This window comes from Actinomycetota bacterium (genome assembly GCA_040754375.1).
In the GTDB taxonomy this organism is placed as follows: domain Bacteria; phylum Actinomycetota; class Acidimicrobiia; order Acidimicrobiales; family AC-14; genus JBFMCT01.
Window position 1 is genome coordinate 57473 of sequence record JBFMCT010000008.1, and the last position, 51641, is coordinate 109113.

The 51641-nt window shown below is 72.6% G+C and carries 46 protein-coding genes, 1 tRNA gene and 1 pseudogene (1 of these 48 cut by a window edge); 33 read left to right on the forward strand and 15 right to left on the reverse strand.

What is annotated here, in order from left to right; all coding sequences use genetic code 11:
* The 4 genes from AB1673_05575 to AB1673_05590 all read left to right on the forward strand — a co-directional run.
* Positions 1-182, forward strand: the 3' portion of a protein-coding gene (locus AB1673_05575; protein MEW6153446.1) for a hypothetical protein. Its footprint begins 226 nt before the window's first position; only the last 182 of its 408 coding nucleotides appear in the window; the start codon falls outside the window, past its left edge; it ends in the stop codon at positions 180-182.
* A 92-nt stretch (positions 183-274) separates the two neighbouring features.
* Positions 275-2644, forward strand: a complete 2370-nt coding sequence (locus tag AB1673_05580; protein ID MEW6153447.1) for a response regulator — start codon at positions 275-277, stop codon at positions 2642-2644.
* Positions 2625-2819 carry a hypothetical protein gene (locus AB1673_05585; GenBank protein MEW6153448.1) on the forward strand — a complete coding sequence of 65 codons (195 nt, stop codon included), beginning with the start codon at positions 2625-2627 and terminating at the stop codon, positions 2817-2819. Before AB1673_05580 ends, AB1673_05585 begins: the two co-directional genes overlap by 20 nt.
* On the forward strand, positions 2816-4282 hold the full coding sequence (locus AB1673_05590) for a glycosyltransferase (protein ID MEW6153449.1): 1467 nt from the start codon (positions 2816-2818) through the stop codon (positions 4280-4282). Before AB1673_05585 ends, AB1673_05590 begins: the two co-directional genes overlap by 4 nt.
* On the opposite strand, the gene AB1673_05595 is transcribed toward AB1673_05590, so the two are convergent.
* Both AB1673_05595 and AB1673_05600 read right to left on the reverse strand, forming a co-directional pair.
* Entirely contained in the window at positions 4240-7032 is a 2793-nt protein-coding gene (locus AB1673_05595) for a response regulator (protein MEW6153450.1), read from the reverse strand. The genes AB1673_05590 and AB1673_05595 overlap by 43 nt on opposite strands.
* On the reverse strand, positions 7029-7415 hold the full coding sequence (locus AB1673_05600; protein ID MEW6153451.1) for a response regulator: 387 nt from the start codon (positions 7413-7415) through the stop codon (positions 7029-7031). Before AB1673_05600 ends, AB1673_05595 begins: the two co-directional genes overlap by 4 nt.
* Before the next feature lie 193 nt (positions 7416-7608).
* On the opposite strand from AB1673_05600, the gene AB1673_05605 reads away from it, so the two are divergent.
* From AB1673_05605 to AB1673_05625, 5 genes are all read left to right on the forward strand, one after another.
* Positions 7609-8331, forward strand: coding sequence for an amino acid ABC transporter ATP-binding protein (locus AB1673_05605; protein ID MEW6153452.1), 723 nt, complete (start codon positions 7609-7611; stop codon positions 8329-8331).
* A 10-nt stretch (positions 8332-8341) separates the two neighbouring features.
* Positions 8342-9238: a glutamate ABC transporter substrate-binding protein gene (locus AB1673_05610; GenBank protein MEW6153453.1), complete on the forward strand. Its 897-nt coding sequence runs from the start codon at positions 8342-8344 to the stop codon at positions 9236-9238.
* Between the two features lie 79 nt (positions 9239-9317).
* On the forward strand, positions 9318-9962 hold the full coding sequence (locus AB1673_05615; GenBank protein MEW6153454.1) for an amino acid ABC transporter permease: 645 nt from the start codon (positions 9318-9320) through the stop codon (positions 9960-9962).
* Complete coding sequence (locus AB1673_05620; GenBank protein ID MEW6153455.1) at positions 9959-10852, forward strand: amino acid ABC transporter permease; 894 nt, start codon at positions 9959-9961, stop codon at positions 10850-10852. Before AB1673_05615 ends, AB1673_05620 begins: the two co-directional genes overlap by 4 nt.
* 8 nt (positions 10853-10860) lie before the next feature.
* Positions 10861-11664, forward strand: coding sequence for an RNA methyltransferase (locus tag AB1673_05625; GenBank protein MEW6153456.1), 804 nt, complete (start codon positions 10861-10863; stop codon positions 11662-11664).
* A gap of 17 nt (positions 11665-11681) precedes the next feature.
* On the opposite strand, the gene AB1673_05630 is transcribed toward AB1673_05625, so the two are convergent.
* Both AB1673_05630 and trpS read right to left on the reverse strand, forming a co-directional pair.
* Positions 11682-11927, reverse strand: a complete 246-nt coding sequence (locus tag AB1673_05630; GenBank protein ID MEW6153457.1) for a hypothetical protein — start codon at positions 11925-11927, stop codon at positions 11682-11684.
* Positions 11924-12922 (reverse strand): tryptophan--tRNA ligase, encoded by a 999-nt coding sequence (gene trpS / locus AB1673_05635; GenBank protein ID MEW6153458.1) that lies wholly within the window; start codon positions 12920-12922, stop codon positions 11924-11926. The genes AB1673_05630 and trpS overlap by 4 nt, the downstream gene beginning before the upstream one ends.
* Before the next feature lie 81 nt (positions 12923-13003).
* Here trpS and AB1673_05640 point away from each other — a divergent pair, with 81 nt between their 5' ends.
* The 9 genes from AB1673_05640 (at position 13004) to AB1673_05680 (ending at position 20449) form a co-directional block, all read left to right on the forward strand.
* The gene (locus AB1673_05640) at positions 13004-13828 is read left to right on the forward strand and encodes a ScpA family protein (GenBank protein MEW6153459.1); all 825 of its coding nucleotides are present in this window, start codon (positions 13004-13006) and stop codon (positions 13826-13828) included.
* Complete coding sequence (scpB, locus tag AB1673_05645) at positions 13821-14396, forward strand: SMC-Scp complex subunit ScpB (GenBank protein MEW6153460.1); 576 nt, start codon at positions 13821-13823, stop codon at positions 14394-14396. The genes AB1673_05640 and scpB overlap by 8 nt, the downstream gene beginning before the upstream one ends.
* A complete protein-coding gene (locus tag AB1673_05650) occupies positions 14393-15157 on the forward strand; it encodes a pseudouridine synthase (GenBank protein MEW6153461.1) in 765 nt (254 codons plus the stop codon). The genes scpB and AB1673_05650 overlap by 4 nt, the downstream gene beginning before the upstream one ends.
* Positions 15158-15214: 57 nt before the next feature.
* Positions 15215-16186, forward strand: a complete 972-nt coding sequence (locus tag AB1673_05655; protein MEW6153462.1) for an N-acetylmuramoyl-L-alanine amidase — start codon at positions 15215-15217, stop codon at positions 16184-16186.
* On the forward strand, positions 16167-17591 hold the full coding sequence (dacB, locus tag AB1673_05660; GenBank protein ID MEW6153463.1) for a D-alanyl-D-alanine carboxypeptidase/D-alanyl-D-alanine-endopeptidase: 1425 nt from the start codon (positions 16167-16169) through the stop codon (positions 17589-17591). The genes AB1673_05655 and dacB overlap by 20 nt, the downstream gene beginning before the upstream one ends.
* A 180-nt stretch (positions 17592-17771) precedes the next feature.
* Positions 17772-18140: a chorismate mutase gene (aroH, locus tag AB1673_05665; protein ID MEW6153464.1), complete on the forward strand. Its 369-nt coding sequence runs from the start codon at positions 17772-17774 to the stop codon at positions 18138-18140.
* On the forward strand, positions 18124-19197 hold the full coding sequence (locus tag AB1673_05670; protein MEW6153465.1) for a prephenate dehydrogenase/arogenate dehydrogenase family protein: 1074 nt from the start codon (positions 18124-18126) through the stop codon (positions 19195-19197). The genes aroH and AB1673_05670 overlap by 17 nt, the downstream gene beginning before the upstream one ends.
* Positions 19194-19802: a (d)CMP kinase gene (locus AB1673_05675; GenBank protein MEW6153466.1), complete on the forward strand. Its 609-nt coding sequence runs from the start codon at positions 19194-19196 to the stop codon at positions 19800-19802. Before AB1673_05670 ends, AB1673_05675 begins: the two co-directional genes overlap by 4 nt.
* Positions 19802-20449 (forward strand): lysophospholipid acyltransferase family protein, encoded by a 648-nt coding sequence (locus tag AB1673_05680; protein ID MEW6153467.1) that lies wholly within the window; start codon positions 19802-19804, stop codon positions 20447-20449. Before AB1673_05675 ends, AB1673_05680 begins: the two co-directional genes overlap by 1 nt.
* A 55-nt stretch (positions 20450-20504) precedes the next feature.
* On the opposite strand, the gene ispH is transcribed toward AB1673_05680, so the two are convergent.
* Positions 20505-21524 (reverse strand): 4-hydroxy-3-methylbut-2-enyl diphosphate reductase, encoded by a 1020-nt coding sequence (gene ispH, locus AB1673_05685; GenBank protein ID MEW6153468.1) that lies wholly within the window; start codon positions 21522-21524, stop codon positions 20505-20507.
* Positions 21525-21594: 70 nt separating this feature from the next.
* Between ispH and AB1673_05690 the strand changes: the two genes are divergently transcribed.
* The 10 genes from AB1673_05690 (at position 21595) to AB1673_05735 (ending at position 30535) form a co-directional block, all read left to right on the forward strand.
* The gene (locus AB1673_05690; GenBank protein ID MEW6153469.1) at positions 21595-23016 is read left to right on the forward strand and encodes a DUF512 domain-containing protein; all 1422 of its coding nucleotides are present in this window, start codon (positions 21595-21597) and stop codon (positions 23014-23016) included.
* Positions 23013-24350, forward strand: coding sequence for a ribosome biogenesis GTPase Der (gene der, locus AB1673_05695; GenBank protein ID MEW6153470.1), 1338 nt, complete (start codon positions 23013-23015; stop codon positions 24348-24350). The genes AB1673_05690 and der overlap by 4 nt, the downstream gene beginning before the upstream one ends.
* A 43-nt stretch (positions 24351-24393) precedes the next feature.
* Entirely contained in the window at positions 24394-25485 is a 1092-nt protein-coding gene (locus AB1673_05700; GenBank protein MEW6153471.1) for a PP2C family protein-serine/threonine phosphatase, read from the forward strand.
* Between the two features lie 3 nt (positions 25486-25488).
* Positions 25489-25686 (forward strand): hypothetical protein, encoded by a 198-nt coding sequence (locus AB1673_05705; protein MEW6153472.1) that lies wholly within the window; start codon positions 25489-25491, stop codon positions 25684-25686.
* Between the two features lie 49 nt (positions 25687-25735).
* Positions 25736-26584, forward strand: a complete 849-nt coding sequence (locus AB1673_05710) for a DM13 domain-containing protein (GenBank protein ID MEW6153473.1) — start codon at positions 25736-25738, stop codon at positions 26582-26584.
* Between the two features lie 50 nt (positions 26585-26634).
* Positions 26635-26712 (forward strand) — tRNA-Pro (locus tag AB1673_05715).
* 111 nt (positions 26713-26823) lie between these two features.
* The gene (locus tag AB1673_05720) at positions 26824-27072 is read left to right on the forward strand and encodes an Arm DNA-binding domain-containing protein (GenBank protein ID MEW6153474.1); all 249 of its coding nucleotides are present in this window, start codon (positions 26824-26826) and stop codon (positions 27070-27072) included.
* 432 nt (positions 27073-27504) lie between these two features.
* Positions 27505-27684: a hypothetical protein gene (locus AB1673_05725; protein MEW6153475.1), complete on the forward strand. Its 180-nt coding sequence runs from the start codon at positions 27505-27507 to the stop codon at positions 27682-27684.
* Positions 27681-28088 carry a PIN domain-containing protein gene (locus AB1673_05730; GenBank protein ID MEW6153476.1) on the forward strand — a complete coding sequence of 136 codons (408 nt, stop codon included), beginning with the start codon at positions 27681-27683 and terminating at the stop codon, positions 28086-28088. Before AB1673_05725 ends, AB1673_05730 begins: the two co-directional genes overlap by 4 nt.
* A 440-nt stretch (positions 28089-28528) precedes the next feature.
* On the forward strand, positions 28529-30535 hold the full coding sequence (locus AB1673_05735; GenBank protein MEW6153477.1) for an alkaline phosphatase family protein: 2007 nt from the start codon (positions 28529-28531) through the stop codon (positions 30533-30535).
* 34 nt (positions 30536-30569) lie between these two features.
* Here the strand turns inward: AB1673_05735 and AB1673_05740 are convergent, their stop codons facing one another.
* Positions 30570-31202 carry a DsbA family protein gene (locus AB1673_05740; GenBank protein ID MEW6153478.1) on the reverse strand — a complete coding sequence of 211 codons (633 nt, stop codon included), beginning with the start codon at positions 31200-31202 and terminating at the stop codon, positions 30570-30572.
* Positions 31203-31318: 116 nt separating this feature from the next.
* On the opposite strand from AB1673_05740, the gene AB1673_05745 reads away from it, so the two are divergent.
* The 4 genes from AB1673_05745 to AB1673_05760 all read left to right on the forward strand — a co-directional run bounded on the left by AB1673_05745 (position 31319) and on the right by AB1673_05760 (position 35750).
* On the forward strand, positions 31319-32779 hold the full coding sequence (locus AB1673_05745) for a diguanylate cyclase (GenBank protein MEW6153479.1): 1461 nt from the start codon (positions 31319-31321) through the stop codon (positions 32777-32779).
* A 70-nt stretch (positions 32780-32849) separates the two neighbouring features.
* Entirely contained in the window at positions 32850-34745 is a 1896-nt protein-coding gene (locus AB1673_05750) for an AAA family ATPase (GenBank protein ID MEW6153480.1), read from the forward strand.
* A 17-nt stretch (positions 34746-34762) separates the two neighbouring features.
* Positions 34763-35221, forward strand: a complete 459-nt coding sequence (locus tag AB1673_05755; GenBank protein MEW6153481.1) for a pyridoxamine 5'-phosphate oxidase family protein — start codon at positions 34763-34765, stop codon at positions 35219-35221.
* Between the two features lie 82 nt (positions 35222-35303).
* Positions 35304-35750 carry a pyridoxamine 5'-phosphate oxidase family protein gene (locus tag AB1673_05760; protein ID MEW6153482.1) on the forward strand — a complete coding sequence of 149 codons (447 nt, stop codon included), beginning with the start codon at positions 35304-35306 and terminating at the stop codon, positions 35748-35750.
* A gap of 53 nt (positions 35751-35803) precedes the next feature.
* On the opposite strand, the gene AB1673_05765 is transcribed toward AB1673_05760, so the two are convergent.
* From AB1673_05765 to AB1673_05790, 6 genes are all read right to left on the reverse strand, one after another.
* Positions 35804-36154: a hypothetical protein gene (locus AB1673_05765; protein ID MEW6153483.1), complete on the reverse strand. Its 351-nt coding sequence runs from the start codon at positions 36152-36154 to the stop codon at positions 35804-35806.
* Positions 36155-36235: 81 nt separating this feature from the next.
* Positions 36236-37057, reverse strand: coding sequence for a maleylpyruvate isomerase N-terminal domain-containing protein (locus AB1673_05770; protein ID MEW6153484.1), 822 nt, complete (start codon positions 37055-37057; stop codon positions 36236-36238).
* Positions 37058-37120: 63 nt separating this feature from the next.
* Positions 37121-38962, reverse strand: a complete 1842-nt coding sequence (locus AB1673_05775) for a hypothetical protein (GenBank protein ID MEW6153485.1) — start codon at positions 38960-38962, stop codon at positions 37121-37123.
* Positions 38962-39741 carry a MerR family transcriptional regulator gene (locus tag AB1673_05780; GenBank protein ID MEW6153486.1) on the reverse strand — a complete coding sequence of 260 codons (780 nt, stop codon included), beginning with the start codon at positions 39739-39741 and terminating at the stop codon, positions 38962-38964. Before AB1673_05780 ends, AB1673_05775 begins: the two co-directional genes overlap by 1 nt.
* A gap of 49 nt (positions 39742-39790) precedes the next feature.
* On the reverse strand, positions 39791-40603 hold the full coding sequence (locus AB1673_05785; GenBank protein ID MEW6153487.1) for a hypothetical protein: 813 nt from the start codon (positions 40601-40603) through the stop codon (positions 39791-39793).
* A gap of 21 nt (positions 40604-40624) precedes the next feature.
* Positions 40625-42181 carry an NAD(P)/FAD-dependent oxidoreductase gene (locus AB1673_05790; GenBank protein MEW6153488.1) on the reverse strand — a complete coding sequence of 519 codons (1557 nt, stop codon included), beginning with the start codon at positions 42179-42181 and terminating at the stop codon, positions 40625-40627.
* A gap of 69 nt (positions 42182-42250) precedes the next feature.
* Here AB1673_05790 and AB1673_05795 point away from each other — a divergent pair, with 69 nt between their 5' ends.
* On the forward strand, positions 42251-48508 hold the full coding sequence (locus AB1673_05795; protein ID MEW6153489.1) for an EAL domain-containing protein: 6258 nt from the start codon (positions 42251-42253) through the stop codon (positions 48506-48508).
* 27 nt (positions 48509-48535) lie between these two features.
* Here the strand turns inward: AB1673_05795 and AB1673_05800 are convergent, their stop codons facing one another.
* The 3 genes and pseudogenes from AB1673_05800 to AB1673_05810 form a co-directional block, all read right to left on the reverse strand.
* Complete coding sequence (locus AB1673_05800; GenBank protein ID MEW6153490.1) at positions 48536-49555, reverse strand: ABC transporter permease; 1020 nt, start codon at positions 49553-49555, stop codon at positions 48536-48538.
* The gene (locus AB1673_05805) at positions 49542-50498 is read right to left on the reverse strand and encodes an ABC transporter permease (GenBank protein ID MEW6153491.1); all 957 of its coding nucleotides are present in this window, start codon (positions 50496-50498) and stop codon (positions 49542-49544) included. Before AB1673_05805 ends, AB1673_05800 begins: the two co-directional genes overlap by 14 nt.
* A gap of 24 nt (positions 50499-50522) precedes the next feature.
* A pseudogene (locus AB1673_05810) lies at positions 50523-51509 on the reverse strand (ABC transporter substrate-binding protein).
* Between the last annotated feature and the right edge of the window lie 132 nt (positions 51510-51641).

Sequence of the window (51641 nt, forward strand, 5' to 3'; positions counted from 1 at the left end):
AGGTGGCCCGTGCCCGGGCCTGCGAGGACGCCGCCCGCCGGCGGGTGGCCGTCTCGATGGCCGTGGGGGCCCTGCTGGTAGTGGCCGGGCTCGTGGGCCGAGCCGGCGGGCCCTCTCGGCTCCGGCCCGGCGACGCGGTGGCGCCCGGGCCGAACCCCCCGACCTCCGCCGGGAGCCCTTGATGCACAATCGCGCCGATCGCGCCTTCGGGTACGTGGCCCCCGCGTCCCTGGCACCATGAACGGATGCGCCAACCGGCCGTAGCCCCGGCGGGATGAGCAACCTGGCGGACCTCCTGGCGCGCCTGTGGGAGCAGTCCCAGCCCGTCATCACCGAGCGCATCGAAACGATCGAGGCGGCCGTGCTGGCCGCCCTGGCTGGCGATCTGGGTGGGGAACAGCGGCGGGAGGCAGAACGGGAGGCCCACAAGCTGGCGGGCTCGCTCGGGACGTTCGGGCGTCACGAGGGTACCCGCGTGGCTCGGGAGATCGAGCTGCTCATGCAGGGGAGCGCGCCGCCCCGGGGGGAGGCCCTCCTGCGCCTCAGTGAGCTGGCGGTCGAGCTGAGGACGCAGGCCCAGGCGCCGGCCGCCCCGGCCGGAGCCGAGCCCGAGGGCCCGGGTGCCGAGGACAGCCAAGGGCCGGGTGCCGCGGAGCCTCCCGCTGGCCCGCCCGCGGTCCTGGTCGTGGACGGCGACGCCGAGCATGCCCTGCGCCTGGTCGAGGCGGCCGTGGCTCACGGGATGCGGGCGTGGTCCGCCGCTGATGTGGCGACCGCTCAGTCGGCATCGTCGCGGCGCCCTGACCTGGTGGTGATGGACCCAGCCACCGCCGGCGACCCCGACCTGTCCTACTTGGCCCATATGGCCGCCGGCCCCGACCCCCGGCCGGTGATCATCGTCACCGACCCGGCCGCCGGGGTCGACCGGGCGGCGGTCGTGCGGGCCGGTGCCCGCGCTTATCTGGAGAAGTCGATGGCCCCCCGGGCGGTCATGCACATAGCTCGCCGGACGGTCGAACGGGGGGCGCAGGGGGCGGCCGTGCTGGTGGTGGACGACGACCCGACCGTGACCGAGCTGCTGGCCGACCTGCTGGGGACCAGGGGGCTGAGGGTGGTGGGCCTCGACGACCCCCGGCTGCTCTGGTCAGAGCTCCAAAGGGTACGTCCCGACATCCTGGTGCTCGACTTCGACATGCCCCACCTCGACGGGCTCCAGCTTTGCCGGATGGTCCGCGGTGACGAGGCGTGGGCCCGGCTTCCCATCGTGTTCCTGAGCGGCTCGGCCAGCCCCTCGGTGGTCCGGGCGCTCTACGCAGCCGGGGCCGACGACCACGTGGCGAAGCCTTTCGACCCTGAGGACCTCGTGACCCGGGTCCTCAACCGGCTCGACCGAAGCCGCCACCTGGCCGAGCTGTGGGACACCGACGCGGCCACAGGGCTGGCCAACCGGCGGGGGTTCACCACCCAGTGCCAGCGCCTGATCGAACTGGCCCGCCGGGAGGCCAAGCCGTTCACCCTGGCGCTGGTCGCACCCGACGAGGGCCCCTCGGCCGACCACCCTGCGGGGCCGAGCGGGCCCGGCCTGGGCCCGTTGGTGCGGCGCTCGGTCGCCCCCGGGGACGCAGTGGGCGTGCTGAGCCAGCACCGCATAGGCGTGGGCCTGTTCGGGAGCAGCCTGGCTGAGGCCAGCGACCGTCTCGGGGGCGTGCTGGAGGCGGCCCGGGGGGCAGCCACGGTGAGCGCCGGGCTGGCCCGGTTCCCGGCCGACGGGGGCGACGTGGCCACCCTGGTCGATGCCGCGTCCCGCGCCCTCGACCTGGCCCGGGCGAGCGGGGGTGACCAGGTGCGGGCCGTGCGCGACGGGGCCGACGACTCGGCGCCGACGGCTGTCGACGTACTGGTCGTCGACGACGACGAGGCTCTGGCCACCGTGCTCCTGCACGCCCTCACCACCCGGGGCTACCGGGCCCAGTGGGTGACCGACGGAGCCGAGGCGGCCGCCCTGCTCGGCGGTGAGGCCAGCGGGGGGCTACGGGCCAGGGTGGTCCTGCTCGATGTCGGGCTCCCCGGTCTCGACGGCCTCTCCCTCCTGCGGGACATGGCGAGCCGGGGCCTCCTCGATCACACCCGGGTCATCATGGTGACGCTGCGCTCGACGGAGACCGAAGTGCTCACCGCCCTGGACCTGGGGGCCTTCGACCACGTGGCCAAGCCCTTCAGCCTCCCCGTGCTCCTGCACCGGGTGAGGCGGGCCATCGAGTCACTGCTCGCCGACCCTTCCCCGCTGTGCCGCAACCAGGCCCGAGACGCCCTTCTGAGGTGTGGGCCGGCGGCTACCGTCCCGGTGGCCCGCCATCTCGGCGTGACCGACGGGCCCTACCGACCTCTGCTCCTGGAACTGGCGGCCTGGCGCCCCGATCCGATGTACGAACCGGCGGCGCTGGTGGCGGCCGGGTCACCCGACGCCCACACCCGCGCCCGGGCCGCCACCCTGCTGGGGGCCCTGGGCGGCGAGCGGGCCCCGGCTGCCCTGGTCGAGCTGGCGACCGACGACGAGCCCGACGTGAGGGCGGTGGCCTGCATGGCCCTAGGCCGGCTGTCGTACCGGCCGGCCGCCACCCCTCATGGGAAGCCTCCTGGGTGACCCGGCGTGGGACGTCCGCAAGGCGGCCGGGGAGGCGCTGGCCGCCATGGGCGCCCCGGGGACGCTGGTGCTGCGCCGGTGGGCGGCGGGCACCGGCGGGGACGAGTACGCGGCCGACATGGCCCGCCAGGTCCTCGAGCTCGTCGCCCTACGTTCGGCCGGGAGAGAGCGGTGACCGCCGGGGGGTTCGTCGAGACCGTGCTCGTGCGCCTCGACTGGGCGATCCTGCTCTATTTCCTGGTGGTCAACACGCTCTACGCCCTGTTGCTCGTCAGCGCCGGTCTGGAGATGCGCGCTCACCTCCTGCGCCAGCGGTCCGAGAGCCGGTGGCGGGTACTCCAGTCCGACATCGCCCCCTCCATCTCCCTGCTGGCCCCGGCCCACAACGAGGAAGCCACGATCACCGACAGTGTCCAGGCCATGCTGGGCCTGTCCTACCCCAGCCTCGAGGTGGTGGTCATCAACGACGGGTCGACCGACGGGACCATCCAGGCCTTGTCCAACCGTTTCGAGCTCGTGGCCGTCCGGCCCATCTACCGTCGCCAGGTGGCGGCCGCCGAGGTGGTCGGTCTGTGGCGGTCGCGGCGCCACCCCAACCTGGTGGTCGTCGACAAGGTCAACGGCGGCAAGGCGGACGCCCTCAACGCCGGCCTGAACATCGCCACCGGGCGGCTCATCTGTGCCATCGACGCCGACACCCTCATCGAGCCCGACGCCCTCCAGCGTATGGTCAGGCCCTTCGTGTCCTCCGACGACGTGGTGGCCGCGGGGGGCACGATCCGGGTGGCCAACGGGTCAACCGTGCGCGGTGGGCGGGTCTCGCTCGTCCGGGCACCGCGGCGGGGCCTAGGCGGCTTCCAGGTGGTGGAGTACCTGCGGGCCTTCCTCTTCGGTCGCCTCGGCTGGAACCGCCTGGGCGGCAACCTAATCATCTCCGGTGCGTTCGGCCTGTTCGAGCGGGAGGCCGTGGTGGCCGTCGGTGGCTACGCCCACGACACCGTGGGCGAGGACATGGAACTGGTGGTGAGGCTCCGGCGGCGGTCCTACGAGGTGGGCGACCGCCGGCGGGTGGCCTTCATCCCCGACCCGGTGGCCTGGACGGAGGCTCCCGAGACCCTGCGGGTACTGGGTCGCCAGCGCGACCGCTGGCACCGAGGGCTGGCCGACTCGCTGTGGCGCAACCGGCGGGTCTTCCTCAACCCCCGCTATCGCGCCCTGGGCCTGGTCGTTTACCCGTATTTCGTGATCGTCGAGCTCTTGGCGCCCGTGATCGAGCTGGTGGGGCTGCTCGGCCTGGGCCTCGGCCTGTGGATGGGCGCCGTCGACTGGTCCTTCGCCGTGCTGTTCTTCCTGGTGGCCTACGGCTACGGCATATGCCTGACAGCCGCCACCCTCGTGCTTGAGGAGGTCAGCTTCCATCGCTACGACGGCAAGGGCGACCGGGCCTGGCTCCTGTGGTGGGGGATGGCCGAGAGCCTCGGCTACCGCCAACTGACGGTGGCGTGGCGGGCCCGGGGCCTGGTCCGCTACATGCGCCGCAAACGGGACTGGGGGAAGATGGACCGCGCTGGTTTCAGCGGGGGCGCTACGGCGGGTCAGCCCGGCCCCGAAGGGCCCTCCCGGCCCGCCTCCAAGTAGCGCTCGAGGGCCGTCAGGAACCGCTCGTGCTCGGCCACCACCTCGGCCACCAGGACGGTCGTGGGGCTCCCCGGCCCCTCCTCCACGGCCTGGCAGCGCCCGGGCAGTGCCACCGCCCCCAGTGACGAGCTGCTGCCCCTGAGCGTGTGTGCCGCACGGCGGGCCTTGTCGGCCTGTCCATGGGCGGCCGCGGTGGCCAGCTCCTCCACCAGCGACCTGGCCTGGGCGTCGTAGGTCTCGACGATGGCAGCCAGGGCCGGCCCGCCCATGATCATCGAGAGCTGGTCGATCACTTGGCGGTCGAGGGCCGGCGCCTCCGCAGGCGCAGCCGCGGGCCGAAGCGACGGCCCGTCGGCGGCCGGGCGGCGGTGGTGGGACGCCCCCGGTCGGGGCACTTGAGCCAGCGCCCTCTCCAGGTCCCGCAGGCGCATCGGCTTGGTCAGGAACCCATCCATTCCCGCGGCGATGCAGCGGGCGCGGTCGTCCTCGAGGATGCTGGCGGTGACGGCGATTATGTGGGGCTGTTCCTCCTCGGCCAGCTCGGCCCGGATCCGCCGGGTGGCGTCGGGGCCGTCGAGCCCGGGCATGTACATGTCCATCAACACCACGTCATAGCGCCGCCGGTGAACGGCGGCCACCGCCTCGGTCCCGTCGGAGGCGAGGTCGACCTCGTGGCCCAGCTTCTCCAGCAGCCTGGCCCCGACCTTGAGGTTGACCGGCGAGTCGTCGACGAGCAGGGCCCACAGCGGGGGGGCTGTTGGTCGGGGACGGCTGGCCAAGCCGGTGGCGTCGGCCGGTGCCGTGGAGCCGAAGATGTCGCCCAAGGCGTCGAAGAGCACGGAGGGCTTGATGGGCTTTCGAAGCCAAGTGGTGACGTCCAGCCCGGTCATGTCGTCGGGCCTGCCCGCCGAGGACAGGAGGATGACAGGGCAGGCCAGCCCGGCCGAGCGCAGGGCGGCTATGAGGTCGAGGCCCCAGAGCTCGGGCATGTGGAGGTCGCTGAGGACGACGTCGAAGGACTGGCCGGCCCGGACCCAGGCCAGGGCCTGGGCCGGTGAGCCCGTGACGGCCGGGTTCATGCCCCACGCCTGGGTGTGCCTTTCGAGGATGAGCCGGTTGGTGGCGCTGTCGTCCACCACCAGCACGGAGTGGCCCTCGAGATGGTCGGTGGGCGGCGGGCCGGGAGCCGGGGAAGGGGACACCCCGAGGTCCAAGGAGACGTGGAACGTGGACCCTTCCCCGACGCGGCTTTCCACTGACATGTCCCCGCCCATGGCCCTGGCCAGACGGAGGCTGATGGCCAGGCCCAGCCCTGTCCCCCCGTACTCTCGGGTGGTGGAGGTGTCGACCTGGGTAAAGGAGCGGAACAAGCGGTCGAGGCGCTCGGCCGGGATCCCGATGCCTGTGTCCGAGACGTCGATCCTCAGGTCGACGCGGCCCTCGTGGCGGCCCGGCTGGGCCCACGCCTTGACCACGACCTCTCCCGAGGGGGTGAACTTGACGGCGTTGGCCACCAGGTTGAGCACGATCTGCCGGGCCCGCGTGGGGTCGCCGACCAGATGGGTGGGGGTTCCCTCGTCGATGAGGTAGGCCAGGTCGAGGCCCTTGTCGGACGCGACCGTGGCCACGAGGTCGAGAGCCCCCTCGATGCACTCCCGTAGGTCGAAGGTAGTCTCCTCGAGCTCGACCTGGCCGGCTTCGATCTTGGAGAAGTCGAGGACGTCGTTGATGACGGTGAGGAGCAACTCGCCACTGCTGCGGATGGTCTCGACGTAGTCGCGCTGCTCGTCGTCCAGGGGCGTCTCGAGCATCAGGCCCGTCAGGCCGATGACGGCGTTCAGCGGCGTGCGGATCTCATGGCTCATGGTGGCCAGGAAGGCACCCTTGGCCGCGCTCGCCTTCTCCGCTTCGTCACGGGCAGTCTCCAGCTCGGCCTGCTGGCGGGAGACGACCTCCCTTTGGTTCTCCAGGCTCTCGGCCAACGTGGTCAGGCCCGCGCTGATCCGCCGGAACTCGTCCGTACGGCCCCCGTCGGCCCGGGCGCGCAGGTCGCCGCCCTCCATGCGCCCCAGTGCTTCCACCAGCTCGTTGACGGGCTTGGCCAAGGCGTCGACGAGCAAGTCCCGTCGGTATATGACGATACCCAGGGTCACCCCCAGCAGCACCAGCCGGAGCACCACGCCGGCCACCAGGGCGGCGGACTGGCGGGAGTCGAGGGTTGCCTGCCGGTCGTCCAGGAGGTTCTGGAGCTCGTCATGGGCCGACCGGTAGCGGTCGAAGACGACCTTGTCCTCGTCGAGGGCGGCCGCGAAGGCACGCGGGTCGTTATGGAGCGGCGGTTGCCCCAAGCGTACGGCGGCCCAACCCTCGATCCACTCCTTCTGGGCCGCGAAGTAGGCCGCCAGCGCTGGCCCGCTGTTGTCGGCGTCCGCCAGTACGACGGCGTTGAGCTCGGCTATCGGCGACTGCCCTCGCCGGTAGGCCTCGAGGAACCGGTCCTCGCCCGTCCCCAGCCACGCCCGAAGGCCGGTCTGCTGGTCGAGCATGGCCGCGTGGGCCAGGCGGAGGGCACCAGCGGCATTCTCGGCCCGGTTCAGGTCGGGCCGGACGGACGTGAGTACGAACATGATCAGGGCCGTGCTGGCCAGGGCGGCGGCGGCCAGGGCGATGAGGACGAGCCGGGCCGAGCGGCGGATCTCCTCGGCCAGGCTCCGGTGGGTGATGCCGGGCCCGCCCGGGCGCCGGCTCACGGGCCACCCTGGCGCCCTGACAGCGCCTGGCGGACGCGGGCCAGCAGGCCCGGCGCGTCGACGGGCTTGGCCACCACGGCGTCGATGCCGGCGGCCGCAGCCCGAGCGCCATCGACCGTGGAGGCCGACGCCGTGAGGAGCAGGACATACGGTGGGGAGCCGGCCGACGTTCCCGCCCGCACCCTCCGGCAGACCTCGTAGCCGTCCATCCCGTCCATCATGGCGTCGACGACCACCAAGTCGGGCGGGGACGCGTTAGCCGCCCTCAGTGCCTCCTCGCCGCCCGAGGCCAGGGTCACCCGGTAGCCGTCCGAGCCCAGCACGGCGCTCAACACATGGCGGATGACGGGGTCGTCGTCGACGACGAGGATGTGGGCTTCCATGGGGATAGGCACCGCCCCGGTCGGAGATAGCCGCCTTGGTGCTCCGGCCATTTTACCGGCTCGGGTCGCGGCGAACGGGTCCCCGTCTATCGCCACCCCCTCGGGTAATCTCAAGACAGGGAGCGAGCTTGGGGACCACTTGAAGCCGTCAGGGGCAGGGAGCGACGACCGGGGATCAAACGGGCCGCTTGTCGTGTTCGACAAGGTCAACAAGTTCTTCGGCCCCCTGCACGCCCTCGTTGACGTCGACCTGACCGTCGAGCGGGGCGAGGTGCTGGTGATCGTGGGCCCTTCGGGTTCGGGGAAGTCGACCTTGTGCCGCACGATCAACCGCCTGGAGCCGATCGACAGCGGCACGATCACCGTCGACGGCCAGCCGCTCCCCGAGGAGGGCCGGGCGCTGGCCCGGCTACGGGCCGATGTCGGGATGGTGTTCCAGTCGTTCAACCTGTTCGCCCACAAGACCGTGCTGCAGAACGTCGTGCTGGGCCCCGTCAAGGTCCGCAAGGCCTCCAAGGACGAGGCCCGTGACCGTGGGATGAAGCTGCTCGAGCGGGTAGGGATCGCCGAGAAGGCCGACCGCTACCCGGCCGAGCTGTCCGGGGGCCAGCAGCAGCGGGCCGCCATCGCCCGGGCCCTGGCCATGGAGCCGAAGCTGATGTTGTTCGACGAGCCGACGTCGGCCCTCGACCCCGAGATGATCAAGGAGGTGCTCGATGTAATGATCGAACTGGCCCGCGACGGCACGACCATGGTCGTCGTGAGCCACGAGATGGGCTTTGCACGCCAGGCGGCCCGGCGGGTGGCGTTCATGGATGGGGGGCGGATCGTGGAGCTCGGGCCGCCCGACGAGTTCTTCGACCGACCGAAGACCGATCGGGCACGCAGTTTCCTGTCCAAGATCCTCTCCCATTAGGAGGAAAGACATGCAGAAGCGACGCTTAGCCCTGCTACCGCTCGTCCTGGTGCTGGCCCTGGTGGCCGCCGCCTGCGGCTCCGACGACGACAACGGCGCCCCGTCGACCTCGGTCGTGCCCGCCCCCGAGTTCGAGCCGGGTACGACCATGGCCGCCCTTCAGGCCCAGGGCCGGATCGTGGTCGGTACCAAGTACGACCAGCCTGGCCTGGGCCAACTGAACCCCATCACCAACAAGGTCGAAGGGTTCGACGTCGAGGTGGCCAAGCTGATCGCCATCGGCATCTTCGGCGGTTCGCTGGCTGACATCGAGAGCAAGATCGAGTTCCGGGAGTCGACCACACCCAACCGCGAGGTGTTCATCGAGAACGGCACCGTCGACATCGTCGTCGCCACCTACACCATCAACGACGCCCGCAAGCAGCGCATCGACTTCGCCGGGCCCTATTACATCGCCGGCCAGGACATAATGGTCAAGGTCGACGACAACTCCATCCGGGGCGTGAACGACCTGACGGGCACCAACACGTGCAGCGTTCGCAACTCCACCCCGGCGGCCAACATCCAGCGCCTCGTCCCTGGTGCCAACCTCACCCTGTTCGACCAGTACTCGGACTGCGTGCAGGCCATGCGCGACGGCCGGGTCCAGTCGGTCACGACCGACAACTCCATCCTGCTGGGCTTCGTGGCCGCCAACCCGACTGAGTTCAAGATCGTCGGCAACAAGTTCACCGACGAGCCTTACGGGATCGGGCTGACCCGTGGTGACACCGCCTTCCGGACGTTCATCAACGACCGGCTGGAGGAGATCTACGCCAGCGGCGAGTGGGCCGACGCCTTCGGGCGGACCCTGGGCGAGCTGGGCATCCCCGTGCCCACGCCGCCGGCTGTCGACCGCTACGCGTGAACCACTGTCGTCCCTGGCGCGCCGGCCGGTGTAGGGCACCTTCCGGCGCGCCGGGGGCGGCGCGGCGCGGGTGGTCGCCGTGGAGGTAGTCACCGAGAACTTCGACGTGTTCGTCGAGGGGTTGCGGCGCACCGTCGAGCTCAGCACCCTCTCGTTCCTGATCGCCTTCGTGATCGGCATCGTCGTGGCCGGTATGAGGGTCAGCCCCGTCCCACCGCTGCGGTGGTCGGCGGCCACTTACGTGGAGCTGGTCCGTAACACGCCCCTGCTGGTGCTCATGTTCGTGTTCTTCTTCGGGTTCCCGAGCATCGGCCTGCGTTATTCGGCGTTCACGTCGGCCATCGTCGTGCTCTCGGCCTACACGGGGACGTTCGTGGCCGAGACGGTGCGCTCGGGCATCAACGCCGTCTCCCGGGGCCAAGCTGAGGCGGCCCGGTCCATCGGGCTGACCTTTCCCCAGGTCCTGCGCATCGTGGTCCTGCCCCAGGCCCTGCGCACGGTGGTGGGCCCGCTCGGGGGCATCTTCATCGCCCTGCTCAAGAACTCGTCGCTGGCCGTGGTCATCGGGGTGGGCGAACTGACCAGTGCGGCCGAGCATGTCGGGACCGATACGGCCCGGTTCATCCCCGCCTACCTGGGGGCGGCCGCCGCCTACCTGATGCTCACCGTCCCGTCGGGGTTCGCGGTGGGCTGGCTGGAGCGCAGGGTGGCGATCAAACGATGAGCGGCGGGGGCACGGCTCCGTTCCTGGCCGACGACCTCGGTCCCCGGGGCCGGAGGATCACCAACATCGCCACGGTCGTGAGCGGCGTGGCCCTGGTGGCCGTGGTGGCCGTGGCCGTGAACCGGCTGGCCGCCCGGGGCCAGTTCGACGCCGCCCGCTGGGAGCCCTTCACCCAGTGGCCGGTGTGGCGCTTCTTCCTGCTCGGGCTGCGGACCACGGTGACGGCCGCTGTCCTGGCCATGGTGGGCGCCATGGCCATCGGCGCGCTCATGGCGCTGGCCCGCCTGTCGCGGGCCCGCCTGGTGAGGTGGCTGGCCACCGCCTACGTCGAGTTCTTCCGGGGCATCCCCCTGGTGCTGCTCATCTTCTTCTCGGCTTTTGGCCTGCCCCGCTACGGCTTGCGCTGGTCGCTGTTCACCTACCTCGTCCTCGGCCTGGTCATCTACAACAGCGCCGTGCTGGGCGAGATCTTCAGGGCCGGCATCCTGTCGCTCGACCGGGGCCAGAGCGAGGCCGCCTACTCGGTGGGCCTCGGCTACTGGCAGACGATGATGTTCGTGGTCATCCCCCAGGCCGCCCGCCGCATGATCCCGGCCATCGTCAGCCAGCTCGTGACCCTGCTCAAGGACACCTCGCTGGGCTCGGCCATCGCGCTCACCGAGCTGTTGCGGAGGGGGCGGCTGAACGGCGAGTTCTTCGGCAACCCCCTCCAGTCGCTGTTCGTGGTGGCCATGATCTACATCGTGGTCAACTTCACCCTCAGCCGGGTGGCCCGCCGCCTCGAGGTTCGCCAGCGCCGTCGCTACGGCGCGGGCCGAATCGCCGTGGCGGGCATCGAGGACCTCGCCCTCCTCCAGGCCCAGGACGGTGGGCCGGAGCAGGACCGCTGAACGCGCAGGTGCCTGCGCCGGTACCTGTTGGCGGGGCCGACGACCCCCGGCTGTCGGACTACAGCGGGTTGCGGGAGCACTGGCGGCGGGCACCGGGGGACCGGTTCGTGGTCGAAGGCCCCCTGGCCGTCGGCCGGCTGCTGGCCTCCCGCTACCCGGTGCGCTCGGTGCTGGTCACCGAGCGGGGCGGGCGCGACCTCGAGGCCGAGCTGGCCGGCTGCCCCTCTCCGGTGTACGAGGTCAGCCAGGCGGTCATGGGGCAACTGTGCGGGTTCAACTTCCACCGCGGCGCGCTGGCCTCGGCCGAACGGCTCCCGCTGCCGCCGGCGCTGGACCTGGTGGCCGCCGCGGACCGCGTCCTCGTCGTGGAGGGCGTCAACGACTACGAGAACCTCGGCAGCCTGTTCCGCAACGCGGCCGCCTTCGGGGTCGGGGCCGTGGTCCTCGACCCGACCACCTGTGACCCCCTGTACCGCCGGGTGGTGCGTGTCTCGGTGGGCCACTCGCTGCACCTGCCCTTCGCCCGGGCCACGGTGGACGAGTGGCCGGGTGTGCTCGCCGGGCTGCCCCTCCTGGGTACCGAGGTCCTGGCCCTGACCCCGTCGCCCGAAGCCGAGGACGTCGCGGCCGTGGCCACCAGCACCGGGCGCCGGTGGGCGCTGTGCGTGGGCGCTGAGGGCCCGGGCCTCTCAGTTGGCGTGCTGGCCGCGGCCGGCCGCCGGGTGCGGGTCCCCATGGCCGACGGCGTCGACTCCCTCAACGTCGCCACCGCCGCGGCCATCGCCTTGCACCGCTTGGCCTCCACGGGCTGAGGGCTGAGGGCTGAGGGCTAGGCCGCCCGGCGCCGCCAGGCCGCGGCCAAAGCGAGAAGGACGGCGGCGTTGAGCGTGGCTTCCACGGGGCGGCGGCGGAGGGCGAGGCCAACCACCACCAAGGCGGTGCCTGTTTCGAAGGCCAAGAAGCGCCTGGTGTCGCCCGCCCGCCACATGGGGGCGAAACCCAGCCCGGCCCAGCCGGCCAGGGGGTAGCCGGCGACCAGTAACAGGTTGGCCGCCCGGCGCCGGGCCGGGCTCACGAGCCGGGCCGGTAGAGGCCCATCGCGTCCTGCGCCCGGGCCAGGGTGGCCGCGGCGATCTGGCGGGCCTTCGTCGCCCCCCGCACGAGCGTGCCCTCGGCGCCCTCGGGGTCGGTGGCCAGTTCGAGGTAGCGCTCGCGCACCGGCCGCAGCAGTTCGACGACGGCGTCGGTGACCGCCGTCTTGAGCGACGCGTAGTCGCCGAACCCGTCGGCCAGCTCCTCGGGGTCACCCCCGGTGGAGGCGGCCAGGATCTGGAGCAGGTTGGACACACCCGGCTTGTGCTCGGGGTCGAAGCGCACCTGGGGCCGGGCGTCGGGGTCGGTGACCGCCCGGCGCACCTTGCGCTCGATCACGTCCGGTTCGTCGAGCACGAGCACGACTCCCCGGGGCGACTCGCTCGACTTGGACATCTTCGAGGTGGGGTCCTGGAGGTCCATGATGCGCGCTCCCACCTTGGGCACAGTCGCCTCGGGCACCACGAACGTCTCACCGAAGCGCTGGTTGAACCGCACGGCCAGGTCGCGGCACAGCTCGAGGTGCTGGCGCTGCTCGTCGCCCACCGGCACCCGGTCGGCGTCGTAGAGCAGGATGTCGGCCGCCTGGAGCACCGGGTAGGTGAACAGGCCCACCCGGGCGGTGGTGTCGTCGCCGCCCTTGGCCTTCTCCTTGAACTGGGTCATCCGCCGTAGCTCCCCCATACCGGCCAGGCACTCCAACAGCCAGGCCAGCTGGGTGTGCTCGGGCACGTGGCTCTGCACGAACAGCGTGCACACGTCGGGGTCGAGACCGGCGGCCACCAGCACCAGCGCCGTCTCCATCGTCTTGGACCGCAGCTCGCCGGGTTCGCGGGGCACGGTGAGGGCGTGCAGGTCGACCACGCAGAAGTAGGAGTCGGCCGCGTGCTGGTCGGCAGCCCAGTGCCTGACCGCCCCCAGGTAGTTGCCCAGGTGGATGTCGCCGGTCGGCTGGATGCCGGAGAGCACTCTTGCCATGCCGGGATCGTAGGCGCCCGGTCCGGGCCCGGCGGTCGCATATGCACCGTTCGCGCCTGCCACCCCGGTACCCTCGCGGCGATGTCCTACGAGGTGCGGACGCCGGTTTACGAGGGCCCGTTCGACCTGCTGCTCCACCTGATCGTGCGCGACCAGGTCGACGTCCACCAGGTCTCGCTGGCGGGCATCGTCGACGCCTACCTGGCCGAGATGGACCGCATGGAGGCGCTCGACCTCGACGTGGCCACCGAGTTCCTGCTCATCGCGGCCACGCTCGTGGAGCTGAAGACGAGGCGGCTGCTGCCCGGCCTCGACGACCCCGAGGCCGAGGAGGAGCTGGCCCTGCTCGAGGAGCGCGACCTGCTGCTCGGGCGCCTGCTGGAATGCAAGACGTTCCGCGACGCCGGGGCCGCGCTGGCCCGGGCCGCCCAGGTGGCATCGCTGTCATGGCCCCGAACGGCGGGCGTCGAGCCTCGCTTCCTCGAGCTCATGCCCGATGTGCTGGCTGGGGTCACCGGTGACGATCTGCGCCGGGCTTTCCTGCGGGCCACCGCGCCCAAGCCGGTGGTGCGGGTCGTGCTCGACCACGTCGCCCCCATCCGGGTGAGCGTGTCCGACGCGGTGGCCGAGCTGGCGGCCACCTTGCCCGAGCGAGGCCCGGTCACCTTCCGGGAGCTCACCCGGGGGATTGGGGAGCGCCTCGAGGTCATCGTGCGTTTCCTGGCCGTGCTCGAGCTCTACAAGCAGGGCCGCATCGAGGTCTCCCAGGCGACCACCTTCGGCGAGCTGGTCATGGTCTGGACCGGCCAGGGATCGGACGCCGAGGTCACTTCGGACACCGGCGACGACGCGGACCACGCCGCCGGTGAGCTGGTGAGCGCCGCTGTGGGCCGGGCCGGTGGCTAGGAGCGAGGCGGCGCGGGCCGTCGAGGCGGTGCTCATGGTGGCTGAGGAGCCGGTCGACCCCCAGCTCCTGGGTCAGCTCCTCGAGCTGGGCGCCGGGCGGGTGGAAGACCTGTGCGCCGAGTTGGCGGCCGAGTACGAGTCCGAGGGCCGTGGCTTCGTCCTGGTGCGGGTGGGGGGCGGCTACCGGTTCCAGAGCCACCCCGACCTGGCCCCCTACGTCGAGCGCTTCCTGCTCGACGGTCAACCGGCCCGCCTGTCGGGCGCCGCCCTCGAGACGCTGGCCATCGTGGCCTACAAGCAGCCAGTGTCGCGCGCCCAGGTGGCCGCCATCCGGGGCGTCAACGCCGACGCCGTGATCCGCACACTCAGCCAGCGGGGCTTCGTCCACGAGGTCGGTCGCGACCCCGGACCGGGCCAGGCCCTGCTCTACGGCACTACCCCCCTGTTCTTGGAGAAGCTGGGCCTCGACAGCCTGTCCGACCTCCCGGCCCTGGCCGACTTCGTGCCCGAACCGGCGGTCGTCGAGGCTCTGGAGCGGGGCTTGGGCGTACCCGACACCGGGGAGTGAGCGGCCCGGCGGCCGAGGGCGAACGCCTACAGAAGGTCCTGGCCGCGGCCGGTTACGGGAGCCGGCGGGTGTGCGACGAGCTGATCGCCGACGGCCGGGTGACAGTCGACGGCCAGGTGGCCGTCCCCGGCCAGCGGGTGGACCCCGACCAGGTCCGGGTCGAGGTCGACGGCGTGGTCGTGTCGGTCCGTCCCGGCCTCGTCCACTACCTGCTCAACAAGCCCCGGGGAGTGGTCACGACCGCGTCCGACCCCCAGGGCCGCCCCACGGTCGTCGACCTCGTCCCGCCCGAACCCCGGGTCTTCCCGGTGGGCCGGCTCGACGCCGACACCGAGGGGCTGCTGATCCTGACCAACGACGGTGACTTGGCCCACCGGCTGGCCCACCCGTCGTTCGGGGTCGAAAAGGAGTACCTGGCCGAGGTCGAGGGAACGCCCACCCCCGGTGACCTGCGCCGGCTGCGTGACGGGGTGGAACTGGAGGACGGCGTAACGGCCCCGGCCCGGGCCAGCCTGGTGGGCGACCGCGCCCTGCGCCTGGTACTCCACGAAGGCCGCAACCGCCAGGTCCGCCGCATGTGCGCAGCCGTGGGCCACCCCGTGGTGCGCCTGGTCCGCACCCGGATCGGCCCCCTCGCCGACCGCCGCCTTCGCCCGGGGGAGTGGCGCCTGCTGGAGCCCTCTGAGGTCCAGTCTCTCCAAGAGGCGGTGGCCGCCCCCCGCCCCCCGCCCGCCCGGGGCCGGAGGCCGTCCCGGCGCTGAGGCGTGCTCTGGGAGACTCTGAGCGTGCGGAGCTCGGGTTGGGCTCGATGGGCCCCGGTGCCGATCGTGCTGTTGCTGGTGGTGCTGCTGGCCGGAGGGGCGTACCGGGACGGGACGTCGGGCACGGGCCGGGGGGGAGGGGCCCTGGCCGTGCTGGACGCCCACGATCCCCAGTCGGTGGGGGCGGCACCGGCCCCGTCCCCGGAGGTGTCGGTGGTGGTGACTCGGGCGGGGGTCGTCGTCCCGGTGCTCGAACGGGTGGGCAATGGGTTCCGGGTCAGCACCCCGTGCGGCCGGGAGGCGGTGGTCACCGGCGCCGTCCCCGTGGGCCACGCCACAGTGGTGATCGACCCGGGCCACGGCGGGTACGACCCCGGAGCGGTCGGGCCCAACGGCCTGCGGGAGGCCGACCTCAACCTGGCGGTGTCGCTGGAGGCCAAGGCCGCGCTGGAGGCCGAGGGTGTCTCGGTCGTGCTGACCCGCAGCGCCGACCACGGGATGAACCTGGCCAACCGCGCCCGGCTGGCGACGGAGCTGGGGGCGGCCGTGTTCGTATCGGTCCACCACAACGCGGCCGCCACCGCGCCCAGCGCCCTCCCCGGCACCGAGACCTACTACCAGCAGGGCTCGGACGAATCGCGGCGCCTGGCCGGCCTGGCCTACGAGGAGGTGGTCGAGGCCCTGTCCGCCCACCCTGTGCGCTGGGTCGGGAACGGGGCGGGGGCGACGTGGCGGTCCAGAGCGCGCGACGGCGACGACTACTACGCGGTGGTCCGGCTCCCGAAGCCCGTCCCGGCCGCCCTGGTCGAGTTCGCCTACCTGAGCAACCCGGCTGAAGAGGACTTCCTGGCCCAGCCGGCCACGGCCCGCTTGGAGGGAGAAGCCCTGGCCCGGGCCGTCGTCCGTTTCCTGCGGACCGACGACCCCGGGTCGGGCTACGTCGAGGGCGGGCAGGTGGCGCCCCGGCCCCGCACGGGCGGTGGGGGCGGGGGAGGTGGCGTCGACCCCTGTGACGACCCCGAGCTCTAGCAGTCGGCGCACCCGCTGGCCCCGCGGGCTGGCGGCCCTGGCGGGCGCCCTGGCGCTGGCCGCCGCCGTGCCCCACGTGGGGGCCCGACTGGCCCCGGGGCCGGCGTCCACCGCCGGCGTGGCGGCGGCCGGCACTTCGAGCACGACCTGGTCCACGACGACTTCGGCGACGCCGACGCCGACGACGACCACCTCCTCGACGACCAGCTCCTCGACCACCTCCACGACGACCTCCACGACGCTGGCTCCGCCCGCCGGGCTGGTCGAGGAGGTGGCGGCCCGGCTGGCCGACCCCCGGCTTGCGGGCGCGGTGGTGGGCCTGTCGGTCTGGGTCGAGGGCTCGGGCGAGGTGGTCACGACCGGAGCGGACCAGCCCCTCCTCCCGGGGTCGAACGAGAAGCTGCTGGTGGCCGCGGGCGCACTGGCGGTGCTGGGGCCCGATGCCGTGCTGACCACCGAGGTCAAGGCAGCCGGCGAGATCGACGGCGGATGGCTTCACGGTGACCTGGTGCTCGTGGGCGGGGGCGACCCGTCCCTGGGCCTGGCCCGGCTCGACGAGCTGGCCCGCCAGGTGCGGGCCGCGGGGGTTCGGCACGTGGCCGGGGACCTCGTGGCCGACGAGAGCCGCTACGACGACCGGCGCACCGCCCCGGGATGGACCGACTGGCACATGCCCACGTTCGTGGGCCCCCTGTCGGCACTGGCGGTGGGTCGGAACTGGCTACGCATCGACGCCGAGTACGTCGCCGACCCGGCCCGGGCCAACGCGGGCTACTTCCGCCAGGCTCTGTCCAGAGCGGGGGTGACGGTGGCTGGGGCCGACCGCAGAAGCCCCGGCCCCGGCCTGGGCGCGGACGAGCGACCGGTCGTGGCCTCGGTGGAGTCCCCTCCCGTGGCCGCGCTCGTGGGCGAGATGCTCACCCGGAGCGACAACTTCTACGCCGAGCTCCTCGTCAAGGAGACGGGTTACCGGGGGGTGGGCGAGGGCACGACCGCCGCCGGGTTGGCGGCCGCCCACGCCGTACTGGACGAGCTGGGCGTGGTCCTGACGGGCCTGAGCGCCGACGGTTCGGGGCTCAGCCGCGACAACCGCAGGCCGGCGGGGGAGTGGCAGCGTCTGCTGGTGGCGGCCGCGGCCCAGCCGTGGGGGCGGCACCTTTTGGAGGGCCTCCCCGTGGCCGGCCGTACGGGCACCCTGGCGTCGCGCTTCCGGGGCCGGCCGGGAGAGGCGGTGGTGCGGGCCAAGACCGGTTCGGTGCGAGGGTCCCGGGCACTGTCGGGCTACCTCAGCACGGCCGGGGGCCGTTCGGTGGTCTTCTCGCTGGTCGTGAACGGACCGGCGGCGTCGGCCGCCGTCGGTGCCATGGACGACCTGGTCGCCTCCATCGCCGCCAGTGCGGCCTAGGAGGCTGGTGTCTAACCCCTCCCCAGGCGGCCGACCGCCCAGTCTTGGGCTCGGCCGAACTACGAAGTGCTGGTCAGGGGCAGGTCGGCCGCTCGGCGCGAAGCGCCGATCGCGAAAGGCACCATCCTCCTAAGGCCTCGTCGGGAGCGGACCTGGGAAGTGGCGTAGATTCTCCGGGCCGTGGCCCCTGCCGTACGCGCCCTGCGAGGCGCGACCACTGTCGACGACGACAGCCCCGAGCAGATAACCGAGCGCGTCCAGGCCCTCGTCCGCGAGATGCTGGAGCGCAACGGGGTGTCCCACAACGACCTGATCAGCGTGATCTTCACCGCCACCGACGACTTGGTGTCGCTGTTCCCGGCGGCCGCCGCCCGGGGGGTGGGCCTGGGTGACGTCCCGTTGCTGTGCGCCCGGGAACTGGCGGTCACCAACGGGACGCCCCGGTGCATCCGGGTGCTGATGCACCTCACTTCGGAGCGGACGGCGACCGAGATGCGCCACGTCTACCTCGAGGGAGCCCGGGGGCTGCGTGATGACCTCCCGGGCTGAGCGCCGCCGGGCGAACATCGTGGGTACGGGGCTCATCGGGGGTTCGATCGGCCTGGCCCTCAGGGCCCGGGGTTGGCACGTCACGGGGCGCGACGCCGACCCCGGGCGAGCGGCGCGAGCGCTGGAACTGGGGGCGCTCGATGCCCTGGGCGAAGACCCCGGGGCCGAGATCACGTTCATCGCCACCCCGGTGTCGGCCGTCGTGGCCGAGGCCCGCCGGACGCTGGCGCACGGGGGGGTGGTGACCGACGTCGGCGGTGTCAAAGGGCCCGTGGTGGCCGGAGTGGCCCACCCCCGCTTCGTGGGCGGCCACCCCATGGCCGGCTCGGAGCAGGAGGGTGTCGACGGCGCGTTCGCCGATCTGTTCGAGGGGGCGACCTGGGTGCTGACCCCCGACACGGGGACCGACCCGGGCGCCTACACCGCCGTCCGGTCGGTCGTGACGAGCCTGGGGGCCGAGGTCCTGGCCCTGCCGCCCGATCGCCATGACGACCTGGTGGCCACCGTGTCCCACGTGCCGCACCTCGCAGCCGCAGCCCTCATGGTCCAGGCCGCCGAGGGCGCGGAGGAGCACTCGGCCCTGCTGCGCCTGGCCGCGGGCGGGTTCCGCGACATGACCCGCATCGCCGCCGGTGCCCCGGGCATCTGGCCCGACATCTGCGCCGAGAACCGGGAGGCCATCGTGAAGGCCATGGACGAGCTGCTGGCCTCCCTCTCGTCCATGAGGGACCTGGTGGTGCTGGGCGACCGGCCCGGGCTGCTCGACGCCCTGGAACGGGCGCGGGCCGCTCGTACCAGCCTGCCCGTGCGGGCCGAGAGCCCCAGCGAGCTGGCCGAGGTCAGGGTGCCGGTGCCCGACCGGCCCGGGGTGCTGGCCGAGGTCACGACCCTCATGGGCGACCTGGGAGTGAACATCGTCGACATCGAGATCGCCCACTCCGGCGAGGGCCCCCACGGCGTCCTGCTGATCATCGTCGACGCGGCCGCTGCGGACCGGGCCCGCGACGCCCTGGCCCAGCGAGGATTCCGGGTGTCGGCCCGGGCCCTCGAGCCGTGACCGGCCCCCGGAATGCCCCGCTGGTCATCGCCATCGACGGGCCCGTGGGTTCGGGCAAGTCGACGGTGGCCCAGGCCGTGGCCCGCCGGCTCGGCCTCGAGGTGCTGGAGACGGGAGCCATGTACCGGGCGGTGGCGGCCGCCGCCTTGGCCGCGGGCATCTTGCCGGGAGCGGCGTCGGAGGCGGAGCTGGCGAGGATCGCCGACGACGGGCGGTTCGACCGGTGGGGGCCGTCGGAGCTGCGGACCACGGCCGTCAACCGGTCGGTCAGTGCGGTGGCCGCCCAGCCGGCCGTGCGGGCCGCCCTGGTCGCCCACCAGCGGGCGTGGGCCGCGGCTCGGGGCGGGGCCGTGGTCGAGGGCCGGGACATCGGTACGGTCGTGTTCCCCGATGCCCCGGTGAAGGTGTTCCTCACGGCCTCGCTGGAGGAACGGGCCCGGCGCCGGGGGGCCGACGAGGGCCCCGCCGACCTGGCCCGCCGCGACCATCTCGACTCCACCCGGGCCGACTCCCCGCTCGTGGCGGCCTCTGATGCCCACGTGATCGACAGCACGGGCCGGTCGGTCGAGGACATCGTGGACGAGATCGTGGGGTTGGTGCCGTGATGCTCTACCGGGTCGTCTGGTACGCCGTCCAGGGGATCCTGCGCACCTACTGGCGGGTGTCGTGCGAGGGCCGGGAGAACGTCCCGCGCCACGAGCCCTTCATCCTGGCCCCCGTCCACCGGTCCTTCCTCGACTTCGCCATCGTTTCTTGTGTGACCCGGCGCCGGCTGTGTTACATGGCCAAGGACTCGATCTGGAAGTTCGGCCTGTCCAACCGCTTCTTCCGGGCGCTGGGCGCCTTCCCGGTGCGCCGGGGAGGTCCCGACCGCGAGGCCATGCGCCGGTGCATGGAGGTCATCGCCCGCGGGGAGCCGCTGGTCATGTTCCCGGAGGGGACGCGGCGCTCGGGCCCGGTGGTCGCCGACCTCTACGAGGGGCCGGCCTACGTGGCCGCCCGTACCGGTGTGCCCATCGTGCCCGTGGGGATCGGCGGTTCCGAGAGGGCCCTCAAGAAGGGCCAGAGGGTCCCAAGGCCGGTGAAGGTGCATGTGGTCGTGGGCGAGCCCATCCGGCCGCCGGTCCCCGTGGATGGTGAACGGGTGCCCCGCCGGGTCCTGCGCGACCTCACCGAGGAGCTGCGGGCCGAGGTCCAGCGCCTGTTCGACCTGGCCCAGTCACGGGCCGGGGCCACCGGGCCCGAGCGCTGACGGTCACGGCCGCGACGCGGCGGCGAGCCGGCCCCCGCCGGTGACAGGCCGGCCGTCAGGGGCTGGCCGGTGTCCCCTCGGGGGCCGGGGCCCGTAGGGCGGCCAGCACGTCGCTGGCGGCCGTGTGGCGGTCGTCGGCCAGGGCCTCGTCCCCCAGGAGGCGTCGCAGTTCCCGGGGGGGAGGGAAGTACTCGTCCTCCTCGGTGACGCGTACCTCCTCGACCCCCTGAGCGGGAGCGAGGCGGGCGATGACGGCGTCTACCAGCTCCTCGGGTGCAGATGCGCCGGCCGTGACCCCCACGACGCCCGACAGGTCGGCGGGGACTTCGTCGGCGTGGTTGACCCGGTAGACCCGCGGGCAGCCGGTGGCTTCGGCCACCTTGGCCAGGGCCACCGTGTTCGAGGAGTTGGCCGACCCGATGACCACGATGGCCGCGGCCCGGGCCGCGATCTCGGTCAGGGCCGACTGGCGGTTGGTGGTGGCGAAGCACAGATCGCTGCGGCCCGGCACCCACAGCTCGGGGTAGCGCTCGCGGGCAGCGGCCAGCACCCCGGCCCAGTCGTGGTGGCTGAGGGTGGTCTGGGCCAACAGGGCCACCGGGCCCAGCTCGGCCGGCAGCTTGTCGACATCGCTCTCGCTCTCGACCAGCTCGATCGACTCGGGGGCCACGGCCATGGTGCCGACGGCCTCGTCGTGGCCCTGGTGGCCCACGTAGAGCACCGTGTACCCCTTGCCGGCTCGGACCTTCACCTCGTGGTGCACCTTGGTGACCAGGGGGCACACGGCGTCGACGACGAAGCCGCCGTTGGCCCGGGCGGCGGCCACCACCTCGGGCGCCGACCCGTGAGCCGAGAGCATGAGCGGGGCGCCTTCGGGGACAGTCGTGACGTCGTCGACGAAGACCACTCCCAGGTCGCGGAAGCGGTCGACGACCAGCCGGTTGTGGACGATCTCGTGGTAGCAGTAGACGGGCGGCTCGAAGACCTTGACCATCCAGGCCAGGGCCTTTATGGCCATCTCGACGCCCGCGCAGAAGCCCCGGGGCGCGGCCAGGAGCACCTTCTCTACGGCCATGGCCCCCACCGTACCGGTGACCGGGCACCGGCCGGCACTGGCGGGCACCGGCGAGCCGTATCCTGGGGCGATGTCCCCCCCGCGCGTCGTAGCCGTCGCGCCCGGTTCGTCGGCGGCGCGCGCCGGCCTCCAGCCCGGCGACGAGATCGTCTCGATCGGTGGGCGGGCCCCTCGCGACGTGATCGAGTGGCGCCTGCTCGTCGACGAGCCCGACCTCGACCTGGAGGTCCGGCGGGGCGGTCTGGAGATGGCCGTGGCCGTGCCCAAGGCCGCGGGCGAGGCGCTGGGGGCCGAGGTGTCGTCACCTGTGTTCGACCAGGTCCGCACCTGCGACAACCACTGCGAGTTCTGCTTCATCTTCCAGCTGCCGCCCGGGCTGCGGTCGAGCCTCTACGTCAAGGACGACGATTACCGGCTGTCGTTCCTCTACGGCAACTACACGACGCTGACCCGGTTCACCGAGCTCGACCTCGAACGAGTGGTCGACGAGAAGCTCAGCCCCATCAACGTCAGCATCCACACCACCGACCCCGAGCTGCGGGCACGGATGCTGCGTAACCGGCGAGGGGCGACCAGCCTGCGCTGGTTGCGGGCGCTGCTCGACCACGGCATCGAGGTCCACGGCCAGGTCGTGGTGTGCCCGGGGGTTAACGACGGGCCTGCCCTGGAGGCGACCTTGGCCGGCATCCTCGACGAGTACCCCGAACTGGCCACGGCGTGCATAGTCCCGCTGGGGGTCAGCCGCCACTCCACCGAGCCCTCGCTGCGGCCCCACACCCGCGACGAGGCAGCTGCCGTCCTCGCCACGGTCGAGACCTGGCAGGAGCTGTTCCTGGGCGCCGTGGGGCGGCGGGTGGCGTTCGCGGCCGACGAGTACTACCTGCTGGCCGGCCGGCCCTTCCCGCCGGCCGAGACCTACGAGGGCTTTCCCATGCACGAGGACGGCATAGGAATGGCCCGGGCCTTCGAGCTCGAACTGGCGGGCCGGCGCGAGGAGCCCCTAGGCGTCCAACCCGGTTTCTTCGCCTGGGTCGACGGCGCCCCGCCGGCCGGCTACCGGGCCCCCCGCGCGGCCGCCGGCGACACGGCTGGAGCCGATGCCGAGCCCGCCGCCCCCCCCGGCTGCTGTGCCGGCCTGGGTACCGGCGGCCCCGCCGAGCCCGGGCAAGTCGGGCACGGGCCGGCGACGGTCATCACCAGCGAGTACGGGGCGCAGGTGCTGGGGCCGCTGCTGCCCGGGGTCGACCTGCTGGCCGTTCCCAACGAGTTCTTCGGAGGCAACATCGCCGTGACCGGCCTGCTCGTGGGTCGCGACATCGCGGCCGCCATGGCCACCCGTCCACCGGGGGGCCGCTACCTGCTGCCCGACGTGTGCCTGTCGGGGGGAGCGTTCCTCGACGGCACGACGCCCGCCGACCTGCCCGAGCCCGTCGAGGTCGTGCCCACCGACGGGCTGGCCCTGCGCCGCGCCCTGGCCGAGGCCGCCCGGTGACCGCCGGCCTGCCGGTGGTGGCCGTGGTCGGTCGCCCCAACGTGGGTAAGTCCACTCTGGTCAACCGCATCGTGGGCCGGCGGGAGGCGATCGTCGAGGAGCAGCCGGGTGTCACTCGCGACCGCAAGGAGCTGGCCGCCGACTGGCGGGGCCGGGACTTCCTAATCGTCGACACCGGGGGGTGGCTGGCCACCACCGATGTCCTCGACGCCAAGGTCAGCGCCCAGGCCGAGCGAGCCATCTCCGAGGCCGACGTGGTCGTGTTCGTGGTCGACGCCACCGTCGGGGTGACCGAGGAGGACGACCGGGTCGCCGCCATCCTGCGCCGGACCGGGCGACCGGTGATCGTGGTGGCCAACAAGGTCGACAGCGAGCAGCGTGAACCCGACGCCTGGGCGCTGGCCCGGCTCGGCCTGGGCACCCCGCTGGCGGTCAGCGCCCTCCACGGGCGGGGCAGCGGCGACCTGCTCGACGCCGTCGTCGACGCCCTCGGGCCTGAGCCAGGCCCCACCGCCGACCTCGCCGATGACGGCGACCGCTCCGCCCCCGAGGGGGACCGAGACGCCTCGGTGCCCTCGGTGGCCATCGTGGGACGGCCCAACGTGGGCAAGTCCACGCTGTTCAACCGGCTCATCGGGGACGAACGTTCGGTGGTCCACGACCAGCCCGGTACGACTCGGGACACGATCGACACGGTCGTAGAAACCCCCCACGGAATGTTCCGGTTCGTCGACACCGCCGGCATGCGGCGCAAGAGCCGCATCGACGAAGGCCCGGAGTACTACTCCCTGGTCCGGGCGCTCCAGGCCATCGACCACGCCCGGGCCGCCCTGCTGGTGATCGACGCCAGCGCCGGGGTCACCCACCAGGACCAGCGCCTGGCCGAGCGGGTGGACGCGGCCGGCACGGCCGTGGTCATCGTGCTCAACAAGTGGGACCTTCTCGACGCCGAGCAGCGGGCCCTCGTCACCATCGACGTGGCCGACCGCCTGGGCTTTCTGGGTTACGCCCCGGTGCTGAAGGTGAGCGCGTCCAGCGGCAAGGGGGCGCACCGCATCCTGCCGGCGCTCGACGAGGCGCTCACGTCGTCGGCCCGCCGGGTGCCCACCCGGGAGCTGAACCAGCTCATCCAGTCGGCCCAGGCGGCCCAGCCCGCGCCCGGGGCCAAGGTCCTCTACGCCACCCAGGGGGCGGCCGACCCGCCCACCTTCACGCTGTTCACCAACCGGGCCCTGCCGCCCTCGTACCTGCGCTACCTCGAACGGCGCATCCGCGAGCATTTCGACTTCGGGCCCACGCCCGTAAAGGTGCGTGTGCGGAGGCGTACGGCGTGAGCCGGCGGCATTCCACCCGGCGGCGGCCTACCATCGAGGACTGGTGACGCTCGAGAACCCCGTTCTCCTGCTGGTTGCCGCCGGCTGCTTCGTCGGGGCCGTCATCTGGGGGAGATCGGCACTCCGTCTGGAGCGCTCGTGGCGACGTCTGCGCGGCGCGCGCAGCGACGGCGACGCGGTGGCCGCCGACCTGGCCCGGTCGGCCTACCGCAAGGAGGTCCACAACACCGTCCTCTACATGATCGCCGGCTTCAGTGCCCTCGTCGGGTCCCTGACGACCAACCCGGTGGCCAACACCCCGGTGAGGATGCTCCTGGTCATCCCCGTGGCCATGACCCTGGTGTACGGCCGCCGCTTCGCCCAGGAGGCCGACCTGCTCGAGGAGCGGGCCACGCTGGCCCGGCGGGCCAAGGAGGTCATCGACCAGGAGCGGCTCGCCCCCCGGCGGTGGGCCGCCCGTCTGGCCCCCGAGCAGTTGCCCGACTTCCCGGGGTTCGAGGTGGGCCAGATGTACGAGGCCGGCTCGGGGCTCATGGCCGGCGACTTCTACGACATGTACCCCGTGGGCCCCAACCGCATGGTGGCCGTGATCGGGGACGTGTCCGGCTCGGGGATCGACCCGGCCATCACCGCCTTCCAGGTGAAGTACCTGCTCAGGGTGTTCCTGCGCCAGTACCGCGACCCGGCCCAGGCGCTGGAGGAGCTCAACGCCCAGATCTCGGCCCAGACCAAGCCCGAGGAGTTCGTCTCGTTGTGCGTGGCCGTGTTCGACCAGAACGTGGGGACGCTGCGCTGGGCCTCGGCCGGCCACCCTCCGGCCTGGCTGTGGCACGACAGCGAGGTCCGGCCCCTGCGCTCGACGGGGCCGCTGCTCACCCTCGACCCCAAGGCCCGGTTCAACAGCCGCGAGATCCCTCTCGACCCTGGAGACCTGCTCCTGCTCTACACCGACGGGCTGGCCGAGGCCCGCCAGGGCCAGCTCCTGTTCGGCGAGGACCGAATCGCCCAGTTCATCCGGGGAAAGACCATGGTGAGCCCCGACGTGCTGTGCAAGTCACTGCTGGCCGCGGCCCGCAACTTCTCGGACTCGCCCCTGCGCGACGACGTGGCCATCCTGGCGATCCGCAAGTCCTGACCTATGCCGTGGTGTGAGGAATGCTCCGCCTACCGGGCGGACGGGGACCTCTCGGCCACCGGTGGCTGCCCCCAGTGCGGACAGGAGCTGGGGCCGCCCCCGAAGGCGCCGTGGCACTTCAAGCTGCTGGTCGTGGCCTTGGTCGTCTACCTGGGCTGGAGGGCCGTCCAGGGGGTCGACTGGCTCGTGGCCCGGTTCTGAGGCCCCGGGTGATAACGACTTGTTTACGCGCCCTCGGTAGGGTGGGACTGTGACCCCCCGGACCGCCCGCGGCGCGCGCCTGGCCACCGTCGTGGTCTCCCTGGCCCTGGTGGCGGCCGCCTGCGGGAGCGGGGACGGCGACGGGGGGACGGCCGCGGGTGGGCAGGCGGTTGGTCCCGGCGAGGCCCGGGCTCCCCAGCCCCTGGACACCACCCCAGCCGAGCAGACCAAGTCGGCCCCCCGGTGGGAGACGATCGTGACCCTTTCGGGCACCGGTCCCCAGGTCACCGCACCCATCGAAGTGCTGCCCGATGCCATTCAGTGGCGGGCCCGGTGGAAGTGCACCACGGGCACGTTGGCGGTCGACACCGACCCCCCGCCCCGGCGCCCCGGCCCCCTGGTCGACAGCGAGGCCTGCCCGGGCGAGGGCGAGGGATTCTCGATCACCACGGGCACCGTCCGGCTCAACGTGGTCGCCACCGGCGGCTGGGAGCTGATCGTCGACCAGCAGGTCGAGACCCCCCTCAACGAGCCCCCGCTGCCGGCCATGGCGTCGGCCCGTGTCTTGAGCCAGGGCGAGTTCTACAACGTCGAGAAGCAGGGGAAGGGAACGGCCCGGATCTACCAACTGGCCGACGGCACTCGGGCGTTGCGCATCGAGGACCTGGAGGTCAACCAGAACACCGACCTGTTCGTCTGGCTCGACACCCACCCCAACCCCAAGACGAGTGCCGACGCCGTGTCCGGGGACTACTGGGTGCTCGGCAACCTCAAGTCGACCCTAGGCAGCCAGAACTACATGATCCCGGCCGACGTCCCCCTCGACCAGGTCGGGTCCATCGTCATCTGGTGTGCCCCGGTGGCCATCGCCTACGCGGCCGCCGCCCTCACTCCCTAGGGGATGGTCGCGCCGGGCCCGGCGTAGACCTACACTGTCGCCCGTAGGTACGGGCTGTGGCGCAGCTTGGTCAGCGCACTTGACTGGGGGTCAAGGGGTCGCCGGTTCAAATCCGGCCAGCCCGACCAAGAAAGAGCGTGGTCAGAGGGGGTGTCCCTCTGACCACCGGGCCCTCGTGGTCACAGATGGTCACGAAATGGTCACGGAACTTGTCGTAGCCCTCCGGTACCCTCGTGACCGTGCGAGGGCGGGTCTTCCGGCGAGGCGACACGTGGAGCTTCGTTGTCGACCTTCCTCCCTCGCCCGATGGACGCCGGCGTCAGTGCAAAAAGGGCGGCTTCCGTACCCGCAAGGAAGACGCCGCAGGTGCTCCAGCGGTTGTACGCCGAGCTGTCGGAGTCGGGCCGCCACAACGGCAACGGCGGGGGAGGCGCGCCAGTTCCTCGAAGCCACCAAGGACGACCGCCTGGCCGCACTGTGGGTCCTGATGCTTGGTACCGGGATACGCCGGAGCGAGGCCCTCGGGCTCGGCTGGGAGGCGATCGACTTCGCCCGCAACCGGCTCGCTGTCGTGAGCACTGTTCGGCGAGGAGGAGCGGCCGAGGCCGAGGCTCATTCGGTTCCTGGACCAACTGGACGTTCCGATCGAAGAGTGGATCGACACCGACGACCCGGTGCTTGTCGAGCGCGTCAAGGCCGTCTTCGACCGGATCGAGGAGCAGATCACGGAGCCGACACTTCGCCGGCTTCGGCCGCGAGACCGTCAACCGGGGCGAAGCCGGCGAGGGTTGTCAAGGCCGGCCGCAGGCCGCCCGTGGGGAAGCCTTGACGACCCGGGGACGCGCCCTGCGGACAATGGAACACGAAGCCCGCCAGGGCTTCTTGGCGGCCCGTACAATCGGCGTAGAGGGAGGATCCACATGTCGGAGCCAACGCCTACGCCGGACACGATCGAGCGGGCAAACGCGTTGTTCTGGAGCCCTCCGTCGCTTGACGAGCTAATGGTCGACGTCGCCCCCCTGTCCGAGGATGAGAGTTTCGAGATCGAGGGGTTGACGGACGACGAGTGGCAAGCCTTCGTTGACGCCTTGGACGAGTGACCGTTCTGGTCGACACCGACGTCTTCACGGCGCGGATGCGCGGTGGTTCTCCACTTGCCTCTCTGTACAACAAGCACCTGCTTGGGGAGCGACTTGCCGTCGCGCCGCAGACGGTGGCTGAGGCGCTCTACGGCGCGCTGAAGGCGGGGTGGGGGACTGCCCGGGTTGGGGCCATGAACCGGCTGATCCGCCGAGCACGCACGTTGCCCGTCGACATCGAAACGGTTCGGACGGTTGCCCAATTGCGGAATGAGTGCAGGACGTTCGGTCATCCGCTTCATCAGAAGCAGCACAACGGCGATCTCTGGGTCGCCGCAACGGCGATTCGCTGGAACATTCCCCTGGTGGCCAACGACCGAGTATTCCGGGGTTGCCCCTCCCTCGACCTGAGGACCGAGGCCTGAACGCGGTGGGGACATGCCCAGGTCATCCTTGATCGCTCCAATGCCCGGGCGCGTGGCCGCTCGGCGCTGGGTGTCTGTGCCGCTGCGCTCCCGAGCGATCCTGGTGATCGCCCTCGGCGCTTCGCGGCGTTCCCGCCGCACAGTTGCTCGACGCGTTCCAGAGCAAGCGCACGGCCCTGCGTACTTGCGATAGATCTCGGCGTCCGCCTCGTCCATCCTCACGTTCTATGAGACGCCGCCCGGGACCCAACCCTTCGTGGCGCAGGCGCTTTGGGGACGGCTGACGGAGGTCCCCAAGCGTGTCGCCGACGTGTAGCGCGGTCACGCGATGGTCACGAAACGGTCACGAAAATTCGTCACAAGGCGTCATTCGCCAACACGACATAATCGCAAGAGTGCTGCTCTGGCGAGCGGTGGGCCGGTTCTGGCAACGTGAGGGCGTGAGCAGGTCGGGGACCTACCGGCGGGAGCCGCTGTCGGAGGACGGTTTGCGGACGGCCCGGGAGCGGGCCCAGCACGTGATCGTGCTCATGCTGGAGAACCGGTCGTTCGACCACATGCTCGGCTTCCTCGACCATCCGAAGCCCGAGGAGTTCGGCGGGTTCTCGGTGTCGCTCCCTGCGCCTGTGCCGGTCGACCTGAACAACCCGGCGGCCGGCACGGCCGGCCCGACGGCCGACGCCGGCCCCAGGTTGGGGCTCGACCCGCCGCACGGGCACGTCTCCGCGCTCCAGCAGATGCACCTGCGCCGGGGCCGGTTCCAGATGGACGGCTTCGCCACCGCCTACGGGCAGAAGCTGGCCGGCAAGGAGCAGGTGACCGTCGTGCGCTGGGGGCGGGTGGTGGCCCTTAGCCCGCTGGCCGGCGTCGTCGGGGGCGCCGCCTTCTACAACCTGGCCCGCCTCGGCATCCTCGGGGGCTGGCGGGCCTTCCTGCCGTGGCTGGTGGCCGGGGCCGTAGTGTTCGCCGGCTTGTGGGGGGCCTTGGAACTGAGGGCCGCACCCGGCGTCAGCGGGCGGACTCGGGCCCTGCTGCTGGCCGTGCCCGCCGTCGTCGTGGCGCTGGCCGGCCAGGGGCTGGGGCACTGGGTGGGCGGGGAACCGGGCTGGGTCATGTGGCCCCTGGTCACGTGGGCCGTCGTGCTGGCGTTCATCGCCAGCACCCGGGGGTCGATGGTCCAGCGGGCGCGGGTCCCCGAGGGGCGGGTGACGGCCGAGAGCCGCAACGTCATGCGCTGCATGCCGCCGTCCCAGGTGCCCGTCCTGGCCAAGCTGGCCCGGGAGTACGCAGTCTGCACGCGGTGGTTCTCCTCGGTCCCGGGGGCGACGTGGCCCAACCGCAACTTCGCCCACGCGGGCACGTCGGACGAGTCCGTCGACATCGAGATCGGCTTCTACGACGACCCCACGATCTTCGAGCTGCTGGAACGGTCTTTCCCGCCCGCGCAAGGCCCCGGGCTCGACCCGGCCTGGCGCATCTACTACGACCAGGTCCCCCAGGTGATCGCCTTTCGCAAGCTGTGGACCGGCTGGCGGGCCAAGAACTGGCTTCCCCTCGACCGCCTGGTCGAGGACATATCGCGGTGGTCCCCGTCCAACCCCACCATGGCCCGGTACTCGTTCGTCGAGCCGTGCCACACGGGGGCGGGGGCCAACAGCCAGCACCCCGGCAACAACGAGCGCTACGGGTCGGAGGACTTCGAGCGGGGCGAGGCGCTCATCGCTTCGATCTACGACGCACTGGTGGCCAACCAGTCCCTCTTCGAGCGCACGGTGTTCGTGATCACCTACGACGAGCACGGCGGTTTCTACGATCACGTGCCGCCCCCGGCGGCCACCCCGCCCGAGCCCATGGCGGGGCGCAGCCCGAGCCTGGCCCGCAACCTGGCCGGCTGGTTCCTGGACTACAACAGCCGGCCCTTCGAGTTCTCCTACCTGGGCCCCCGGGTGCCGGCCGTCATCGTGTCGCCGTGGACCGAGCCCGCGACCGTCTCGGCTGACGTGTTCGACCATGCCAGCATCCCGGCGACGCTCCGGCGCCTGTTCGCTCCCGACCAGGCCAGCCTGACCCGCCGCGACGATGAGGCCAACGACTTCCTGCACCTTCTGGTCGACCGGGCCTCACCGACGGCGCCCACGCCCACCGGCCCGGGCATGGTCAAGACCGAGGCCTTCGTGGCCGCCCCCGACCCCGCGCCCCTGGTGAGCGCGCCCGTGGCCCGGGGCGACGCCGCCTTCGAGACGCAACTGGCCGCGCTGGAAGGCGCGGTCCAGGACGTCCTCGCCCCTCTGGCGGCCGAGCCGGGTGGCCCAGCCGCGCCCGGGCCCATGGCCGCCGGGCCCGTGGGCCGGGCCGTGGGAGGAACCGGGGCCGAGAGCGCCGTGGGGGCCATGGCCCTGTTCCGGGCGGCGGCCGACGCCGCCCGCCGGGGCCGCCCGTCCACCTGAGGCCGCCCGCGGGACAGCGGCCGCCCGGCCCGGCTCAGCCCATCGTGCCGATGGCGTCCAGCAGGTCCGAGAGCACGTCGTCGGTGGGTGTCACCCGGAGGCCGTCTTGGCCGTGGTCGACCCCCAGGGCGGGACAGAAGAACGACCTGTCGCCCGCGAAGAAGTGGGGGGAGCCGACCACTCCCCGCCGACGTCCCTCCTCCCAGTCGGCCCGGACGCGGTCGCCGTGGTGCGCCTGCGGGGCGGGGACGCGGTGGGCCCCGGCCAGTTCGGCCAGCACCTGGGGTCGAGAGACGTCGAGGCCCTCCTCGAACAGGGCGTGGCGCAGTGCCATGCTCACCGCCTCCCCGGTGCTCAGGTCGACGTCGTACGCGCTGGCGGCCAGGGCCAGGGCGGGCAGGGTCGTGGCCGGGAAAGCCTCCCGGTCGAAGCCCGTGAACAGCTGGGGCACGACCTGGCTGCGCAGGGCCTCGACCTCACGGGCGACGGCCAGAGGGCGCAGGGGACGGCCGTTGACGAGCTCGAGGGGCCAGGCCCGCACGTGCAACCGGAAGCCTCCCGCAACCTCGTAGCGGCGGTCGAGGAGCCGGCGCAGGCCGGCGTAGGCGAAGGGGCAGTAGACGTCGGCGAAGACCTCGATCCGCCGTTCCCGGCCGGCATCCCCCACGGCGACACCGTAGATGGCCAAGTTCAGCCGGGCCGAAGGTCCCAAATGTGGGGGCGGGGGGCTCGGTAGTGGTGCTAACACCACCACAGGGGCCCGGGACCAGCCACACTTCAGGTGTGGCCGAAGACGCGCAGCACGACGGTTACTACAAGGACCTGGTGGAGTCGGCACCCGACGCCATCCTCGTGGTCAACCAGCAGGGAACGATCGAGCTCGTCAACCGCCAGGCCGAGCTGCTCTTCGGTTACTCCCGGGACGAGCTGATCGGCCGAGCCGTGGAGGTGCTGGTGCCTGACCGGGCGCGGGACGTTCACCCGTCTCACCGCGGCCGGTACTTCGGCGACCCCCGCACCCGGCCCATGGGGGCCGGTCTCGACCTCACAGCCCGCCGTAAGGACGGCAGCGAGGTGCCGGTAGACATCAGTCTCAGCCCCCTCCAGACCGAACGGGGCATGGTCGTATCGGTCGCCATCCGGGACGTCACCGAGCGCAAGCGGGGTGAACGCGCTCTTCAGGACGCCTACGAGAAGCTGTCGGCGTCGGTGGGCGAGCTGGAGCGGCACGATCGCGACATGACGCTCGTCAACGAGATGGGGGACCTCCTCCAGAGCTGCGTGACCACCGACGAGGCCCACGAGGTGATCTCCCGCTATGGCCGGCGCCTGTTCCCCTCCGACGCCGGTGCCGTCTTCACGGCCGGGGCGTCGAGGACCGTGCTCGACGCGGTCGCGACCTGGGGGGACCAGGTCCGGGCGCCGACCACCATCGACCGGGAGGAGTGCTGGGCACTGCGCCGGGCCCGGGCCTACGTGGTCGAGGGAGCCGACGAGGGCCCCGTGTGCCCCCACCTCGGCTTTCCACCCGTCGCCGGCGCCATCTGTGTCCCGATGATGGCCCAGGGCGAGGCTTTCGGTCTGTTCCACGTGCTGGCCGGGCCCGGGGCCAACCACAGTGGCCCCAGCGCCTTCGAAGCCAAGCGGCGCCTGGCGCTGACCGTGGCCGAGCAGTTGTCGCTGGCTCTGGCCAACCTCGGCCTGCGGGAGTCGCTGCGCCGCCAGTCGGTGTCCGACCCGCTCACCGGGCTCTACAACCGCCGGTTCATGGAAGAGCAGCTGGGCCGGGAGATCTCCCGGTCCGAGCGCACCGGGCTCCCGGTGGCCGTGGTGGCGGCCGATGTCGACATCTTCAAGGACGTGAACGACGGCATGGGCCACGGCGTGGGGGACGAGGTGCTGCGGGCCGTGGCCAAGGTGCTCGAGCACGGCGTCCGAGAGGGCGACATCGTGTGCCGTTGCGGGGGCGACGAGTTCGTGGTGGTCATGCCCAGCACCGACCTGGCCACGGCCCGTGCCCGAGCCGAGGACCTGCGCACCGACCTGATTGCCCTGGCCCAGGCCCGTGACGCATCCCTGCCCCTGGTCACCATGTCCCTCGGCGTCGCGATCTACCCCGAGCACGGGAGGACGGTGGCCGCGGTCCTGAGGGCGGCCGACGTGGCCCTCTACCAGGCCAAGCAGGGCGGCCGCAACCAAGTGGCGTCGGCCGGCGACCCTGCGGCGCCGCTCGCCCTGGGTTAAGGCCGGCGAAGGCGGCAAGAGGACTTCCGGCCCTGGCGGCGACCCGCTCACGTCGCCCAGGATGACGGGGGTGGACGACGATTCCGTAGGCTTGCGCGCCCTGTCGCGCCAGGCGTGCCTGGCCCTGCTGGCGGTGGCCCGCGGGGCCCGGGTGGCGTTCTCGGCCGGGGCCCTGCCGGCCGTTCAGCCCGTCGAGTTCGAACTGGGCGACGGAGGCCTCAGGCTTCGGGCCGCGCCGGGCACGCCCGCGGCCGAGGGTGCCCCTGGCCACGTGGTCACCTTCGAGGCCGACGGCGAGGACAGCGCCGGCCTCTGGAGCGTGACCGTGACCGGGACGGCCCGCCGGGCCGAGGGAGCGGACGGCGCGGGCGGCGCGGACGGCGCGGACGGTGGGGCCGAGGGGATGGCTGGCGGCGGCTGGGCGGGGGACACCCCGGGTCGGCCTCTGTGGCTGCCCCTGGAGGTCGTGTCCGGCCTGCGAGCCCCGGCCCGGGGCACGGCCGGCCCCGGTCAGCCCGAGCAGGCGGCGGCCGTGGCCGAGACCCATGCGGGCATCGTCTTCTTCGCCGGGGACCGGGCCTACAAGGCCAAGAAGCCCATCGACCTCGGCTTTTCCGACTTCCGCACCCGCGAGTCCCGCCTGCAGGCTTGCCGGCGGGAGGTGGCCCTCAACCGGCGCCTGGCCCCCGACGTCTACCTGGGCGTGGCCGACGTGTCGGGGACTGACGGCGAGCTGTGCGACCACTTGGTGGTCATGCGGCGGATGCCGGCCGCCCGCCGGCTGTCGGCCCTGGTGGCCGCCGGCCGCCCTGTGGGCGACGACCTGGACGCGGTCGCCGCCCTGCTGGCCCGCTTCCACCGCGGGGCCGCCCGGTCGGCGGCCATCGACGAGGCCGCCGCCGCACCCGCCCAGCTGGCCCGCTGGGAGGCGAACGGATCGGAGATGGCGCCCTTCGTGGGAGGGCCCCTCGACGCCCGGTTGGCGGCCGGTACCGTCGAGATGGCCCGGCGGTTCATCGCCGGGCGCGGGCCTCTCTTCGAAGCCAGGGTGGCCGACGGGCGGGCGTGCGACGGCCACGGCGACGTGCTGGCCGACGACATCTTCTGCCTGGACGACGGGCCTCGCCTGCTCGACTGCCTCGACTTCGACGACCGCCTCCGCTACGGGGATGCCCTGGCCGACGCCGCCTTCCTGGCCATGGACCTCGAGCGCCTCGGTCGCCCCGACCTGGCCGGGACTTTCTTGGAGGCCTACCGGGTGGCGGCCGGGGACTGCTGGCCCGCCAGCCTGGCACACCACTACGTGGCCTACCGGGCGCAGGTCCGGGCCAAGGTGGCGTGCATCCGGTGGTCCCAGGGCGACCCGGGGGCGGCGGGGGCCGCCGGTCACCTGCTGCGCCTGTGCGCCGACCATCTGCGCCGGGGACGGGTACGCCTGGTGCTGGTCGGGGGCCTGCCCGGTACCGGGAAGTCCACCGTGGCCCAGGCGCTGGGAGAGCGTCAGGGGGCGACCGTCCTGCGCTCGGACGAGGTCCGCGGCCGGCTGTTCCCGCCGGGCGCGGCGGTCGACGGCCCCGCGGGGGTGATGACCGGGCGCTATGCCCCGGCGGCCACCGGCGCGGTCTACGAGCAGATGTTGGTCGAGGCGGGCCGGGCGCTGGCAGGGGGGGAGACGGTCGTGCTCGACGCCACCTGGCGCGATCCCCAGTGGCGGGCCCGGGCCGCCCAGGTGGCCGAGGGGGCGCACGCCGACCTCATGGCGTTCCGCTGCTCGGCCCCCCTCGAAATAGCCGTGGAACGGGCCCGGAGGCGACGGCGCGAGGGGGCCGACCCTTCGGAGGCAGGCGAGGACGTGGTCAGGGCCCTTTGGGAGGACGACCTAACCTGGACGGGGGCGTTCGACCTCGACACGTCCGCCGAGCCGAGCGCCGCAGTCGACGCCGCACTGGCGGTGCTCGAGCGGTGACGCCCAAGGAGGGACCGATGAGCGCCGACGAGGACCCGAGGCCCGACGACGGGACCACCCTGGCCGAGCTCACCCGGGACGAGTGCCTGGAGCTCCTGGGCGGCAGGATGATCGGTCGGGTGGCCGTCGCCGAACCTGGGGCGGCTCCCCTCGTGGTGCCTGTGAACTACGTCCTCGAGGGCGAGAGCGTGGTGTTCCGGACCGACTACGGCAGCAAGTTCCGCCTGGCCGTCCTGGGCGAGCAGCCCGTGGCCTTCGAGATCGACGGCGTCGAGCCCGGTCGGCGGACCGGATGGAGCGTGCTCGTCCAGGGCACCGCCCACGAGCTCGACGAGGCTGCGGGCGAGGCGCTGGGCGTCGAGCCGTGGGCGCCCGGCCGCAAGGACCGGTGGGTGAGGATCGTCCCGTCGTCGCTCACCGGCCGGCGTATCCAGCTCCCCCCGGTCTCCGGCACTGACAGCCGCGGCTACCTCTGACGGGCGGGACCGGCCGAAGGGCACTGCCGGGGAGGGACGTTCGGCCCTGGGCGGCAAGGCCCCAGCGGGCGATCATCCACTCATGGAAGTCGACTGCTCGGGCCTCGAGGTGCTCACCGAGGAAGAGGCCCGCCGCCTGCTGGCGAGCACTTCCCTCGGCCGCCTCGCCCTCAACGTCGGCGCGCTCCCCGTGGTGGTGCCCGTCGCCTACCAGATGAGCGCCGCCGGGATCATCCTGCGGGCCGGCGAGGGCACGACCGTGGAGGGCGCGACCCGCGGGACGGTCGTCGGTTTCGAGGCCGACGACATCGACCCCGGCACGGGCGAGGGGTGGACGGTGACCGTCACCGGGGTCGCCACCCACCTCGGCCCCGGTGAGGTCCCCGAGGAGGCTGCCCTGCTGCCCCGGGCCAACGGCTGGTCGGGCCGGGCCGAGACCCGGGTGGTCTGCATCTCGGTCGAGATACTGGCCGGCCGCCGCTGTCACGGCCGCGCCAACGCCAACGGCAACGGCCGGCTGAAGGGCTGACCGGCTGGCCGGCGGGGAGCGGGGAGCGGGGAGGGGGGAGGGGGCAGCGCTCCTCAGGGGCGGTCGCGGCCCAGCAGGCGGTCGATCAGCCAACGGATGCTGTCGGGCTGGCCTTCGGCGTCCTGCCACCCGTCGAGCAGGGCGGTCACCTGGTCGTGCCCGTGGACCAGCTTGAGCACCCGCACACCCAGGTCGTCGGGCTGGGGCGGGATGGCCATGAAGTCGCCGAACTGGTCGAACCACAGGGGGGCGGGGTCGTCGTGCATGACGTAGAGCTCGCCGGTGTCCTGCACCCAGTTGAGCTCGTAGCGGTTGCCCCGGGCGTCGTGCCAGTCCTGGCCGAACTGCAACTCGTCGGACGCCCGGCGCCGGGGATCGGCGTCGTAGAACTCCTCGATGTTCACACCGGCAGCGTAGGTGCCCGCCACCAGCCCGGGGGTTCGATGCGGGCGACTTCCATGGCCGCCGAGGCTATCGGGGCAGGCTCAGGGGTTCTTCACCAGGCTGCGTAGCTTCATGCCCATCCACGGCTTTCGGCCCCAGGCCAGGAGCTTGCCCTTGGGGATGGCGTCCCACTGGCTGATCCGGGCCCAGGTGACCAGCAGGAAGGCCACCGGGTCGACCAGCAGGTGGCAGTCGACCCGGCCCGTGGGCGGCCCGGGGGTGACCACCAGGTCACCGTCGTGGAAGCGGAACTGGGTGCGCTCACCACCCTTGACCCGGATGTCGTAGGTCACCCGCACGCCCCGGGCCGCCTCCTGGTCGACCATCGACGGCCCCAGTGCCCGCAGGACCTGGAAGATGAACCCGTCGATGATCAGGGCGGCGTCGCCCGGGGCGATGGGCCACCGCTGGCCGTCGGCCAGGGCGATGTCCCGGCCGTGCACTACCAGTTCGTTGAGCACGTGGCAGGTGACGGTGGACAGGGGGAACTCGACGCCCTGGACCAGCCACGTGCGCCCGTCGTCGGCCCCGGCCTTGGCCATGTAGTCCACGAAGCCGGCCACGCTGGCGTCGATGCGGTCGGCCAGAACCCCCAGGTCGCGCTCGGTCTCGGCCTCGACGAACATCGTCGTCAGCCCGGCCAGGCCCCACAGGTCGTCGATTAGGCCGCCGCCCCCCTTGGCCACAGCCGTCACCGCGTCCATGGCGTGGGACACGTGGGCCGCCAGTTGGGCGATGTCCCAGGCGCCCACCGCCGGGGCCGCGGGGTTGCCCACCGAGCGCAGCAGGGCCGACATCCGGGGCCCGGCCCGGGCCACCGCCTCGCGTGCCGCCACCCATTCGACCCGTGGGGAGATCTGCATGGCCGGACAAGTTAGGCGACCGGCCCGGCCCGGGGCGGGGTACCGGGCCGGGCCGGCCGCTGGTCAGGACGGCGGCCGGTCGCCCCAGTTACGGGCCCAGCCGGCGGCCACCGGTTGGGGCCCGGCGGCCACCGGCGCGTGGCCGTTGCCGGTCTCCGAGCCAGGCCGGGGAGGGCCGTAGGGTGTCGGCGGGACGTCGTCCTCGTCGGAGCGGTCGAGCTTCACCGCGCACAGGGCGTAGAGGCCGACCCATGCCAGCAGCACGACCGACACCCCGGTGTAGGCGGCGTTGGCTGCGAACGCCGCGCCCGGCTTCACCTCCCGCAGGAGCCACACGGTGTTGCGGACGAACTGCTCGCGGCGCTCGGCCACGGCCGGCACCTCGGGGGCGCCGATCTCGGGGTCGGCGGGCATGTACACGGGCACGGCCATGACCTCGTCGTGGCGCTGGAGGCCAACCACGGTCTTCCACGGCCCGCTGATGGGCAGGGGCTTGGAGGACACGTAGCGGCCGGGAGCCACCTCGTTCAGGGACGCCTTGACCGTGCCCCCGCCCTGCCAGGCCACGATGCCGAAGGCGGTGGCCTTGCGGGCCGCGTCGGCCGGGACCAGCTCGACCTCGACGGTGGCCCGGTCGCCGACGATCTCGGTCAGCCGGATGACGGCACTGACGTCGCCCACGTTGCGGGGCAGGGGATAGGCGAGGACGGCCACCAGGGCCACCGCCCCGGCCAGCGCGGCGGCCGCCGGCACCCGCTTGGCCCCGTCGGGCATCGGTCGGGCCAGGGCGGCGCCCAGCAAGGCCCCGGCCATGGCCGCGATGGGGGAGAGGAGGGCGGCCTTAGGCAGCATCTCGGTGGTGGCGGTCACCTCGCTCAGGAAAGAGAGCCAGGCCAGGTCGGCGGCCACCCCCACGGTGCCCACGGCCAGGCCGGCGAACAGGGCGAAGCGCAGGCGGTCGTGGGTGCCCACCAGCAAGGCCACGCCTTCGACGGCCAGGGCGGCGACCACATAGAGGGGGAACTGGGGGAAGGTCATGTTGAACGGGCCGACCACCAGCAGGCCGATGACGCCCCGGATGACGATGAAGGCCAGGACCGCCTTCATGGCCCCCCACGGGCCCATGGCGATGCGGGCCAGCACCAGGCCCAGGCCGGCGGCCGCGGCGATCAGGATGGGCAGGTAGAGCACCTGGAACTGGGGGACCCCGAAGTCGAACTCACCCTGCATGGTCGACAACCCCGTGAGGATGGCACCGAAGACCGTGGCCTGGATGCCCCGCCCCAGCAGCGTGGGCTGCTGGTGCCGGCCCCCTTCGCGCATCATCAACCACAGGACCACGGTGGAGAGCGACGCCCCGGCCACGAGCTGGATGTGGGGCGGGCTCCACAGGGTCACGTCCACCCCGTAGGCGTCGTGCCACATGGCGTCGAACGGGAAGGCCACCAGGCCGCCCAGGCCGAAGGCGCCCAGGGTGAGCGCCGTCCACGGCACCCGCACCACACCGAAGCGCAGGTCGACGTCGGCCCGGTCGATCGAGGCGAAGGTGACGGCCACGGCCGCCGCGAACACCAGCCCGGCCAGCCCGATGACGATCATGGTGTGCGAGGGGGTGAAGAGCTGGTTGTCGCGCCCGAAGTCGACGTGGAAGGCCACGTCCCAGTAGAAGCCGATGGCGGCCGTTCCCAGCATGAGCAGGCCGGTCAGGGCACCGGCCATGGCCCACCCGGCGTAGCCCGTCCACCGCTCCAGGCAGTCCGAGATGCGCCGGAAGAAGATGCGCAGGACGTTGCCCTCGTCGCCGTGGTCGCCGTAGCAGGCGAGCACGACGACGATGATCCCGAAGATCTGGAGCGGGGCGAACACGTAGAACCACTCGCTCCAGTGGGGCGTGTACTCGAGCATCAGCTCACCTCTCTGACGTTGGTCGCGGGGCGGTCGGCTGCCGACCACACCGCAGAGGCCGCCGTGGACGCCGCCGTTGCCCGGGCCATGGCCTGGGCGAGGGTGGCCTGGACGGTGATGGCGGCCAGGGGCCGCATCCGGCGCAGGGCGTCGGTCACCTGGGGAAGCTGTTCAGGGGGCATGCCCGCTTCGACGTAGGGCTTCCAGACGTGGCGCTCGAACATGCCGACCAGCCGGGCGGCGATGCGGGCCATGTCCTCCCGGAGGGCGGCCAGGGCGTCCTGGGTGGCGGCCAGGGGGACCCCGGCGGCCGCCAGCTCGACCCCGGCCCTCAACAGGCTGGGGCTGGGCACCAAGAAGCGGTCCTCGTGGGGGACGATGAGGCCGAGCTCGATGGCCCGGATCCCCAACTCGGGGTTCTCGGCCGACTCGGGGAACATCTCCAACAGTTCGCCCAGCGTGACGAGCTCGGGCTCCTCGGTCGTCCACGGGGCGGTGAGGACCTGCTCGAAGCCCAGCAGGTCGGCCAGGCTGCGGCCCTGCTCCCAGGCCTTGAGCAGCTCGGCGATGCCCGCCAGCGAGAAGCCCTGCTGCTGGAGCTGGGCGATCAGGCGCAGGCGGCCGAGGTGGCCCTCGTCGTAGTAACCCACCCGCCCGACCAGCCGGGGCGGGGGGAGAAGGCCCTGGGTCTGGTAGTTGCGGATGTTGCGAGTGGTGGTGGCCGACCGCTGGGCCAGCTGGTCGATCGTCATGCCTGGGCTGATGTCGGGGCCGTCCACTAGCGGCCACCATACGCCGATCGTTACATCATTTCAAGTAACAGTTTTCTCAGTCGCCTACGCGGAAACCGAACCGCAGCTCTCCGGGCTCGGGGCGGGGCTTGGCCGCCGGCCGGGCCCGGCCCAGGAGGACCTTGGCGGCCAGGGGCAGGGCGACCGCGGCCAGGAGCTCGAGGTGAAGGGCCGGACCGGCCCGCAGCGCCCACGTATCGTCGACGTGCTCCTCGCCCAGGTCCTCGTCGGTCCGGTGGAGCTCGGCCACCTGCCCGTAGCCGGTCTCGACGAGGGCCCAGCCGCCCCGTCCCGAGCGAAGCCGGGCCACGGGCGCGCTGGTCGAGTCCCGCACGTCGATCCCACCGTCTCGTTCGATGAACGTGGCCAGCGGGTCGCCGTCGGCCGCCACAGCCACCAGCGCGTCAGGTGCGGCCTCGTAGTTGACCATCCGGAAGAGCAGGTCCCCGCCCACGTCGTGGCACTCCAGGGGGGTGACGGCGGCCCGGCCCGGCGAACGTACGACCGCCTCGGTCCAACCTGCGGTCGCGGTGTAGCGCAACGACGACCGGGCCGACGAGCGCCCCAGAGTGCAACTCGGGCCGGCCGCGAAGGGGGCGACGCCGTGGGGGCGTCCCACCCGCCGGCCGGCGGCCATGGCCTGCAGGACGCGCTCGGTCCGGGTTTCGGGGTCGGGGCTCAGCTCGGCCAGGCACTGGGGGCACGAGTGCATGTGCGCCGGCCAGTCCCGCCCGCAGTGGCGGCAGGTGACCCGGGCGTCGAGGTCGTCGACGAGGTGGGCCATGCAGGCGGCGCACGTCGTCCGCTCGGCCGGCCACGCCGTCCTGCAGCTCGGGCACCACCGCTCCATGGCCTCATTGTGGGCCCTGGGTCAGCCTTCGTCGGCTAGGAGGGCCTTGGCCGCCATGCGGCCCGGGGTGCCGGCGATGCCCCCCGACGGGTTGGTGCCCGCGCCCGAGATGTAGAGGCCGGCCACCGGCGTGCGGTGGCGGCCCAGGGCGCGGGTAGGCCGGAGGGGCCCGAGCTGGTCGAGGCTGATGTCCAGGTGCATCGGGTGGGCGCCCGGCCAGCGCCCGTGGGCGGCCATGCGGCCCGGGTCCCAGCAGAAGGTGCCGGTTACCGACGCTCCGAACCCGGGCGCCCTTTCCTCCATGGTGGCCAGGGCGGCGGACACCAGGTCGTGGCGCCGGGCGTCCCAGCCGCCGTCCACCCGCCAGGGGGCGGCCGGGCAGGCCAGGTAGACCGTGTGGTGGCCCGCAGGAGCCAGGGAGGGGTCGATGGCCGACGTGGTGAACGCGTAGAGAGGGAGCGGGCTGGGGAGCAGGCCGGCCTCGGCCGCCGACCAGGCGGCCGTGAGGTCGTCGAGCCGGTCGACGAAGCTCTGCAGACCGTTCCAGTCCCCGGGCCGCGCCCCCGGGTAAGCGGGCAGACGGTCGGTGGCTACGTGCACCACCGCTTGGACGACGTTGGAGCGCCGGGCGGCGGCCAGGTCGGCCCCCACCTCGCCCGCCAGGGGCGGGTCCAGGAGCTCGAGCAGGGCCACCTTGGGGTCCATGGCGCTCACCACGGCCCGGGCCTCGACCCGCTCACCACTTTCCAGGACGACGGCCCGAGCCCTTCCCCCCCGGGCGTCGATGCGAGCCACGGGGGCACCGCACCGCACCTCGCCCCCGAGGCTCTCCAGCCTACGGACCAGGGCGTCGGTGAGGCCCCGAGCACCCCCGGGGGCGTGCCACTGCCCGAACAGGTGGTACGCCGCCTGCCAGAAGGCGAACAGGGCGCTCCCCGGCTCGGACGGCCCGACCCCGGCGTGCGCCGCGAAGGCGGCCACCGGCCCCCGGGTGAGGTCCGACCGCAGCCACCGGCGCAGCAGCGAGTCGTAGGGACTGAGGACGTCGCGCAGCGTGGTGGCCGGGCGGTGACGCAGTGCCCGCACCAGGTCGGCCGTCCGGCGGGGCACGTCTCGGGCGCTCATCTGGCCCCGCACCGCCGGCATCATCACCCCGACGATGGGCCGGGCCAGGTCGATGAAGCGCTGGTAGGCGAGAGCTTCGGCCCCGTCGACCTCGGCGATCGAAGCCACAGTCTCCTCGACCGACCGGTGGAACCTCACCCGCCGCCCGTCGGCCATGACCGCGATCGAGAAGGGGTCCATCTCCTGGTAGGCCAGGCCCGCCCCAGCCAGGTCGAGCTCGGCCGGGATGGCGGTCATGTTGATGATGTTGTGGGCCACGGAGTGGACGTCGAACCGGTAGCCGGGGACCGTCTCTTCGGTCCACGCCCCCCCGCCCGGATGGTCGAGGGCCTCGAGCACGAGCACATCGCGGCCGGCCCGGGCCAGGTAGCAGGCGGCTACCAGCCCATTGTGGCCGGCGCCCACCACCACGTAGGGCGGCCAGGGCCCGTTAGTACCCGTGATCGGCCTCAAGCCTCGACAGTCTGGCGCCGATGATCAACACACGGGCGCGTGCGCCGAGATGACGTCGGAAGGGAGCCCATGGTGGCCAGCGAAGAAGGGCTGGTCCTAGCCGAGCGGTTCGCCTGCACCCGGCTGCTCAAGAGCGGCGGGGGGGTCAGCACCTATGCGGGTACCGACCGCCAGACGGGCCACGAGGTGGTCGTGAAGACCGTCGAGGAGGCCTCGGTGCCGCCCGCCGTGCGGCTCCGGGTGGCCCACGAGGCGGTCATCCTGCGCCGCCTGGCCGGGCCCGATGTCCACCCCTTGGTGGCGGTGGGCAGTGACGGTGGTCTGCTCTACCTGGTCCAACCGTTCGTCCCGGGACTGACGCTCAAGGACCGCCTGGCCGCCTCGGGGGCGCTGTCGGTGGCCTCCGCCCTGCGGGTCGGCACCCGGGCCCTGGCTGCCCTCCAGTACGCCCATGAGGGCGGGGTTCTCCACCGGGACGTCAAGCCCGCCAATGTCATCGTGGACGACGGCGAACCGATCGAGCGAGCGGTGCTCGTGGACTTCGGTTTCGCCCGAGGGGCATGGCTCGACCCCGCGGTCCGAGAAGATCCGCTGGAGACGGCCCGCTACCTGGCCCCCGAGGCGGCCGGCGCCCTGGGCGGCCAGGGGGTCGACGAGCGGGCCGACCTCTACTCGTTGGGTGTGGTGCTGTTCGAGTGCCTGGCCGGCACATCCCCGTTCGACGGCCGCGACGTGGGCGAGGTGCTCCGCCAGCACCTGAGTGCCACGACCCCCTCGCTGCTCAGCCTCCGCGACGGTGTACCTCGGGCCCTGGACGAGGTCGTCCAGAGGCTGCTGCGCAAGGTGCCGGGCGAGCGCTACCAGTCCGCGAGCGCCGCCCTGGTCGACCTGAGGGCGATCGAGGCCGCAGTAGAGCGGGGCGAGACCGACCCGCCGGTCGTGGTCGGGCTGCACGACTGCCGCCAGGCGCTCACCGAGCCCGCTTTCGTGGGCCGGGCGGCCGAGCTGGTCCTGCTGACCGGGCTGGTGGACGACGCCGCTGCCGGACGGGGCCGGCTGGTCCTGCTGGGGGCCGAGTCCGGGGGAGGCAAGACCCGCCTGCTCGAGGAGCTGGCCCAGACGGCCGGCCCGAGCACCTGGGCCCTGCGAGGCACGGGCGTGGACCAGGCCGCCCACCGGCCCTTCCAGGTCCTTGACGGCGTGGCCACCGCCATCGCGGCCGAGGCCGAGAGGCGCCCGGAACTGGCCGCCTCCCTGCGCCGCCGCCTGGGGACGCGTGCCGCGGCCGCGGCCGCCGCCCTACCCGCCCTAGGCCCGGCACTGGCGGGGACCGACGAGGACGGCGACACCGGACCGGCGGCCTACGGGGAGGCCCGCAGCGTCGAGGCCCTGGTCGCCCTCTTGGAGTCGCTGGGGGAACCGGGCCGGCCCGCCCTCATCCTGCTCGACGACTGCCAGTGGGCCGACCGCCTCAGCCTGCGGCTGCTGGCCCGGCTGGGTACAAGGGCCGAGAGCGGCGACGTCCACGCGCTGGTGGTGGCCGCCTTCCGGCCCGAGGGGGCCGGGGCTCGCCTGGCCCACGAGGTCGAGCACGCAGTGCGCCTGGACCTTCCGCCTCTGGCCCCCGAGGAGATGGCGGGCCTCCTGGAGTCGATGGCCGGCCCCGTGCCGTCGCCGGCCGCCGAGGTCGTGGCCCGGTTGGCCGAAGGCAGCCCGTTCATGGCCACCGCCGTGCTGCGGGGTCTCGTCGAGTCCGGCGCCCTCGTCAACAGCGATGCCGGCTGGCGGGTCGACTCAACCCGCCTGGAGTCGGCCCAGACCTCCCGCCGGGCGGCGCTGTTCCTGGTGCGACGGCTCGAACTTCTCTCCGAGGACGCCCTCGGCCTGCTGTCGGTCGGTGCCGTCCTGGGCAAGCAGTTCGACCTGGCCCTGGCTGTGGAGCTCTTCGGGCGTCCGGCCCTCACGGCCGCAGCCGCGGTGAGCGAGTCCGTAGGGCGGCGCATCCTGTGGGTCGACGAAGCCACCAGCCGTTGCACCTTCCGTCACGACATGCTGCGAGAGGCCCTCCTGGCGCGCCTCACCGAGGGTGACCGGCGCAGCCTGCACCTGCGGGCCGCCCTGCGGATGGAGGTCACGGGCGACGACCGGCCGTTCGAGCTGGCCTACCACTTCGACGCCGGGGGCCGCAGCGAGCGGGCCCTGCCCTTCGCCCTGCGGGCCGCCGACGAGGCCCGCCGCCGGCACTCGTTGGAGGTGGCCGCGGCCCAGTACCGCATCGCCGAGCGGGCCACGGCCACCGACGCCGGGACCCGCGCCCAGGTGGCCGAGGGGCTGGGCGACGTGCTCACCCTCATGGGCGAGTACGAAGAGGCGTCGGCCTGCCTGGTCCAGGCGCTGGCCCTCGTGAAGGGCGCGGACCGTCAGGCCGAGATCGAGGGCAAGCTCGGCGACGTCGCCTTCAAGCGGGGAGACCAGCGCCAGGCCCGCCAGCACCTGGAAAGGGCGCTCCGCCTGCTCGGCCGGCGGGTGCCGCGACGAGCGCCGGTCTTTCTCGTCCTCCTCATCGAGGAACTGGTCGTGCAGGCTCTGCACACCCTGCTCCCCCGCCTGTTCACCGGGCGGCGACGGGTCGAGAAAGCCGGGCGCGACCTCATGGCCGTGCGCATCTACAGCCGGCTCACCTACGTCTACTGGTTCAGCGCCGGCAAGGTGCCGTGCGCCTGGAGCCACCTGCGGGAGATGAACCTGGCCGAGCGCTACCCGCCGACGGCCGAGCTCGCCCAGGCCTACTCCGAACACGCGCCGGTCATGACGATGGTGCCGTGGTACCGAAGGGGGATCGCCTACGCCCGGCGCTCGCTCGCGGTCCGCCAGGCTCGGGGGGACCTTTGGGGTCAGGGCCAGTCCCTGAGCTTCTACGGGGCCGTGCTCTACAGCGCCTCGCGCTACCGCGAGTGCATCGCGCGCTGCGAGGAGGCCGTGCACCTGCTGGAGCGAACGGGCGACCGCTGGGAGATGAACACGGCCACCTGGCACACGGCCTTCGCCTACTACCGCCTCGGCGAGCTGGACCGGGCCGCCCGGATCTGCCGCGACCTCTACGCCTCGGCCAGCCAGATCGGGGACCGCACGTCGGCGGGCATCGCGCTGAGCGGTTGGGCGAGGGCGACCGGCGGCCAGGTGCCCGAGGCCCTGGTGCGCGGTCACCTCCGGCTCGGGTTCGACGACGCCCACACCGGCACCGAGGTCCGGCTGGCCGAGGGCGTGCGCCTGCTGGCCGCGGGAGACGTCGACGGGGCCATCGCCACCTTCGACGAGGCCGTGTCCATAGTCAACCAGGCCGGTTTGCGCCAGGAGTACGTCGCTCCCGCGTTGCCGTGGCTGGCCACCGCGCTCCGTCTGCGGGCCGAACAGGCGCCGCCCTTCCGCTCCCTGCGCCAGCGGGCCCAGGTGCGCCGGGCGGCCGAGGTGGCCCGGCGGGCCGCAGCCGTCTCCCGGGACTACCGCAACAACCGTCCTCACGCCCTGCGGGAGCGGGCGCTGGTCGCCGCCCTCCGGGGCCGGGGCTGGCGGGCCCGACGGCTGTTCCGCGCCGCTCTCGCGGAGGCCGCCCTCCAGGGGGCGCGCTACGAACACGCCCTGACCAGGCAGGCCTTCGGGCGGGCGGGCGCAGGCTTCGGGTGGGCAGGTGCCGCCGAGATGCTGCTGCAGGCCGAGACCGACCTGCGGGTGATGATGCCCGCTGACCCAGACGAGGGCACCGGGACGGAGGAGCCGGCGACGGCGTCACTGTCGCTGGCCGACCGTTTCGAGACCCTCCTCGGGGCAGGCCGGGCCATCGCTTCGGCCACCTCGGTCGAGGCCATCCACACGGCCGTGCTCGAGGCGGCCTCCAACCTCCTGCGGGGCGACCGCTGCGAGCTGGTCGTGCTGGGCGCGAACGGTGAACCGGTGGCCGAGGACGGCCGCTTGGCCGCCGACCCGGCCGGGCGTGAGCTGGTAGCCCGCGCTCTGGCCGCCGGGGCCCCGGTGGTCAGTTCGGAGGACGGGCTGGGCGGGGTCAGTGACGTCCTCATGCTGCTCGGACTGCGTTCGGTGCTGTGCGCCCCGGTGTGGTGCGACGAGCGGCCGGTGGCCTGCCTGGTGGCCGGTCATCACCAGATCGGGAACCTGTTCAGCCACGACGAGGTACGGCTGGCCGAGTACCTCACCACCCTGGCGGGCGCCGCCCTCGAGCACGTCGCGGGCACGGAGGCCCGCTTCAACTCCCTGGCCCAGAACTCCAGTGACGTGATCACGATCGTCGATCACCACGGGACGGTGACCTACCAGGGATCGTCCGTCCGCCGGGTGTTCGGCTTCGAAGCCGCCGACCGGGTGGGACGGCCTCTCGTCGACTGGGCACACCCCGACGACGCAGGGACGGTGGCCGCCGTCCTCCAGGCCGCCGCAGCCGGCGAACCCGTACCCGCGCTCGTCGAGTGGAGGCTGGCCCATGGCGACGGGTCGTGGCGGCACGTCGAGACGGCCATCGCCGACCTGTCGGGGGTGCCGGGCCTGAGAGGCCTGGTCCTCAACAGCCGCGACGTGAGCGAGCGCCGGGCGCTGGAGGAGGCCCTGCGGAGCCGGGCCCTGCACGACGACCTCACCGGGCTGGCCAACCGGGGCCTGTTCGCCGACCGGATCAACCACTGCCTGGCACACCGCTCGGGCCGGCCGGTGACCGTGCTGTTCCTCGATCTCGATGACTTCAAGGGGGTCAACGACTCGCTGGGCCACCCGGCCGGCGACGTCCTTCTCAAGGGCGTGGCCCGCCGGCTGCTGACGTGCGTGCGGCCCCAGGACACGGTGGCCCGGCTGGGGGGCGACGAGTTCGCCGTGCTCCTGGAGGACACCGACGAGAGGCAGGGCCGCCGGGTGGCCGAGCGGGTCCTGGCCGCCATGGCCCCCGCCTTCGAGCTCGACGGCCAGCCCGTCCACGCCCGTACCAGCGTGGGCGTGGCCAGCGGCAATACCGGAGGGGTGGTGGACGCATCGGAGCTGCTCAGCCGGGCGGACGCCGCCATGTACGTGGCCAAGGCCCGGGGCAAGGGCCGCTACGAGGTGTTCGTGAGCGAGATGCAGGAGAGGGCCCGCGAGCGGGTGATGATCCAGACCGACCTGCAGTGGGCCGTCCAGGCCGACGAGATGGAGGTGCACTACCAACCCCTCGTCGGCCTCCGCACGGGCGAGGTGGTCGGGTTCGAGGCGGTACTGAGGTGGCGCCACCCGACCCGGGGCCTGCTGGGGCCAGCCGACTTCATCGAGGTGGCCGAGGACTCGGGGCTGATCGTCCCCATCGGGGCGTGGACGATCCGCCAGGCGTGCCGGGAGGGCCGGCGCCTCCAACGGGCCCACCCCGAACGTGCGCCCTTCGGGATCAGCGTGAACGTGTCCAGCCGGCAACTTCAGGACCGGGGCCTGCTGGAGGAGGTCGAGGTCGCCCTGGCCGAATCGGGGTTCGACCCCCGGCTGCTCACCCTGGAGATCACCGAGAGCGCCACCTTCGACGACGCCGAGGGGGCCATCGCCAAGCTGCGGGACCTGAAGGCGCTGGGGACACGGCTGGCCATCGACGACTTCGGCACCGGCTACTCCTCGCTCGCCTACCTGCGCCGGTTCCCGGTCGACCAGCTGAAGATCGACCGGTCGTTCGTGGCCGGGCTGGGCAAGGACAGCCAGGACACGGCCATCGTCACCAGCGTGATCGGGTTGGCCCACGCCCTCGGCCTGGAGGCCGTGGCCGAGGGGGTGGAGACCCTCGCCCAGCTCGAGCACCTGACCAGCCTGGGGTGCGACATCGCCCAGGGGTTCAACTGGCGCCGCCCGGCCGCGCTGGCGGACGTCGACGCCTGGCTCACACCCGCGGCCACGTTCCTGGGCGACCACGGCCTTCTGGACGGCCCTGGGCGTAACGGGCCGGTGAGGGTGGTGCTCGTCGACGACCGCCCCGAGCTGCGGGCCGCCATCCGGATCGCCATGGAGCTCGACGGCCAGTTCAAGGTCGTGGCCGAGGCCTCCGACGGCCAGGAGGCCATCGCCACCGTGGCCCGGTACCGGCCCGAGCTGGTCGTCCTCGACGTCGTCATGCCGGGCATGGGCGGCCTGCAGGCCCTCCCTGCCATCCGGCTGGCGGCCCCGGGCGCGGCGGTCGTCCTCCTCACGGCCTCCGACCGGTCAGACCTTCCCGACCACGAGGTCGGCCAGGCCCTCGGGTTCCTCGACAAGACCCTCGACCTCGACAGCCTGGTGGCCCGCCTCTCCGGCCTCCTGGGCTCGGCCGCCTGACCGGTCGGGGCCTAGTACCCGCGGCTCTCAGCCCCGCCGGGCGGCCGTCGGCTCCGGAGCGCTGGGGCCGCGGGCCGGTGGGCTGTCGACCGCCCCCGGCACGCCGACGGCCCGGCGGGGGCGGGGGAGACGGGCGAACAGGCCCCGGCGGGCGGGCTTGAGGGCCTGGGTGCGGGGGTCGAGCAAGTCGCGCAGGCCGTCGCCCGCGAGGTTGAAGGCGAGGACCACCAGGGTGATGGCCGCGCCGGGGTAGAGCAGGAGCTGGGGGGCGCGCTCGATCTGGAAGCGGGCCTCGGACAGCATGGCCCCCCACTCGGCCGTGGGCGGGCCGACCCCGAACCCCAGGAAGGACAACCCCGAGACGGCCAGCAGGACCGCCCCCATGTCGATCGTGCTGAAGACGACCAGGGGCCCGAGGAGGTTGGGCAGGATGTGCCGGAAGACCAGGCGCCTCCGGGTCGCACCCGCGGCTCGGGCCGCTTCCACGAACTGGCTCTCTCGGATCTTGATGGCCATGCCCCGCACCAGGCGGGCGTAGCGGGGCCACTGGACGAGGATGATGGTGATGACCAGGTTACGCAGGCCCTGGCCCAGCAGGCCGACCACGACCAGGGCCTGGATGAGGGTCGGTACCGACAGCAGCATGTCGACCAAGCGCATGATGACCGTCTCGGCGAAACGCCCGTAGACGGCGGCCACCAGCCCGAGGCACAGCCCCACGAGGGTGATGCCGGCAGTGGCCGTGAACGCCATCCCCAGTGACAGCCGGCCACCGTGCAGGATGCGGGCGAACTCGTCACGCCCGAGGTGGTCGGTGCCCAGCAGGTGCGTTCCCGACGGCGAGGCGAAGCGGTTGGTGAAGTCCGTCTGGTTGGGGTCGTGGCTGGCGATGGCGGGGGCGAGGACGGCGCCCAGCACGAACAGCCCGACGAGGACGAGACCCGCCAGCGACGCCCGGTCGCGGGTGAGCCGGCGCCACATGCGGCCGCGCGCGCCCCCCGTCTGGAGGTTCTCGGCGTCGAGCAGGTTGAGGTCAGACGCTCTCAACCCGTCCCTCCAGTCGCACGCGCGGGTCGAGCAGCCCGTAGGAGATGTCGACGAGCAGGTTTATGAGGATGTACGCGCCCCCGAAGATCACGACCATGGCCTGGATCATCGGGTAGTCGCGCTGGGATATGGCCTCGAACATCAGAGACCCCAGCCCGGGCCACGAGAAGATGAACTCGGTGATGACCGCCCCTTCGAGCAGGGCTCCCAGCAGCACACCCATGTAGGTCACGACCGGCACGGCGGCGTTGCGCAACCCGTGGCGCATGATCACGATCGCCCCGGTCAGGCCCTTGCTGCGGGCCGTGCGCATGTAGCCCTCGCCGAAGACCTCCAGCAAGCTGGAACGCAGCAGCCGGGAGACCACGGCCGTCGGGAGGATGGCCAGGACGGTCACCGGCATGATCAGGCTCTGGAGGCCCTCGCGCCCGCCCACGGGCAGGATCTTCAGCTTGGTCACGAACAGGATGATGAGCAGGTAGGAGAAGAAGAACCCGGGCATGGATGCCCCGAACAGGGCGAACACCCGCAGCAACTGGTCGGGCCATCGACGGTGGTAGAGGGCGGCCACCGTGCCGAGAGGGATCGAAACCACCACGATCACCGCGAACGCCGTGAGGGCCAACTGGGCGGTGGCCGGGGTCCGCTCGGCGATGACCTCGGCCACCGGCCGCTTGTTGGTGAACGACAGCCCGAGGTCGCCGGTCACCGCGGCGCCCAGCCAGCTCACGTACTGCACCCAGTAGCCCTTGTCGAGGTTGAGCTCCTGGCGGGCGAACTCGTACTCCGCAGGGCTGGGTTCCTGCCCGCCGCCCGCCAGCCGCCGGGCCAGTTCCTCGGAGGGGTCCCCTGGTGCCGCCGACACCAGGGCGAAGATCAGGAACGAAAGAGCGAGGAGGGTCGGGATGGCGACGAATGCACGGCGCGCCGCGTAACGCCCCATCCCGGTCCCCCCTTGCTCAGCCGGTTACTTGGGATGGACGGCCAGGCTGAACCACGTCTGGTTGGTGAACGACGGGTGCGGGTCGGTGAACTCGACGTGCTTGGCCATCCCGTAGATCCGGAACGCTCCCGCCAGCGGGGCCACGATGTACTCGTCGTTGATCAGGATCTTCATCATGTTGGCCGACGCCTGCTGGGCCTCAGCGGTGGTACGGGCCGCCATCGACTTGTCCACCTCGGCCTCGAAGGCGTCGCTGGCCGGGCCGGTGGGGTGGAACTGGATGGTGTTGGCGTTGCGCTTCGACATGCGGAGCACCGGCAGGAAGGCCGGGTTGCCGTCGTTCTGGTTGGGCGGTTCGAGGTCGAGGTCGAAGTCGCCGTTGCCCCGGTCGTAGAGGGCGTTACGGGTGGCGACGTCGGGCGTCCTCTTGAGCTCGACCTCGATCCCGACCTCACGCAGGTTGGCCTGGATGACGGTCAGGGCCGACTCGGGGACCTCCTGCTGGCCCAGCAGGATCATCTTGAGGCGCTGGCCGTTGCGGGTACGGATGCCGTCGGGCCCGGCCGTCCACCCGGCGGCGTCGAGCACGCGGCGGGCCCGGCCCAGGTCACGGGGCGTGGGGGCCACGACGTCGGCCGACGAGCCCAGGACGCTGCGGGGAGCCATCCACCGGCCCGGCTCGCCGTTGCCTTCGAGCACGACGTCGACGTAGGTCTCCCGGTCCAAGGCGTACGTGACGGCCTCACGGACGGCCTTCTCGGACGTGATGCGCTCGGGCTTGACGTTGATGTAGATGAGGTGGTTGCGGCCCGGGTCGGAGCGGACGATCTTGAAGTTGGGGTCGCCCTCGAGCGACTTGGTGGCGTCGGGCGGAAGGTCGTAGACGAAGTCGACCTGGCCCGAGCGCAGCGCCTGGAGACGGGCCACGGGGTCGGGGATGAAACGGATCTCGAAGCGCTTCACCTTGGGCTTCTCGCCCCAGTACTCCTCATTGCGCTCGAACGCCGCGGTCTGCTTCCAGGACTCCTGACCTACGCGCCATAGTCCCTGAGGTGCTCAGGGCGCCTTGACGCTGTAGCGGAGGACGAGGTCGGTGCCGGGATAGACGGTGTCGGTGGAGCTCAGTTCGGCGCAGAGGGCGGC

Excerpts from the sequence above, each read along its gene's own strand:
- ispH (MEW6153468.1), bottom strand. The coding sequence starts at position 21,524 with ATGGCCGTAGAGAAGGTGCTCCTGGCCGCGCCCCGGGGCTTCTGCGCG.
- AB1673_05795 (MEW6153489.1), top strand. The coding sequence starts at position 42,251 with ATGGTGGCCAGCGAAGAAGGGCTGGTCCTAGCCGAGCGGTTCGCCTGC.
- AB1673_05585 (MEW6153448.1), top strand. The coding sequence starts at position 2,625 with ATGGGAAGCCTCCTGGGTGACCCGGCGTGGGACGTCCGCAAGGCGGCC.
- trpS (MEW6153458.1), bottom strand. The coding sequence starts at position 12,922 with ATGGCAAGAGTGCTCTCCGGCATCCAGCCGACCGGCGACATCCACCTG.
- AB1673_05640 (MEW6153459.1), top strand. The coding sequence starts at position 13,004 with ATGTCCTACGAGGTGCGGACGCCGGTTTACGAGGGCCCGTTCGACCTG.
- AB1673_05680 (MEW6153467.1), top strand. The coding sequence starts at position 19,802 with ATGCTCTACCGGGTCGTCTGGTACGCCGTCCAGGGGATCCTGCGCACC.
- AB1673_05725 (MEW6153475.1), top strand. The coding sequence starts at position 27,505 with ATGTCGGAGCCAACGCCTACGCCGGACACGATCGAGCGGGCAAACGCG.
- AB1673_05805 (MEW6153491.1), bottom strand. The coding sequence starts at position 50,498 with ATGGGGCGTTACGCGGCGCGCCGTGCATTCGTCGCCATCCCGACCCTC.
- AB1673_05670 (MEW6153465.1), top strand. The coding sequence starts at position 18,124 with ATGACCTCCCGGGCTGAGCGCCGCCGGGCGAACATCGTGGGTACGGGG.
- AB1673_05580 (MEW6153447.1), top strand. The coding sequence starts at position 275 with ATGAGCAACCTGGCGGACCTCCTGGCGCGCCTGTGGGAGCAGTCCCAG.
- AB1673_05785 (MEW6153487.1), bottom strand. The coding sequence starts at position 40,603 with ATGGAGCGGTGGTGCCCGAGCTGCAGGACGGCGTGGCCGGCCGAGCGG.
- AB1673_05755 (MEW6153481.1), top strand. The coding sequence starts at position 34,763 with ATGAGCGCCGACGAGGACCCGAGGCCCGACGACGGGACCACCCTGGCC.
- AB1673_05610 (MEW6153453.1), top strand. The coding sequence starts at position 8,342 with ATGCAGAAGCGACGCTTAGCCCTGCTACCGCTCGTCCTGGTGCTGGCC.
- AB1673_05600 (MEW6153451.1), bottom strand. The coding sequence starts at position 7,415 with ATGGAAGCCCACATCCTCGTCGTCGACGACGACCCCGTCATCCGCCAT.
- AB1673_05690 (MEW6153469.1), top strand. The coding sequence starts at position 21,595 with ATGTCCCCCCCGCGCGTCGTAGCCGTCGCGCCCGGTTCGTCGGCGGCG.
- AB1673_05620 (MEW6153455.1), top strand. The coding sequence starts at position 9,959 with ATGAGCGGCGGGGGCACGGCTCCGTTCCTGGCCGACGACCTCGGTCCC.
- AB1673_05775 (MEW6153485.1), bottom strand. The coding sequence starts at position 38,962 with ATGCTCGAGTACACGCCCCACTGGAGCGAGTGGTTCTACGTGTTCGCC.
- AB1673_05760 (MEW6153482.1), top strand. The coding sequence starts at position 35,304 with ATGGAAGTCGACTGCTCGGGCCTCGAGGTGCTCACCGAGGAAGAGGCC.
- AB1673_05705 (MEW6153472.1), top strand. The coding sequence starts at position 25,489 with ATGCCGTGGTGTGAGGAATGCTCCGCCTACCGGGCGGACGGGGACCTC.
- AB1673_05770 (MEW6153484.1), bottom strand. The coding sequence starts at position 37,057 with ATGCAGATCTCCCCACGGGTCGAATGGGTGGCGGCACGCGAGGCGGTG.